The organism is Acanthopleuribacter pedis (genome assembly GCF_017377855.1).
Taxonomy (GTDB): Bacteria; Acidobacteriota; Holophagae; order Acanthopleuribacterales; family Acanthopleuribacteraceae; genus Acanthopleuribacter; species Acanthopleuribacter pedis.
The window spans coordinates 57,672-115,342 of record NZ_JAFREP010000002.1 but is presented as its reverse complement, the minus strand read 5'-3'; the positions used below and the strand labels follow the sequence as shown (position 1 = coordinate 115,342).

Annotated in this window: 39 protein-coding genes (2 of these 39 cut by a window edge); 14 read left to right on the top strand and 25 right to left on the bottom strand. The window is 57.7% G+C overall.

Features of this window, described 5'->3' with window-relative positions:
• The 4 genes from J3U88_RS02325 to J3U88_RS02310 form a co-directional block, all read left to right on the top strand.
• On the top strand, positions 1-2,172 hold the 3' portion of the coding sequence (locus J3U88_RS02325) for a hypothetical protein (protein ID WP_207856516.1). It extends 204 nt beyond the left edge of the window; the window shows 2,172 of its 2,376 coding nt (coding positions 205-2,376); the start codon falls outside the window, past its left edge; the stop codon is at positions 2,170-2,172.
• A gap of 118 nt (positions 2,173-2,290) precedes the next feature.
• Entirely contained in the window at positions 2,291-2,827 is a 537-nt protein-coding gene (locus J3U88_RS02320) for a CesT family type III secretion system chaperone (RefSeq protein WP_207856515.1), read from the top strand.
• A gap of 234 nt (positions 2,828-3,061) precedes the next feature.
• Complete coding sequence (locus J3U88_RS02315) at positions 3,062-5,221, top strand: winged helix-turn-helix domain-containing protein (RefSeq protein ID WP_207856514.1); 2,160 nt, start codon at positions 3,062-3,064, stop codon at positions 5,219-5,221.
• A gap of 127 nt (positions 5,222-5,348) precedes the next feature.
• Entirely contained in the window at positions 5,349-6,875 is a 1,527-nt protein-coding gene (locus J3U88_RS02310) for an NHL repeat-containing protein (RefSeq protein WP_207856513.1), read from the top strand.
• Between the two features lie 136 nt (positions 6,876-7,011).
• Here the strand turns inward: J3U88_RS02310 and J3U88_RS02305 are convergent, their stop codons facing one another.
• From J3U88_RS02305 to J3U88_RS02290, 4 genes are all read right to left on the bottom strand, one after another.
• Complete coding sequence (locus J3U88_RS02305) at positions 7,012-9,600, bottom strand: DUF11 domain-containing protein (RefSeq protein WP_207856512.1); 2,589 nt, start codon at positions 9,598-9,600, stop codon at positions 7,012-7,014.
• A gap of 9 nt (positions 9,601-9,609) precedes the next feature.
• Positions 9,610-10,197, bottom strand: a complete 588-nt coding sequence (locus J3U88_RS02300; RefSeq protein WP_207856511.1) for a hypothetical protein — start codon at positions 10,195-10,197, stop codon at positions 9,610-9,612.
• Entirely contained in the window at positions 10,187-10,957 is a 771-nt protein-coding gene (locus J3U88_RS02295; protein ID WP_207856510.1) for a hypothetical protein, read from the bottom strand. Before J3U88_RS02295 ends, J3U88_RS02300 begins: the two co-directional genes overlap by 11 nt.
• 141 nt (positions 10,958-11,098) lie before the next feature.
• Positions 11,099-12,082: a transglutaminase family protein gene (locus J3U88_RS02290; protein ID WP_207856509.1), complete on the bottom strand. Its 984-nt coding sequence runs from the start codon at positions 12,080-12,082 to the stop codon at positions 11,099-11,101.
• Between the two features lie 168 nt (positions 12,083-12,250).
• Between J3U88_RS02290 and J3U88_RS02285 the strand changes: the two genes are divergently transcribed.
• The 5 genes from J3U88_RS02285 (at position 12,251) to J3U88_RS02265 (ending at position 23,186) form a co-directional block, all read left to right on the top strand.
• Complete coding sequence (locus J3U88_RS02285; protein ID WP_207856508.1) at positions 12,251-13,069, top strand: alpha/beta hydrolase; 819 nt, start codon at positions 12,251-12,253, stop codon at positions 13,067-13,069.
• Between the two features lie 100 nt (positions 13,070-13,169).
• Positions 13,170-16,577, top strand: a complete 3,408-nt coding sequence (locus J3U88_RS02280) for an AAA family ATPase (RefSeq protein ID WP_207856507.1) — start codon at positions 13,170-13,172, stop codon at positions 16,575-16,577.
• The gene (locus J3U88_RS02275; protein WP_207856506.1) at positions 16,574-19,876 is read left to right on the top strand and encodes an AAA family ATPase; all 3,303 of its coding nucleotides are present in this window, start codon (positions 16,574-16,576) and stop codon (positions 19,874-19,876) included. Before J3U88_RS02280 ends, J3U88_RS02275 begins: the two co-directional genes overlap by 4 nt.
• Complete coding sequence (locus tag J3U88_RS02270) at positions 19,873-22,134, top strand: AAA family ATPase (protein ID WP_207856505.1); 2,262 nt, start codon at positions 19,873-19,875, stop codon at positions 22,132-22,134. Before J3U88_RS02275 ends, J3U88_RS02270 begins: the two co-directional genes overlap by 4 nt.
• A gap of 563 nt (positions 22,135-22,697) precedes the next feature.
• Entirely contained in the window at positions 22,698-23,186 is a 489-nt protein-coding gene (locus J3U88_RS02265; protein WP_207856504.1) for a hypothetical protein, read from the top strand.
• Here J3U88_RS02265 and J3U88_RS02260 read toward each other — a convergent pair.
• Positions 23,179-23,523, bottom strand: a complete 345-nt coding sequence (locus J3U88_RS02260; protein ID WP_207856503.1) for a TfoX/Sxy family protein — start codon at positions 23,521-23,523, stop codon at positions 23,179-23,181. The genes J3U88_RS02265 and J3U88_RS02260 overlap by 8 nt on opposite strands.
• A 478-nt stretch (positions 23,524-24,001) precedes the next feature.
• On the opposite strand from J3U88_RS02260, the gene J3U88_RS02255 reads away from it, so the two are divergent.
• Positions 24,002-24,622, top strand: a complete 621-nt coding sequence (locus tag J3U88_RS02255; protein ID WP_207856502.1) for an ECF-type sigma factor — start codon at positions 24,002-24,004, stop codon at positions 24,620-24,622.
• Positions 24,623-24,676: 54 nt separating this feature from the next.
• On the opposite strand, the gene J3U88_RS34915 is transcribed toward J3U88_RS02255, so the two are convergent.
• The 18 genes from J3U88_RS34915 to J3U88_RS02165 all read right to left on the bottom strand — a co-directional run bounded on the left by J3U88_RS34915 (position 24,677) and on the right by J3U88_RS02165 (position 50,923).
• On the bottom strand, positions 24,677-26,404 hold the full coding sequence (locus tag J3U88_RS34915; RefSeq protein ID WP_207856501.1) for an AAA family ATPase: 1,728 nt from the start codon (positions 26,402-26,404) through the stop codon (positions 24,677-24,679).
• Positions 26,394-27,320 (bottom strand): ABC transporter ATP-binding protein, encoded by a 927-nt coding sequence (locus tag J3U88_RS02245; RefSeq protein WP_207856500.1) that lies wholly within the window; start codon positions 27,318-27,320, stop codon positions 26,394-26,396. The genes J3U88_RS34915 and J3U88_RS02245 overlap by 11 nt, the downstream gene beginning before the upstream one ends.
• A gap of 7 nt (positions 27,321-27,327) precedes the next feature.
• The gene (locus J3U88_RS34125) at positions 27,328-28,137 is read right to left on the bottom strand and encodes an ABC transporter permease subunit (protein ID WP_207856499.1); all 810 of its coding nucleotides are present in this window, start codon (positions 28,135-28,137) and stop codon (positions 27,328-27,330) included.
• Between the two features lie 131 nt (positions 28,138-28,268).
• Positions 28,269-29,348 carry a putative urea ABC transporter substrate-binding protein gene (locus J3U88_RS02235; RefSeq protein ID WP_207856498.1) on the bottom strand — a complete coding sequence of 360 codons (1,080 nt, stop codon included), beginning with the start codon at positions 29,346-29,348 and terminating at the stop codon, positions 28,269-28,271.
• A gap of 85 nt (positions 29,349-29,433) precedes the next feature.
• Entirely contained in the window at positions 29,434-30,252 is an 819-nt protein-coding gene (locus J3U88_RS02230; RefSeq protein WP_207856497.1) for a hypothetical protein, read from the bottom strand.
• A gap of 86 nt (positions 30,253-30,338) precedes the next feature.
• Positions 30,339-31,256: a hypothetical protein gene (locus J3U88_RS02225; protein ID WP_207856496.1), complete on the bottom strand. Its 918-nt coding sequence runs from the start codon at positions 31,254-31,256 to the stop codon at positions 30,339-30,341.
• Positions 31,253-32,788: a phosphate ABC transporter substrate-binding/OmpA family protein gene (locus J3U88_RS02220; protein WP_207856495.1), complete on the bottom strand. Its 1,536-nt coding sequence runs from the start codon at positions 32,786-32,788 to the stop codon at positions 31,253-31,255. The genes J3U88_RS02225 and J3U88_RS02220 overlap by 4 nt, the downstream gene beginning before the upstream one ends.
• Before the next feature lie 138 nt (positions 32,789-32,926).
• Positions 32,927-33,709, bottom strand: coding sequence for a vWA domain-containing protein (locus J3U88_RS02215; protein ID WP_207856494.1), 783 nt, complete (start codon positions 33,707-33,709; stop codon positions 32,927-32,929).
• Between the two features lie 88 nt (positions 33,710-33,797).
• Positions 33,798-35,507 (bottom strand): ABC transporter substrate-binding protein, encoded by a 1,710-nt coding sequence (locus J3U88_RS02210; RefSeq protein ID WP_207856493.1) that lies wholly within the window; start codon positions 35,505-35,507, stop codon positions 33,798-33,800.
• Positions 35,508-36,091: 584 nt separating this feature from the next.
• The gene (locus tag J3U88_RS02205; protein WP_207856492.1) at positions 36,092-37,681 is read right to left on the bottom strand and encodes a polyamine aminopropyltransferase; all 1,590 of its coding nucleotides are present in this window, start codon (positions 37,679-37,681) and stop codon (positions 36,092-36,094) included.
• A 306-nt stretch (positions 37,682-37,987) separates the two neighbouring features.
• On the bottom strand, positions 37,988-38,626 hold the full coding sequence (locus J3U88_RS02200; protein ID WP_207856491.1) for a hypothetical protein: 639 nt from the start codon (positions 38,624-38,626) through the stop codon (positions 37,988-37,990).
• A gap of 1,097 nt (positions 38,627-39,723) precedes the next feature.
• Positions 39,724-40,920 (bottom strand): serine/threonine-protein kinase, encoded by a 1,197-nt coding sequence (locus J3U88_RS02195; protein WP_207856490.1) that lies wholly within the window; start codon positions 40,918-40,920, stop codon positions 39,724-39,726.
• A gap of 482 nt (positions 40,921-41,402) precedes the next feature.
• On the bottom strand, positions 41,403-42,002 hold the full coding sequence (locus J3U88_RS02190; protein WP_207856489.1) for an ECF-type sigma factor: 600 nt from the start codon (positions 42,000-42,002) through the stop codon (positions 41,403-41,405).
• A 294-nt stretch (positions 42,003-42,296) separates the two neighbouring features.
• Positions 42,297-46,676 carry a response regulator gene (locus tag J3U88_RS02185; protein ID WP_207856488.1) on the bottom strand — a complete coding sequence of 1,460 codons (4,380 nt, stop codon included), beginning with the start codon at positions 46,674-46,676 and terminating at the stop codon, positions 42,297-42,299.
• A 28-nt stretch (positions 46,677-46,704) separates the two neighbouring features.
• Complete coding sequence (locus tag J3U88_RS02180; RefSeq protein WP_207856487.1) at positions 46,705-47,100, bottom strand: response regulator; 396 nt, start codon at positions 47,098-47,100, stop codon at positions 46,705-46,707.
• 185 nt (positions 47,101-47,285) lie between these two features.
• Entirely contained in the window at positions 47,286-48,935 is a 1,650-nt protein-coding gene (locus J3U88_RS02175; RefSeq protein ID WP_207856486.1) for a fatty acid CoA ligase family protein, read from the bottom strand.
• The gene (locus J3U88_RS02170) at positions 48,932-49,837 is read right to left on the bottom strand and encodes an alpha/beta fold hydrolase (RefSeq protein ID WP_207856485.1); all 906 of its coding nucleotides are present in this window, start codon (positions 49,835-49,837) and stop codon (positions 48,932-48,934) included. The genes J3U88_RS02175 and J3U88_RS02170 overlap by 4 nt, the downstream gene beginning before the upstream one ends.
• 42 nt (positions 49,838-49,879) lie before the next feature.
• Entirely contained in the window at positions 49,880-50,923 is a 1,044-nt protein-coding gene (locus tag J3U88_RS02165; protein ID WP_207856484.1) for a 3-oxoacyl-ACP synthase III, read from the bottom strand.
• Between the two features lie 575 nt (positions 50,924-51,498).
• Between J3U88_RS02165 and J3U88_RS02160 the strand changes: the two genes are divergently transcribed.
• From J3U88_RS02160 to J3U88_RS02150, 3 genes are all read left to right on the top strand, one after another.
• On the top strand, positions 51,499-52,074 hold the full coding sequence (locus J3U88_RS02160; protein WP_207856483.1) for a YceI family protein: 576 nt from the start codon (positions 51,499-51,501) through the stop codon (positions 52,072-52,074).
• Between the two features lie 11 nt (positions 52,075-52,085).
• A complete protein-coding gene (locus J3U88_RS02155; protein WP_207856482.1) occupies positions 52,086-53,051 on the top strand; it encodes an aldo/keto reductase in 966 nt (321 codons plus the stop codon).
• Positions 53,052-53,129: 78 nt separating this feature from the next.
• Positions 53,130-54,341: an alanyl-tRNA editing protein gene (locus tag J3U88_RS02150; protein WP_207856481.1), complete on the top strand. Its 1,212-nt coding sequence runs from the start codon at positions 53,130-53,132 to the stop codon at positions 54,339-54,341.
• Positions 54,342-54,438: 97 nt separating this feature from the next.
• Here J3U88_RS02150 and J3U88_RS02145 read toward each other — a convergent pair whose 3' ends face one another.
• Positions 54,439-54,894, bottom strand: a complete 456-nt coding sequence (locus J3U88_RS02145) for a hypothetical protein (RefSeq protein ID WP_207856480.1) — start codon at positions 54,892-54,894, stop codon at positions 54,439-54,441.
• A 1,250-nt stretch (positions 54,895-56,144) separates the two neighbouring features.
• Here J3U88_RS02145 and J3U88_RS02140 point away from each other — a divergent pair.
• The gene (locus tag J3U88_RS02140) at positions 56,145-56,843 is read left to right on the top strand and encodes a thioesterase II family protein (RefSeq protein ID WP_207856479.1); all 699 of its coding nucleotides are present in this window, start codon (positions 56,145-56,147) and stop codon (positions 56,841-56,843) included.
• 24 nt (positions 56,844-56,867) lie between these two features.
• Here the strand turns inward: J3U88_RS02140 and J3U88_RS02135 are convergent, their stop codons facing one another.
• On the bottom strand, positions 56,868-57,671 hold the final stretch of the coding sequence (locus J3U88_RS02135) for a putative bifunctional diguanylate cyclase/phosphodiesterase (RefSeq protein ID WP_207856478.1). 1,788 nt of this gene lie beyond the right edge of the window; the window shows 804 of its 2,592 coding nt (coding positions 1,789-2,592); its start codon lies beyond the right edge, outside the window; it ends in the stop codon at positions 56,868-56,870.

Below are 57,671 nucleotides of genomic sequence, written 5' to 3'. Positions count from 1 at the left end.
CCCAAGGTCGTGAACCCCAAACGCATCCAGTTGGTCCAGCTCCAAATCAAAACCGATGACACGGACATCAAAAATTCGGTCCAAAACCTCAAGGCAAAAGTCAAAAACGTGTTCGACGCCTTTGCATTGGTTCACAAGGAAAACTTAGTCGATAACCGCAAAGGCACGGTCCCGGTCTATACCTTGCCCGAATTTTTCTGGAGCGACTTTAATTCTACTCTGACCAAAGACGAACAGAACATATTGATCCAGGAAATTAAAACCCGTGCGCAAGGTGATGAATTTGAAGGCGCGGTGTTTGTGCTCGGCACCATGGTGAGTTCCGAAGCCCCGCAAAGTTTGACGTCTCTGTTTCCCCAGGATCTGCAAAAGATTCAACAGCAGTTGGGCGACCTGTCCCAACTGACCACCAAAGACGATATAGACTTCGAAGAAACCTACGTTCAAGCAATGGACCACGGCATTGAAGACTGTTCCACCGACCAACATGAAGCGCGCGCCTTGTTGGCCACCATTGGTGACATGATGGAAGCGCGCCTGAAAAAACAAGACATTGATCCCAACACGCCGTTGGACGGTTTCGACGACCTGGAATTTGATCGCGACCAAGCCATGGACAAAGTTCTCAAGCGCGTGCACACCATGTCGACCCACCGCGAAGCCCTGACCATGGTTTCCACCATCAAAACCTATCCAAGCAGTCAGACCCTGACGAAATTCCTGAATGAAGTAGACAAAAATGATTTCAAAAACGCCAAAAAAACCATCGCCAAGTTCTTCGACCCGGGCGTCCCAAAATACGGGATGAACGAAGTGCGCATGCAGTGCCTCGCCGAATTATTCAAAGCCGTTGGCGCCAAGACAAAAAACTTAAAAGCCGTGGCGAAGGATTTCCGCACCTTCTATTTCCCCAAGTCCGCAAGCAATCAAGAGCGTGGGAAATTCGAAAAACGAGTCAAATTAATGAAATCCACCCCTAAAAAACTTGGCAGCCCAAGCTCGATGTACAAATTGACCGAAAACAAATCCATGGTGATCGAAGGCGGCAAAGGCGGCAAGGTCGGTTTTTCCAAAAAACTGCTGCCCTCGCACGCGGACTCACCGTCCTACTTCGAGAACCGGGAATCAGATAAACTGATACCGCAAAAGCTCCAGAGTTCCAGTATCATCGCGAACCCCAAACAAGATAGCCATGATCTCGGTGGTCAAATTCAAAAACACCACATTGACGATTCAAATTTCATCTTCAAAAGTCCCAAAACCGGTATCGATTTAGGGGTGACCATTTGCCGCGATTACAGCGACGGGGTCTACAAAGATCATTTCGACGGAACCGTCAAAAACCAGATCGACCACTTGCAAATCGTCTCGGCCGGGGTTCCAAAGATTGTAGAGAACAAAGGGAGTGGCAAAACATCGGTCGGCCTAAACGACGGCCTGTCGGGTAACTCCCAATTCGTAACGACCGATGACCTTCCTCACAAAGGTGGCCAGGACATTCGCACGGACATCGTTGAATACAACCCTGACACCAAAGAATTCACCTACTTGCCGCAAGGTATGGGTTTTGAGAAACAGGGCATGAACCTGGAAGACAAACATTTTTCCATGGGGATCAGTAAACCAACCCACTTGAAGGATCACAATCTCTCCTCCCTTGGCTCCTTTAAAGACGACACCAACGTCGGCTCCGTCAAACTGATGGAGAAAATGATCCAGGATCACGAAACCTCGATTTCGTTATGGCAGGACATGGTTGCTGAACTCGAACCGATCCTGACAGCGATCACAAAGGATGTGATCGAGATCGATGAAATCACCATGAAGCTCACGCGGGACAACGACGCCAAATTGGAATTTGAGAAAAAGAACGAGGGACAAAAGTACGTATCACCCCTGAACCATGAAGATTTGCAATCGCAGCTGGAGGTGCTCCATGACAAGGTTGCGCCATGGATTGATCAAGTCAACCAAGACGTGCTGCTTTTGAGCAAAAACGGCGATCAGCCCTTCGATAGAACCGAGGGTAGCAAAGTTCGCAGTTTGCTGCGGGAACGGGTGGAAACCTTCAAGGCCAATATCTCTGGAAGCACGAAAATTGTTAACTACAACAAAGAATCACTCAACCGGATCACCATCGACCGTCTGAAGAGCCAACAACAATTGGTTTAAAACCAGTCCCCGGAGACTAACACGGGCGCCCTAGGCGCCCCAATGGGACCACCTCGCGGTACTGCCAAAGGACCGCGACAACCCCCTTGTTCAAGGGGTTCCTTTCTGGAGAAAAGACATGCAAGCCGTTACCGAAACCGTCAATCAGTGGTTACAACAGATGAGTTTGGGCTGGGAAGCCCCGCTATCCTTGGATGAAGAAGGAACCTGTTCCATCCGATCAGGCAATGGTTATTTGCTCGAACTGTACGTGGTGGAAGCCGCCGCCTGTTGTTATTTCAGTATTCCGTTGATGCCCGTGCCCCATGATGATCGCGAGACCTTCTACGAAACAGTGCTGGCCTTCAACGTCCACCAACAAGAAACCAGCGGCGGAACCCTTGCCGTGGACCCCAATGAGAAACGCCTGATGCTGTGCTATTCACAGCCGGTCCCCGCGTTGACATCTGAGTTGTTCAGCAACCTGATTCAAAACTTAATCAGCAGCGCGGCATCTTTGGAACAAAAACTAACCGAACGCCAAATGGAAGCGGGGTCCGAAACGGATTCGGCAGGGTTCGCACAACCGGCGTTCACTACCGATACAACAGACCGGGGTCAGGTCGACCACCAACCAGCGCAACACCAATTCAGCCACTTCATGAGTCTGGTGTAAAGCGAACGGCGCCGACGGCTCGTAGCTAGCCCCACCAAGGTCGCAAAAAGACTTCGCGGCACACGCCCGGGGAAACATCGGCCGCTCAAAATCAGCCAAGTGCCCCGTTGGTGGGGACCTCAGCTTCTTTCGGGTCGCCCGGTTGCGATGCCGGCCGCGACCCATGGTTATAATGGCGCTGCAGGAGCCGGTGCCCTCGTTGCTGGGGCGAGGACGAGGCGGAGGGGGCGGCGCGTGTCGGAGACAAAATCTGGGCGATTCAGGATCGGAACCGTGGTCGCCGATTTCGACACCAATCGCATCCATGGCGAATCCGGCGAAATCAAAGTGCCGCCAAAACCCATGGCCCTGCTTTTTGTGTTGGTCGCACGCCGCGGGCAGCCTGTTTCCCGCGCGGAACTGATCGAATCCATTTGGGAAGGCAATGGTTACGTGGGCAAACGCGGCGTGACCGATGCCATCCATCGGTTGCGCAAGGTCCTTGACGACCGCTCCGAAACACCGCGGTATATCGAGACCATCCCCAAGACGGGTTACCGCCTTTTGGTCGATGCGGTCCCGGAACCAAAAGAAGCGGCGCCCCAAACGACGGATCCCGGCGCGGCCCCGGTGACGACCCCGGACAGCGCGGCCCCGCGCCGGTTCGCGCCTTGGCCCCGGGCCCGCCAGGCGGTGCCGGTCCTCATCCTGGCGATGGTAGCCGCGATTCTGTTGTTTCGCGCCGATGAACCGAGCCGGCCAACGGTTGACACACCCAAACCCGTGAACATGGTCCCGGTCACCTACCAACCGGGCATCGAACACGATGCCGCGCTTTCGCCCGACGGCTTGCGCCTGGCCTATGCCTGGATCGCCAAACGCGGCAGCTCGCGCATCATGCTTTTGGACCTCTCCCAACCCGGCGGGACAGCCCACGCCCTTAACGCGTTACCCGGCCTGCAACGGTTCCCAACCTTCTCCGCGGATGGAACGCGGCTTGCCTATGTTCGCCTCGGTCTTCCAACCGGACCAATCATCGCCGTCGTCGACCTCGCAACCGGCGAAGAAACCGCGTACGAACGAATCGGCCTGGTCGGGGGCCGGCCGATTGACTGGTCGCCCGTCGACGATCACATCGCCTACGCCCGTTACGACGTCCGCTCCGGTCGCGGCGGCATCGGTTTACTCGACCTGAAGGACGGGCAAACCCGTTGGCTCACCGCCGCGCCGGTTTCCCATCACTTCGTTGATCGGGCACCGGCCTTTTCGCCCACGGGTGAACGGATCGCCTTCTTGCGGTCGAGCGGCATGGGTGTTGACCTGTTTACGGTCGATGCTGAAGGCACCACCCGCCAAATCACCCGCATCGGCGCGGAGATGTGGGGGCTGGACTGGATGCCGGACGGGTTGTCCCTTGTGTTTGCGGCCCCAGGGAAAGACGACCAGGGTGTGAACGCGGCCTTGTGGCAGACAGATTTGAGCGGCACGGTTCATTTCCTGGGCGGTGCACCCGAGAACCAATATTTCCCCGTGGTTCATCCCAGTGGCGCTTCAATCTATGTTTATGTGACTCGGCCGCGCATGGAAATTAACGCCATCACCCTCGGCCAAGCCGATACCGCGCAACCCGATCCGTGGATTACCTCGACCGGAACCGACCAGGACGCACATTATTCACCGCAACGGAACCAACTCGTGTTCTCCTCTACCCGCGACGGCGGCGGTGAAATTTGGACATCGGATCCCAACGGCGCCAACCCCGTTCGGCTCACCACGCTCAGACGGCGGGCCGCATTCCCGCGCTGGTCGCCCGACGGCAGCCAGATCGCATTTATCGCCCATGATCGCGCCCGCACCTTACACGTACTCGATCCCGAATCAGGCACGCTCAGACGGCTCGGCGAGGAAGGCGCCTTTCACGTCTGTCCCTCATGGTCTCGCGACGGCCGCTCGCTCTATGCCGTCAAACAAGTCTCCGGTTCATTCAACCTTTGGCGGCTCCCCGTTGACGGCGGCGTCGGCGAGGCCGTCACCGAAACCGGCGGCTTTTACGGTCAGGAATCACCCGACGGGCAAACCCTCTACTTCACCAAAAGTCTTGAGCACGGGTTGTGGTCGAAGCCGGTGAACGGGGGCGAGGAACGGTTGGTGATTGATTGGAAAGGGCTTAACGGCATCACCTGGCTACCGCTTGCCGAGCACATTCTTTTCCTGTCCAACGACGCCGACGGCGCGACGATTCAGGCCTTTGATTTGGCGTCCGGTCATTCACGGATCCTCGTTAAGTTCGCACCCGAGGTGGCCGTCGCCGCGCGTCCCTGGAGCCTGATTGAAGCAACAAATCAGCTACTTTTCACGCGGTCGGTCGAAAACGAAGGCGATATTCGCCGCCTTGACCTCGATTGGACACCTTGACAACGATCTATGTAAACCTTTGAAAATAAACACACCTTGTATAAATCGATAAAAAATCGAGCGGCCCTTACCTGTCCATCCGGCCGATCTTCTCGTAGGCTCCTTCAAATCATCCCCTGGAGGCCTCATGAAGTATTTTACGCCCGCTCTTTTTGTTTTTTTTGCAACCGCGCTTTCGGCTGAGACCCGCTTAATCGTCCCCTGGGTCACCAACAACGATTCATTCCAAGCAACCCTGATCATCAACAATCTGGGCAACACCCAAGCCGAGATTCGCCTGCATGCGATCCGACCAAGTGGGCAAACACCCGACATGGAGACACGCACCCTCCAAATCGACGCCCTTGCCCAACATACCGCCGCCTCCGCGGATCTATTCCCGGAGCTTGGGACGGGAAGCGGGTACATGGTCCTGCTGGAATCGGCGCGCGACAGCGTCAGCGCGGGCCTGGTGGTGACCGCAACCGGCAGTGCATCGGGCAGTTCACCGGCCCAAGCGGACGTGCTCGATCCCGAACAAACAGCCAAAACCATCCTGTTCAATTTCCTGACCGCCGGGGCGGCCAACAACCCATCGGCCCCGGTCATCGTCAACCCCGGCGCGGTCGAAGCACAGGTCACCTTCTTCGCGTACCAGAATGGCAGCCAAGCGGGTACGGCCACACGAACCATCGCCGCGAACAGACCTTTTGCCGAGACCGCGACCTCGCTTTTCCCGGAACTTTCCGGCGCGCTTTACCTGGTCGCGCAAAGCGATCAGCCGATTTTGGGCATGGCCTTCATTTTTAACGAACTGCTGGAACCCGCCATGGCGGCGGCAACCCCGATTCCCGCCTTGCCCGGCGCCACCGAGCCGGTTCGGCCTTATGTGGATACCTTCGTTGCCATGGGTGTTGGGATGGACGGCTTCATCATCGATGAAGCGGGCAACCTTTACGGCGCCGGCGGCTGGTTAAACGACAATGTGATTCGTATCGCTCCAAGCGGGGAGGTAACCACCCTGGCCACGGGCTTGCGTGGACCCGTGCATATGGCGCGCGATTCCTCGGGCAAACTGTACGTTTCCAATTTCAACGACACCTCGATTCGGACGATTGATGAAACGGGTCAGGTAACCCTGTTTGCGCGTGGGCTCGATGCCCCGGTAGGGATGGCCTTTGACGCTGACGGCAACCTGTTCGTCTGTAACTACGGTGGGTCGGCGCCGGGCCGCACGATCTCAAAAATCACGCCCGCCGGTGTGGTCTCTGTTTTTGCCAACGACCCCTTGCTCCATACACCCATCGACGTGTTCACCAACGCGGACGGATCCCTTTATGTGGCCAATCAGATCGGCGGCGCGATTTTGCATGTGGACGTGAACGGAACGGTCAGCCTCATCGGGCAAATTCCCGGTAACCTGGGCCATATGGCCGTCGTGGGTGACAGCTTCTACGCAACCGGCGATACCTTCATCTACAAGATGACACGCGCCGGCCGGGTAACCCTATTCAGCGGCCAGGGTGTGGAAGGCGATGCAGACGGTGCATTGAGCGAGGCCACCTTTCGCAGACCGAACGGCATCGCCCTCGGTCCCGACGGCCGTACCCTCTTCATCGGATCGGCTACGCGGGGTCAACCAAGCGGATCCGTGCGCAGAATCCACCTGGAATAAGCGGCTGGGGAAAGCCGCATTAAAATCTGTATGGAACACGGTCATTTCAGAGAATGCCCCGCGGTTCCCACGAGAAAAGAGCGATCCGCAAAGCGCGCTTGGGTTAGGAAGCCCGTGTCAAAACGCTTGATGCGGGCTAACGCTTTGCTTCAGGGATGCGCCATAAGTCGAGGGTTCCTGAGTCGAAGTTGTCAATCAAACGAACCTCGGCATCGGCGCTGAAGTAGAGGCGGTCGAGGTAGCGGTCGGTCGCCGCGTTGTTGGGCCATTGGAAGGAAACCGCGGCCGACACGGCGCCCTCGGGAACCGCGCCTTGCCAAAGGAAAGGGATCCATGAGGATTCGGTCGCATTTGAAGCCACGGTGCGTTGCTGGGTGGCCAGGATCGCGCCTTCACAGCTTCCGTCGCCGTACCAATCGACGCGGATTTGCAATTGTTCACCCGCGGTGTCGGGTCCGATTTGCAGCAGGCCGCCGATTTGCCAAAAGGGTTGGTCCGGCCAGATGATGCATTGGCTGAGTTCCAACGGGGTTTCGGTAGCGGGGAACCGCGCCGACCCGGACGTTCCCGAACGCGAGGGGTCCCGTTCGCTGAAGCTAACCGCGCCGTCGCCTTGGGTGGCGATCCAACCGCCGAGGTCCTGGTCAAAATGAGGGTTGCGCAACAGGTTGTCGCCGAGCACCCGGAAATCAAAACGGTAGTCGCCGCCCGGCTTGTTGTCGCCATCGCCGTCCAAGGCGATGTTCTCGAGATCCACCAAACCGCGATCCCCGCAAATCAGCATACGGTACAAGCCCGCGCCGAGGGCTGTCTCCCGTTCAAAACGCACGGCCGCGGTTTGCTGTTTCGGCAGCCAAACCACACGCGCAACACCCACGAACGCATCGTCGCCGGAGGGTTGATCACCACAGGTTTCGGTTTGGAACAGGCCGTCCACACCCGCGCCAACCAGTTGGTAGTGGATGGGATTGGTCACATCCGCGGTTTCACCATCGCCGGGGGGATCCTGGAGTAATTCGCTGAATTGCAACCACATTTGGGTTTCACCCAAAACGAGTTCGCCATGCTCCGAGATCACGCGCAAACCAGGCAAAAAGGTCCCGGTGACACCCGGTCCCCCGCTGTCGGATTGCACGGTCTCAGATTCGCCGACCCGCACGGTTTCTTGAACGGCCAGTTGCAAGGCGAGTTGGGTGACGTCGCTGTCGCCCACCCCGATGGTTTCCTGGACCATCACCTGGACGGCGAGCATGGGTTGCGGGTCATCGGTGACCTGAATCGATTCACTAACGCGAATCCAGGTGGCCGGGGCCACGGTATCGGCGTCGGCAACGGTCACGGTTTCCTGCTCGTTGATTTGCACGGCGAGGGCGGTTTGGTCGCTATCGGCCACGGTAATGGTTTCACTGACCTGAATGGTCACCACCGGCGGACTCGGTAAAAGCACGTTGTTCAACGCCAACATATTGTTGTCACCGTCGGGATCAACACTGGTGGTCACGGCACTTAATTCATTGGTCACGGCGTATTCAGCCAGCATGCCGCGATAGCGGTGGTTACTTTCGTAACGCCAGGTGGACAAAACGGCACCGTCGAGCGGGTTGATTTCCAAGAGGTTTTGTTGCGGGCTCCCGTTGGCAGCAAAACTGTTCACAAAAACGCGGTCGCCGCGGCTAACCAATAAATCAAAAGGCGCCTCAAACGTATTGCCGGCGTCAATGGGTTTGATCTGTTCCTGGGTGAAGTTGGTACCACTGATTTTAATGATGCCGCTTTGTTGGTCGGCCACCCAGAATGCGCCGGCGCTGTCCCGTGCCAAGGCGCTCGGTGCCAGCAACAAGTCGCCACTGGTTAGCAGCGTTTGATTGCCGCCGTCGGAACTAACCCGAAAGAGGGTGTTACTGCCGTCGAGAACCACGACGGCGCCGTCGTCGTCGTTGATGATGTCCTGGGGAAGGCTGATGAGCGAGCCCTCGGCGAAAACCGATTGGGCGCCGCTGACGGGGTCAACCGCAATGATCGAACCCGGGGCGGGCAAGCCCTCGGCAAAACCTTGCGGCTCAACGACAAGGTAACGGCCTGGCTGAACAACGGCGGCACGGGGGTTAAACAAAAGCTCCCCGGAACTAAGCACAACGGTATTGGACTCACCCAGCAGCAAGAGCCGGCCGTCATTGACGGGGGTTTCGCCGTTGGCCAGAACGGGATCGCCCTGGTCGAGCACCAAAAATTCACCGAGCCCGTTAACGATCAAACCGGTGGGGTCGGTCAGATCCCCAAAGGATTGGAGCAGTTCCAAGGTGGTGGCGTCGGGCAGGGCGCGAAACAAGGCGGCGGGTACGCTCGAGGGGTCATGGCCGATGGTAAAGATTTCAATTTGGCTGGCGGCGTCACGCAGCGGCAGGCTCAGTTCCACGGTGTAGGTTTCGGTTTGAGAGACGCTTAGGTCCCCCACCGTCCAAAGGATCCGGTGTTGGCTTTCGCTATAATCCCCGGCCGGCTCCTGATTCACCAAGGTGGTACCGGGCGGCAGAACCATGGTCAAGGTGACCCCGGTGGCCTGGTCCGGTCCGTTGTTGGTGACAGTCGCGGTGTACAGCGCCGAGCCGTCGAGGTACGGCTGATCGGGCGCGATGGTAAGCCCAACCTGCACATCGGCTTGCCAGGCCCACAGCGACGGAAATACCGGTAGTAAAAGGAAAAGAAGGAAACGCTTGTGCCGCACAACGAGCCCCTACGAGGAGAAAGTGATTTCCAGGGTGACTTGAATAATTTGACCGGTGGTTACATTAATCGGGCTCGCCAAAGTTTTGCGGGTTAACACACTACAGGAATCAGGCGAAGCGGCACATTGGGTGGTGTTATTGGTCGTCCCGTTACACAAGCAGAACCAGGAGACAACGGAGCTCACCGTATGGGTCGAGGTGGCGGTGACACTGCCGCTCAAGACGAGGGTTTCGAAGTTTTGCCCGGTGATGGAACGCACCAGGTTGGTGGAATCGTAGGTAAGGCCCGCGTTAAGCGAGGAGGAACCGATTTCACAAGACCCGCTACAGGGCCCGTTGCCGGCATTGTCATCAAGAACCAGGTAACTGCCCCCGATCACGGCTTCCGCATTCAACAGGGCCGTCAACACACTCGCCCCGACCAGCGCATTGTGAAAGGTGCGGGTCGACGCCTCGGAACCGTCGGGATTCATTATTTGTATGGTCCACACCCCTTCCACGTGAATGGTGCCGTTTTGTTCCGCGGCGGGTGGATCCCCGGCAAACAGCAAGCCGCCGACCAGTGCCGCCAACATGATGGTGGTTTTAATCTTCATGAACGCCTTCCTTTTCTGTCGTGTGTTGCCGGGAGCCGGCCTGTCTTTTGCCAAACACCACGGTGGTTGCCTCACTGATCAACCCCGTGAGAAACAAAACGGAATGGCGCGCGGGCCAATCCGAGGTGTGTTCAATCATTTGCGTGTTGCTAAAAGGTTCGCGGCCAACTTCGCCGCGGTCGCGCCAGACGACGCTGTCAAAATCAACGGATCCGCGGAAGTCACCGAGTTCAGCACCGGGTAAACCCAAACGAACAGCGGTCACAACACGCGATCCATTGTGTAAATCCGTAAAGGGGGATAAGGGCGCATCGTCGAGCCAGACTTGGAACACACCGTTCCCCTCCCCGGCCACCCATTCAAACTCGACGGCATGCCAAGCCGCGCTGAGCGCCGGCCCGGCCTCGGGCGCGACCACCCGCGGCGTTTCTCCATTTTCAGCCACTTGCCAGCCAAGCCGCATCGCCCCTTCAACACGGCCGACGGTCACGGCCAGACACAGCGTTTGTTCCTGGTCGGCCTGAAGCAGGGTGCGTTGTGTCCCTTCATCCAGCACCAGATCGCGCAGGCGTACGTAAAAGCGCAAGCGCATGCGCTGCAGCGCTTGCTCGCTGTCGGCGATGATTTCAAACGGGGCGGCCCCGGCGCTGACGCGCAAACCCTGGGTACCGCGATGCTTGGCCGCGTCGCTTAAGCCGACCCCGGCACAAAGCGGGAGGGCGGAAAACGCGACCAAGAAAAAAAGAATCCGTGAGAACACGTGGCGCCTCGCAAAGGAGCACGGGTTATCCCGTGGGTTGGTTGGCATTGGCTAAGGTTGATTTTTGGGATCCCTGGATAAGTCTTATCTTACGCTTTTCGAGCCCGTCCAACAAGATCCTCAAGCAGAGAATGGCGCGGATCAGGGTTTTTTAGCCTCCGGCGAAGCCGTTTTCCGTCGTATTTCGGGATCGAGCGGTACCCAACCTCGTTCCCGCGCCCAGGCAAAAAGCGCCTCGCCCGCTTCGCTTTTCTCCTTGGCCAGGCGGTATTCTTCTTGGGTTAACCTTCGTCCCGCTTGCGCCGCGGCCCCGACCATGGCTTCTACTTCTTTGTGCAGAATGGCGGCGCGGTTGACGCGAACCCACACGGCTTGGCCGTCGACCTGTTCGATCAGGGCATTGATACGCAGGGCCTCTTGCCAATCCCCCGCCACCACGGCGCGCTGTTCAATGTCGCGCAGCAACACGGCAAGCACCTGTTTTTTGGAGAGGTTTTTCATATACAGGCCGGCTTTGATTTGCGCCTTGGTGACCCCGGTCTGTTCTTGAATCCAAACATCGCGCGCGGTTTTCCCGTTGGTCGCTTCCATGTTGACCCATGCGCCGGTCTGGCGGTTGCGCATGCGAAAAAAGAGGTGGTGGGGCGCTTCCACGCCGTAGAGTTCCAGGCCGGGATCGACGCGCTGCAAGACGGCCCAGTACAAGGTGGGCATGCTGACACAATTTCCGAGCCGCGTATCAATGTAGGTGCTGAGCAGCCGGTTGTGGCCGCGATCCCCAAAGGGATCGTCTAAATCGTAGCGGTAGACCTGGCTGTTGTTCCAATGCCCCGGCTGGTACAACACGATTTGGGTGATCATCAGCACCGCCATGTCGTCGTTGTCGCTGGGTAACCCGCGCTGAACGACGGCGGCGATTTCGTCGAGGATCGCGAGATAACGGGGGATGTCCAGATCCGGTTGCACGTGTTTGGCCAAAATAAGCGCCCATAAACCCATGTCGATTTCGGCCTCGACGGCGTTGGGCAAATCCCAAATGGTTTGGCCGCGATAGGTTCGATCAGGCAGGATTAGCGCGGGCTCGGCCTGCCCCTGAAGGCAAAGCAACATCATCAAATACAGCATGAGCAGATCCTTGGTCACCCCAACCAGTGAAAACAGGGCGCGAACACTTCAGATCGCCCGTATTTCTTGTGGGAAATGCGGGCTGGAAAAAGAGGCTGGTTTGGTGTTTGATGGACACACCGAAACCACCCAAACCGTCAACCTTAAGGATACGTGATGACCCCAATCATGACACAACTGATTTCTCTTTTGCTGCAAGGGCTGCGGTTAACGGCGATTGCGGTTGCGATTTTTATGGCGGTTCTGTTTTTTGCGCAGCGCTATTTGATTTTTCCCGCCCCGCGCGAACCGCTTCCCAATCCTCTGCCGGCGGATGTCACCCGGATCGAGCTGGGCCAAACCTACGGCCTGTTCCTCAACGCGGCGAAAACCGAGCACGACCGCCGACCACTGATTATTTTTGCCCACGGCAACGCGGAGTGTGCCCACCATTGGATCGACAGCTTCCGCTGGTACCGGGAACAGGGGATCTCGGTGTTGCTGCTGGAGTTTCCCGGTTACGCGGCGGCGGGCGGCAGCCCCAGCTTTGACAGCCTGCGCGAGGCGGTTTTAAGCGGCTACGACACCATGGTCGCCCGCGCGGATATCGATCCGGCGGCGGTGATCGCCTACGGCCGCTCCATCGGCGGCGGACCCATCGGTCTGTTGGCGGAGGAACGCCCGGTGGCGGCACTGATTCTCGAATCTTCCTTCGCCTCACTTAAGGATTTGGTTTACCACCACCGCAACCCCGGCTTTTTGCTGCGCGACCGCTTCGACAACGGCCCGATTGTGGCGGCCTTGGAAATTCCGGTGCTGCTGGTCCACGGTACCCAGGACCGCATCATCCCGATCAAATTCGCCCACCAACTGCGCGACTTGGCGGCCGACGCCACCTTTCACGAATTGGCCTGCGACCACAACAACTGCCCGCCGCCGCTGTCCTATGTTCGCAAGTTCCTTCACGAAAAAACGGCGATCCGTTTGGCGGAAAACCCGGACGGCTGACCAAAAGAAACGAAAAACGGTCACCGGTTTTCCCGGGGCTTTGCGCTTAAGGTAAAGGGACCGCTTTTAAGCATCCCCCTACCGCGAAAAAAGGAACAGCATGTCGTCCATCCACTACAAGGCCCCCATTGTCATGATTCGTTTCGATGACAACCGTTATCTCGCCGAATCGCTCCTCTGGCCGGAGTACGGTTCCCTCAATGAAACGCCCGAGAAGGCGGTCGAGAAACTAACCTACCTGCTACAAAATAGCTTGCCACGCGAGAACCTGTTCCAAACCGGTCTTAACGTGCAGGCGGCGGACCCAACGATAGAAACCATCACGCTTTCCCTGGAGAGGCACCCAACCAACTTGGGCTTGAAGGGCGCGCTGGAACTGACCATTCCCGTGGTGCGCTACCGCAAAGAACAAGCGTCGGGTGGGGTGTATTGGATCGGCCGCGTTCCTTGGATGGATCTTGAATTCTCGGCAAGGCGCGAGGAAGAGTGGCGGGAAACGGCCGAAACGGAAATCAGACGTTGCCTGTTGCGGCGCCGCGGCGCGCGAAGCCTCACCAAACTGTTTAAATGTGTCGGCGTCGAGGAACTCACCCTGCAAACGATTGATTTGGAAGTAACCTTTCCCACCAGCCTCGAACACGACAAAGGCGACGGCCCCAAGGAAGACGGCGGGGTGCTGAAAGCGGTTACCCATCGTTTTTTGGGCAAAAAACCCGCGGCGGTCTTCGAACGTGACGCGGAAATGAAACGCCTTGCCGCGGCGCTGATGCGGGAAAACCGCCGCGGGGTTTTGCTGGTCGGCCCCTCGGGTGTCGGCAAAACCGCGATCATTCGGGAGACGATCAACCAACGTCGCCACCTCGGCATGGGGGAAACCCCCTTCTACGAAACCAACGGCGCGCGGTTGATCGCGGGTCAAACCGGGTTCGGCGCGTGGCAGGAACGCTGCGACAAACTCGTCAAAGAAGCGCTGGACGAAAAGGCGGTGCTGTACCTGGGCTCGCTCTACGAGCTGAGCCACGTGGGGCAATCGGAGAACATGAGCCAGGGTATGGCCTCGTATTTCCGCCCCCACATCAACCGGGGTCGCCTGGGCGTCATCTGCGAATGTACGCCCGAACAATACGCGCTCATTGAGAAAAAGGATCCGGTCTTGCTCCAGGCCTTTGATCGCATCGACATCGCGGAACCGGACGCGAACAAACTGCGCCGTATTTTGGCCGCGGCGGCGGACCCGCTAACGCGGCGCCGCGGCATTACCATCGAGGCGGCGGCCGCGGACCGCCTGGTCAGCCTGTTCCGACGTTTTGCCGGTTATTCGGCGCAGCCGCGGCCCGCGCTGCAACTGCTCCAGCACCTTTGCCTCGAACACCGGCGGGGCGAAACCCTTACGGACAAAGCGGTTCTGGCTTCCTTCAGTCGGAGCAGCGGCCTGCCTTTATTTATTTTGGACCGCACCCAACCCATGTCGTTGGCGGAAACCACGGCCTTCTTCGAAACGGCGATTATCGGCCAACGCACGGCGATTCGCCACGTGGTCGACATGTTGGCGGCGATCAAAGCCCAACTCACCAAACCCCAACAGCCGATTGCCTCGTTTTTGTTTATCGGCCCCACCGGCGTCGGTAAAACGGAAACGGCCAAAGCGATTGCCACATGGTTGTTTGGCGATGCAAACCGCTTAACCCGGTTTGATATGAGCGAATTCTCGGACGCCCACGGCGTGCAGCGCCTGTTGGCGGGCGACAGCAAGGAACCCGGCCTGCTGATCGCGGCGGTGCGCGAACAACCGTTCTCGCTGCTGGTCTTCGATGAATTCGAAAAGGCCCACCCCAAATTTTTCGACCTGTTGCTGCAAATCCTGGGCGAAGCACGGCTCACCGACGACAGTGGTCGCCAGGCCCGTTTTGACAATACCGTGGTGATTATGACCAGCAACCTAGGTGCCGAACGTTTTGACCGCGGCACGGTCGCGCTTGCCGAAACCACGGGCGACGACCAACACGCGGCACGCCATTTCTCCCGCGAGGTGCGCAACTTCCTGCGCCCCGAGATTTACAACCGCATCGACGCGGTGGTGCCTTTCCACGCTTTGTCACAGGAAGACATCCGCGCGGTTACCAGGCTGGAATTGGAAAAGCTGCGTCGCCGTGCCGGTTTACAGGAGGCGAACCTAACCCTCAGCTTAGACCCCGAGGTGGCAGAGTTTTTGGCAAAACGCGGTTACGATCCCAAACTCGGGGCGCGTCCCTTGAAACGGGCGGTCGACCAACGCTTGGCCCTACCCCTCGCGACCCAATTGGCCAAAGGCAATCAGGACGGGATCAAGGGTTATCACGCCACCTTGCAAAACGAAGCGGTGGTCTTGCAAACCGTTTTTCCCACCAAGCAAACATCGGGAACCGGCGATCACAGGGGCCCGATCAGCGCGGATACCTTGCAGGCCGTGGCTTCTTTTCGATCCGAGGTTTATCGGTTTAACCAATCGGACCACTTGGAAGAGCTGCGCAGCGAACAGGTCCGCCTGGGCCAACAAATCACCCACTTCGCCAAACGGCGCGCCATCGCGAAAGCAAAGGGAAAAGCATCGTACCATTTCAACGAGCAAGCTGTTTTAGAGCGCCACCGCCGCATCAGCAACGATTTTGCGGCCTTGGAAAAAGTCAGCAACGACGTTTACGCCTTCGAAAACCAGGTCCATTTAGCATGGCACGGCTATTCCGAGAACACCGAGATCGACCTCACACAACAAGAAACGCTGGAGAACCGGTTTCATCGGATGATGACGCGTTTTTGGTGGTACCAGGTCGCCAATCCCGATCAGATCATCATCGGGATTTATGGAAAAGACCGCGAGAAAATCGAGCTGCTAACGCGCCGATACCTGAACCTAGCCCATGAACTCGACATGAAAACCGAGGTCGAACTCTTTTTCAACAAAATAGAGGCGGATCAAGCACAACCCAAAAAGAAGGGCGAAGGGCGCCGGCTCAGCGAAGCAGATCAAGCCAAAGCCGCGGCAAAACGCAAAAAGAAAGGCGGCCCGCCGCCACCGCGACGAACCTTACTGGCCGAACGCGGTATTTTCTTAAGCAGCCCGGAAAGCCGTTTCCCCATCGTTAACCTCAACATGCTGGAGGATCATTTTAAACGTAACCCGCGACAGATCCTCGGTCTTGCACTCGGCATTACCGGGCCGATGGCGCGCCTCTGGTTCAGCGCGGAAACGGGCGCCCACTATTGGATGTTCACGCAAGAAACCATTCAGGTTCACACCGAACAGGACGACTGGGCGCATTTCCTCCCGCCAAGCGATGTGGAACGGGATGAAAAAGATCCCGGTGTCTCCCGCCGCCGTGCCTACTACTCAGACAGGATTCAAACAATCGACCACAACCTAAGCGACAAAGTCGTCATGGTGAACGAATATCCATCTTGGGAAACCCTGATGCATGCCTCCCTGTACCGGAGCATGGTTTGGGAAGCGCGGAGGCATTTCACCCCATGAACATATCCCTGCCGATTTACGTGGTTCGTTCCCGCAACGCCAAAAACAAAACCGTATCCCACCGCGTCGTCCCCTTATTTTTGCCCTTCTCTGAATCGGTCCGACGAAACGACCTCACCGCGGCAACCAACAAACTGCGCGCCAAACTGGCAACCCGGTTCCACACCATCGCCTTGGACATCCACCATAAGCGCTTGCATTGGGAAACCTTTAGTCCGCTACTCAAAACGCATACCTTTTCTTTTAAAATTGAATTGCGTCGCGGCCTGCTCAATATCAAACCCTTGGTCGTCCTGTTCCAAATCGCCGACAAAACCCTGGGCCTGTTCCCGGCGTTTCCTACCTTCTGGTTCCTCATCCCCGAGGATGCCGAAACGGCGGTGGTCTGCGAGGAAGCCCTGACCCGGTTCCTGCGCGCGGAGGAAAAAGAAGAGCTGATCGAAGACCCGGAAGAGTTCCAAATCACGGGAAAGGAATGGATCACCTACATCGATTTCAACCTGCCGACCCATAAACAAGAGCGGCTTGCCTTAGAGGAACGCATCTTCTTGGGCAGCCGAGAGAAACCCAACGGCGCGGTAGAACTGGGCAAGGTCGGCACTTGTTTGGACTGGTCCGAACGCGAGGTAAACAAACCCTTCTGCCACGAGCCGGCCTTGGAAAAGTTGCGACGGCTCAGTGACCTCAGACCCTTTCCGCCGATCGTGTTAATCGGCCGACCGGGCGTGGGTAAAACCAAACTGATCCACCAGTGGATCGCCACCCGACCGTTCCGTGAAAACAAAAACCGGGGCAACACCTGGCACATTGCCCCGCAACGCCTGATTAGCGGCATGTCCTATGTGGGCCAGTGGGAGGAACGCCTGCTGGAAATCATCACGTACATGCAGGACAACCAACATTTTTTTTACTGTGACGATTTGCCCGGATTGTTCCGCGCCGGTCTTTCCGCCGGGAGCGACCTCAACGTGGCCCTCGTTCTGAAACGGTTCCTGGACGAAGGGAAGCTCAATTTCATCGGCGAAATCACCCCGGAGCGGTGGCGCAAGTTGCAGGAGTGGGACCGCGGTTTCGCCGATTTGTTCCACTGCATTCGGCTCGAGGAACCCACCCCGGCGCAAACCTTCACCACCCTGCTGGCGGGTTCGCGCGTTTTGGAACACCAACACGAGGTTACCTTTTTTCCGGGTGCCCTTCAGCAGATGATGACGCTGACCCGGCGCTTTGAAGGGGGCGGCGTTTTTCCGGGGCGCGGCATGGCGTTGTTGGAACAGGTCGCCAAGGAACGCCCGGCCCTTATGATCAAAGAAGCCGAGGTTATCAAGGTATACCAACAAAAAAGCGGCCTCAATCTCGCCTTTTTGGATAAAAACGCGCGCCTGACCCGTGAGGACGTCGAAGCGGAACTCGGCCGCGAGGTGAAAGGCCAAGATGCCGCGATCACCGCGGTCACCGACATCATCTTGCGCGCCAAAACCCGGCTGAACGATCCGGGCAAACCCTTCGGCACGCTGCTGTTCCTCGGGCCGACCGGGGTCGGGAAAACCCAGCTTGCCAAAACCTGTGCCAGGTTTCTCTACGGTGACGAAAGCAAACTGCTGCGTTTCGACATGAACGAATTCAACGGCTACGACGCCACGGCCCGTCTGGTAGGTGATTTCCACAATCCCAACGGCTTGTTGACCCAGGCGGTCCGCCAAAGTCCCTTTTCCCTGGTTTTGTTCGATGAAATCGAAAAAGCCGATCCCAGCGTTTACGACCTGCTGTTGCAAGTACTCGGCGAGGCCCGTTTAACCGACGGCAACGGCATGACGGTTGATTTTCGCAATACCATCATCATCCTGACTTCCAACTTGGGTGCACGCGAGGCGGGCAACACCTTGGGGTTTGGCGCCGGGCAAGGCACCGACGCCGTTTATCGCGGCGCCGCCCGCCGCTTTTTTCGACCGGAATTTTTCAACCGGCTCGATGCGGTGGTTCCCTTCAAAGCACTGGAGCGGCACCACATGCGCACGATTGCCGAAATCCACGTCAACCGCTTGGTACAACGGGAAGGGTTTAAACGGCGCCGCTGCACCATCACCTTGGATCGCCGGTTTTTGGACGCTTTGGCCGAGGCCGGATACCATCCGCAATTGGGTGCCCGCGCCCTCAAACGCACCTTGGAACAACGGCTGACCTTCCCCCTGGGACGCGCGCTGAGCAACACCAAACCGGGCGCGCCCATGGTCCTGCGCATCGGCGCCGGGGCGGACGGTGGCCTTTCTTTTAAAACCTATCGCCTGCGCAACCGACCGCGCCGTGTGTTTCACGCGCCCGTGGATGAAGACCAGACAGCCCTCGCCCAAACCCGTCTGGAACGACTGGCTGAAACCATCGAAGGTTTTGCACCCGAGGGCGAAACCGCCATCGATCATCTTTCCGACGCACAGGTTTTCTACTACAGCATGCGGGAACTCTGGGGACAGTGCCGCGATCTGCTCAACGATTTGTTTGCCTTTGAAGAACGCCTCCGCGAACCAACCCACTCGCCGGCACGGATCGGCGTGGAACGGCCCATTGTGCGCGATAAAAACCAAATTATTCAGTTACCCACAACGGTCGATGCCGACCGGCTCCTCGATGAAGCCGACACCGCCGCCCTGTGGCGCCATTGGCGCGACACCTACGGCCCCATCGAGGATCCGCTCGGCTACCGACGCCTAGCGCGCCGCCGTCGCTGGTGGCAAACGCTGGCCCTCGCCGAGGCTTGGGTGGCGGACGGACCGCTACCGGATGAGCGTTGTCTGATGCTGTACCTGCCCTTGGCGCGGGGAACCCACAACCACGCCGCAACCAACCTACCGTTCCTAGCGGTACCCACAACCCTTTTCCCCGGTATGGACATCCAAACCGCGCCCGAACAATCCGGGCAACCCCATCACGGTATCTTTTTGCAGGGGCGCCACGCGCACCGCCTGGCCGGCCTTGACCAGGGCGTCCATGTTCAGCTCACCGAAACCGGCCCGCAACTCTACTTGATGTTTGTGGTACTCATCCCGGCAGAGGTCACCGATCTAGGCAATTGGTATCGCCGCGAATGGCACCACAATCATGAAACCGTCTTGGAAAAAGCGTGGGAAGTGACCGAGCAGCTGCCCGACGGGCAGCTGCCGGACATTGTGCGTTATTTCAACCACACCGGTGTCTTTGATGTGGGTAGCGGCTTGTTCACCCCGGCCCAAAAACCCATTTCCGCGTTTCGCGAACGCGCCTTTTTGTTGAATTTCATCGGCCGCGAGCAAGGAGGTCCGGCATGAGTGTGATCCGCGTACCCATTATGATCGTTCGCCACGACCGCAACCGCTACAGCGGTTACCTGTTGCAGACCCGCAACACCGCACCCGCCTACGCCGAGAACAAAAAGAAGGTCAAACACCAGCTACAGGAAACCGCGCGGTATCGGGTCGCCAACGACGAAACCCTCGACACCCTGGAGGAACCGGCCTTGGTTTTGGAATCCCTGTTGCTCCAGCCGGCTTACCCGCACGAGGGCATGACCTTCCCCAGCGCCGAAACCATTCGCCTGCAAATCTACGTGCTTCGCGCGGTGGTTTACGACACACCCACCGCGCTGGTCCCCGCCCTCAACCTGTGCTTTTACTACAACAACGACAGCGATTACCGCGCCACCTTAACCCGTGAGGTTCAAGCCAAGGTGCGCGACATGGACCCCGGCGCGATGAGCCGCTTGTTTGTGCCCGGCGAGGTGGAACTGGACAAAATTTTGGTGCATCCCGCCAAGGAAAAGGAACAACAGGATTTCACCGAGCCGGCCACCTTGGCCCTCGTCGCTTCGCACCTGGAATCCCGCGACGTGAAACGCGCCTTCGGCAACGCCTGGTGTCGCGACGAAACCATCCAGCAACTGTCGCTCCGTCTCGGCCGAAGCGAACGGGGTTTGTTGCTGCTGGGTCCTTCCGGTTGCGGCAAAACCACGGTTTTGGTGCAGGCCGCGCGCCGCATCAAACGCGAGGAGCCAAAACCGCGCGACACAACCCAGGCACCCAGGTTTTGGATGACGCGGCCGGGAAGAATTCTGGCGGGTATGAATTACCTGGGCGAATGGCAGGAACGCGCCGAACAGTTAATCGAAGACATCCAAGCGCTGGACGGAGTTCTGTGTTTTGACGACTTAACCGATTTGATCCAACTCGGCGCATCGCACCCCAGCGAAAGCATCGCCGCCTTCTTACTGCCGTTCATCAAACAAGGCCTGCTGCGCGTGGTGGTGGAAGCCACGCCGGATCAGTTGCAGACCTGTCGCCGTTTGTTACCCGAGTTTACGGACGCCTTCGACATCCTCGTCTTGCCCGACCTCAGCGCCGCCAATCGCGCGGAAATTTTAACCAAAGCAGTCCAAATCGAGGCGGGCCGCCGCAATCAAGAGGCGGTGCCCGTGGTCGACCAGGTCGTCGGCGATTTGTTCGCCCGGTTTAAACCCTACCACCCCTTCCCCGCGGAACCGGTCCAATTCATCGCCGAGTTATACGAAGCCAAAGCCCGCCAGGGCAAAACCACGGTGACCGGCAACGACGCGGTGGCGCATTTCATCCACAAAACGGGTTTGCCGCCGTTGCTGATCGACGCGGAGCAAACCTTGGCCTGGGAGACGGTGCGTGACCGTTTGCACCAAAAGGTGGTCGCCCAAGACGCGGCTTGTGAACGGGTGGCCGACGTCATCACCACCTTTAAGGCGGGCCTCAACGATCCCGAGCGCCCGCTGGGCGTGTTTCTGTTTAGCGGACCCACCGGTGTCGGTAAAACCGAGTGCGCCAAAGCCACCGCCGACTATCTGTTCGGCCACGGCGAGGACAAAAACAAACGCCTGGTTCGGCTCGATATGAGTGAATACGCCTATCCGGGTTCGTCGCAGCGCCTGCTCGTCAAAGACGACGGCCTGCCCGCGGATTGGCTTGGCCAGGTGCGCAACACCCCGTTTTGTGTCGTGCTTTTGGACGAAATCGAAAAAGCCGCCGCCGATGTGTTTGATCTGCTACTCGGCCTGTTGGACGAGGGCCGCCTGCGCGATCATTACGGCCGCATCTCCCACTTTAACAGCACGGTGATCATCATGACCTCCAACCTGGGCACGGAACGCACCGCACCGGTCGGCTACGGCGAGGGCAACGCGGCGTCCTTCCTCAAAACCGCGATGACCTTTTTCCGGCCGGAGTTCGTCAATCGCCTCGACCACATCGTTGCCTTCCGCGCCCTGGACAGCACGGCGATCCAAAAAATCGCGGCCATGAATTTGGCCAAAATTCCCGAGCGTGAGGGCTTCCGCGAACGAAAGCTCAGCCTGACTTGGAATGACGCGGTCGTGGCCTTTCTGGCCGCACGCGGCTATGAACCGCGCTACGGTGCCCGTCCGCTTAAACGGGTGATCGAACAGCAGGTCATCACGCCCATCGCCCGCCTGCTGGTGGAACAACCGGAACTCGCTGACCGGCGCCTGCGTTTAGACCTGGTCGACAACAACATCCAGGTGTCTGTTGGTGAAGCGACAGCGGGATAACCCATTGGAGAGGAACTGTCGCTATTTTGACAGAACCTGACGCTATTTCGACACCTGACCTTATTTGAACAGCTCGGGCCAAAGGCACGACGGTTGCCCCAGCCATTTGAAGAGACCTGGGGTTTCGATATATGGGCGAAGCCTGATGGGGTGATTCTGTTGGTATTCAGGGGGTTGGGACCCACGACGCAGCATCCGGCCGGCCTCGCTTGATGCACGACCCATGTTCCCCCCCGTAAACTTGGAATGCGGCTTGCAATCGTCTAAGGAAGGTCGTTTAGACCTTATCCTCTATTCTCTCCCGAATCGCGAAACACCCGTGGTCCCCGCTCCCATCCGATCACGGGGTTTCCATTATCAGGTTCATTTGCCAAGGGGGTGTTCTCCCCACCCCCTTGCTTCCAAACAGGTTGGTTCACTGAAAAGGAACCGCCCCACGCTCAGCGGTTTGTCGTTCATCATCCTTTTTCCGCAAAAAGGCTGTCATGATAGACATAATCGGCATACGCGAATTTTCGCGTGCGTGCAGCGCGTTTCCACCAACCCCGACAAAGGAAAAACACGTGTTGACTTACGAACAACGCGACGCCGTCGCCGACGCCGTCTTCCCCACCCTCGCCCTGATCGCCCTCTTCCACATCGGCCAAGCCCTGGCCCACAAACGGTGGCCGCTTTTTGGTTTCGGCCTTGCCGGCGCCGTCTACGGGATGTTCACCGCCTACGGCCTGCGCTACCTCGATATTCTTTGGCCCCATTGGCATCGACTCGGTCTCGACTACAGTACCCACACCGCGGTGGTCCTGGTTACCGTCACCCTCATCACCTTGATGACCCAAAAACAACGCTGGGTTTGGCCTCTGATCGCCGGCGCCTACGCCGGCCTCATGCTTTACCAGGCCTACCATCCCCTGATCGATATCGTCACCACCACCCTGGTGGTCGGTTTCTTTTTTTGGCCGCCCGTTTTCTTCCTCTACCGATGGCAAGCCACGCCGCCCAGCGCCAAGGCGAACGGCCAAAAACCACCCGGCTCGGTCGCCGGCCTCACTTAGCCTTTGGTTTTTTTGGGGGTAGCCCCGCAACGAAGGTTTCGGCCCGCTCAATCCAGGCGCTGAGTTGCGCCGCCTCCCCCATTGCCTCCCGTGCCACCAGCAACCAACCCTTCATCGGCCGACCGGTAATGTCAAACGGCTTGACGCCGGGTTGATCCAATAGCGAGGCCGCGGTCTCCGGCGCCAAACGCACCACCAGCCAGTCCTTATGGATCCCCACACACATGTTGCCGTTGAGCATGTAGGCGACGCCGCCAAACATCTTGCGTTGGCTGAATGCTTCGCGACCGTGGAGGACCGCTTCGATTCGTACCGCGAGATCTGCATCATAAGCCATTCAGACGCACTCCTTAACGTGTGAGATGCCGCGGCTTCAGCCACGACATCTCATTCGGTGTTCGTTGATGGAACAAGCTTACCCTCTGGTGCGGTGGTTTGGGCCGAAAAACCGAGCCCGCAATTCTCACAAGGAATTCTGCTACGAAGCCGAACGCCATGAGATTACAAGGGGGCGGCCTTCCGCCTTACTCGGTCGAGCCGCCTTCGCCTCAGCTGCTACGCCGATAGGTCGGACCCCGAATGGTCGGCCCCGCGAAAGGTCGGACCTCTGTGCCGTCTCTCGGTCGTAACCTTCGTACTCACAAGGCTTTCTGCTTCTCGCGACGAATCCTTGTGAAAATTGCGGGCTAACAATTCCCCACACAGCTTTTTGAGGCACCACCTTTTGTAAAAATTTTGCGCGGGTCCTGAACCTTTTCGCTGGAACCGGTTTTTAGTGATGTAGAAGCGTTGCTCAATCCGGTTGGAGGTTTTCCATGGTCTCGCGTGACACATCGGTGCTTGTCCCCCTCAAAACCATCCGCATCGCGGGTCGGATGGTGTCCTTGGATGAACAATTTACCCAAAACCTAGAAAACCTTCGCCGCATCGCCCGCAAACTCCTCAAGCAAGATCGACCCGGTACCGAGATGGAAGTGGACGAATTGGTCCACGAAACCTACCTGATCTTTGCCGCCAAAAAGGGGTTGGAAGTCCAATCGGAACGCCATTTCCGCGCCCTCTCGGCGCGCATCATGCAGCGCTACCTGATCGACAGCATCCGGCACCACCACACGCAAAAAAACGGCGGCGGCCTGTTCCATTGCCCGCTTGAAGACGCCGAACCCTGTGCAACCACGAGCCAACCCAGCATGCAGCTCACCCTTCACCAAGGCCTGAGCGCCTTAGGCCGTAACGAGGCCTACCGGGTGGTGGTGATGCGCGCCCAAGCCGGCTTCACCATTGAAGAAACCGCAAACCTGCTCAACATCCCCCTCATTCGCGTCAACCGCCTGTGGCGCCGCGGCTGCAAGTCTCTGAGGCGCAGCTATGCGGCCTACCGCCCCAATCAAACCCCGATCACCCGCCAGACCGTCCACGCGGCTGAGAAGCGGTGATCCGCAACCCACATCCCAACGGTGGTCGCGCGAACGTACCGCCGGCGGATTCGCTTAGGTCAATCGGGCCTTTAAGCTGTCAGTGGCCTGTTGGAGCTCGGCGTCGCTCCAGCCGCGCAGCCGCTCCGGCAAAAGTTCGGGATAGCTGCTGTGCTGCGCCGCGATTAACATTTGGAACTCGCGTTGGGCGTTGATGCTGCGGCTGGCCGACCAGCGTTGTAACACCTCGAGCGGGGTAATCCCCGGTCTGCGCCGTCGCGTCGCCAAAATCTCGGCGGTGTAGTTGCGGTAATCCCTGGCCGAGTAGTAGTCGGTTTTGGCCATGATGGGTTCCCAATCGCCCGCGGCCACCTCGATTTTTTTGCGGCGGAACATTTCGGCCAAAAAGGTTTGGCGAATCTCGCCCTCGGGATCGAAGATCGGGACCTGAACCGGGGCGCGGCTTTTGATGTCGGGGTCGAGTAAATCAGGGCGCGAGGTCATCATCGCCCACACCACCTTGCCGAAGAACCGCGGGTCACCCATCATTTTGATGACGTTACCGGCCAGGCGTTTTTCCGTGGAGTGGGTGGCGCCGCCGTGGATGGAACCAAAGGCGGTATGGGCCTCGTCCACCAAAATCAGAATCTTGCCCAGCGTCAAAATGTGCCAGCGCAACAGTTCGAAGAAACGGTCCGTTTCGCCGAAATAACTGCCGCGAATGCCGGCCAACTCAATCACAACCCGACCCGAGGCGGCGGCGAACGCCTCCAGTTGGAAGGTTTTGCCGGCGCCGTTTGGACCGGACACAATGAAGGCGGGCACCGCAGTTTCCACGTCCTCGCAGCGCTCGAACAGCTCGGTAAAAATCTCGCGGGTGGCACTGTTGCCAATGATGTCGTCGGGTGTGTGGTTGGGATAGGTGACCTTCACGATGTCGCCCAACTGGGCCTGAACAATGCGGTTCACCTCGCCGACCACCTGTTCACGGGTAATCTTGTTGCCCTCGGCCAAACCAACCGACATCAGTTCGTTGAGGTTGCCCAGGGTTAAACCCGCGGTATCCGCGGCAAACCGTTTGCGACCGCCGGCAAAACGCAGCCCGGGGTTTTGGTCGACAAAGTGTTCGATAAAAAACGCGCGCTCGCGTTCGTCCGGCAGACTGATTTCCACGTGGGCCACGTTGGGCAGGGCCAGAATTTTTTGGTTCACCTCGGCCTTGGTATGGTTGATCAGGATCAGGAGTTCGGGGCTCTCCTGGAAACCGGGATCGGCCACCCAGTTGAGGAAAAAAACCAGCCGCTGGCGGTCGATTTCGCTGAGTCGGTCGTAGCCGCCGGTGGGAAACAAAGCGCCGCCAAACTTAAACAACACGCACAAGGGCCGAACCCCTTCCTCCAACATGCGCACGCGCTGGAAAGCCTCGGCGATGCCCTGCAACAGCACCAACGCTTGCAATGGGTTGTGGGCGCTGGCGGCGAGCATGTTCTGCATGGATTTGATGCGGTTGCTGGGCACACTCACCCCGTCGGTCGATTCACTAACCCGAATCACCTCGGCCTCGGTGGTTTTGTTGGGAAAACGCAGACCCGAGGCGATGTCCATCATCACCACGTTGAACTTTTGCGACAGCTCGCGCACGAACAGCTGTTCCAGCGAAAGGAAATGGTTGGCCACGCTGCTCCAGAACAAGCCGTAGGTATCGCCGGTTAGCAGAATCAAATTTTTGCGCCGATCACTGTACTCACGGCCCAAACGGTTGAGGAAGGCGGGGCGCCGGTCCCCTTTGCTTTTACTGCTCACGCTGCCACTCCTCAGGGTTCACGGTGCGGAACGCATCGCGGTGGGTCAGGTTGAAATCACGGATATGTTGCAGGTTGTCGGGGCTCAAACCCTCGCTGCGAATGCGGTGAACCAGTTGACTCATCTCCTCGGAATAAAGGAAATCGGTGGGTTTGGGATGGCCGCCCGGGGTGGCGAAATCACCGACGATTTTGGCACCCTGGCCGCGGCCGGCGTCGGTTTGGTAGTACTGGGACAGCACCAACACGCGCGACCCCAAAAAACAGGCTTCTTCCAGATCGTGGGTCACGAAGAAAATGGTCATCTCGGCCTGTTCCCACTGTTCCAAAATGAACAGTTGCATTTCGGTGCGGGTGGCGTGGTCCAAGGCCCCGAAGGGTTCGTCCATCAACAAAATGCGCGGTTTCATAATCAGCGATTGGGCGATGGCGACCCGTTGGCGCATCCCACCCGAAAGTTCATGGGGGTACTTGTCGGCGGCGTCGGCCAGACCGATGCGCTCCAAATAAACCTGGGCCTGGTCGCGGAACGCACGTCGCCGTTGCCGCATTTGCCCCGGCTTCAACCAGCCCAAAAACATGCCGTGCGCCTCGGCGTCCAAACCAAAAACAATGTTGTCCATCACGCTGAGGTGTGGGAACAGCGAGTACTTTTGAAAGACAATGCCGCGGTTGCGATTGGGCGCATCCAACTTTTTGCCGTCCAACAAAACCGCGCCCTCGGTCGGCGATTCGGCGCCCAAAATCAAGCGCAGCAAGGTGGATTTGCCACAACCACTGGGGCCGACCACGGTAATGAATTCGCCTTGACGCACCTTGAGGTCGATGTCGTTGAGAATGGTGATCGGCGTGCCGTCGCGGCTGGGGTAGCGCATGTAAACGTCTTCGAGGTGAAGCATGGGATTGGTGTCGTTCATGGTGTCCTCAGTGCGCCTGATACCAGGCGTAACGCTTTTTGATCCAAAGCCGTACCAGCAAGTCAGCCACAAAGGCCAACAAACTCATCCACAGCACGTAGGGGATAATAATCTCCATGGCGATGTAGCGCCGCACCACAAAAATGCGGTAACCGAGCCCGGCGGTAGCCGCCAGCGATTCGCCGGCAATCAAAAACAAAACCATCGCCTTGAAGTTGAGGCGAATGGTGTTGAGGACGTCCGGCATGATTTGGGGCAGCACCACCCCGTAAGTGATTTTGGCGCTGCCGGCGCCAAGCGTCCGCCCTTTGATAATTTGTTCGCGGGGCACGGCCTTGGCGCGTAAGTAGGTATCCAACGCGATGGTGGGAAACACGCCGAGCAGGATCAGCATCACCTTGGACAGCTCACCCAAGCCGAAAATAATAAACAAGATCGGCAGCAGCGCCAGCGCGGGCACCTTGTCAAAAAACAAAATAAAGCGGTAAAACACGGCTTCAAAAAAGGGATACAACCCCATGTGCAAACCGAGCAACACCGCCAGGACCAGCAGCAAGGTGCTGTAGCCCAGCCGCTTGGCACTGGCCCAGGTGTCAACCCAGAGCCGGTACTCGCCCTTGCGGTCTTCTTTGAAGGCGGTGTTTTCCACGCCTTTCCACATCTTGCCGATGGTCGGCATGATCTTGTCTTTGGGGTTCTCTTGGTGGCGGATGTGGGAGGCGGTGAAATAAGCCGCCACGCACAACACAAACAAACTCGCCGACAACAGCGCGGTGGTCACCGGGCCGAATTTGGCATGCATACTTAGGAACTTCACGGTTCCACCTCATTTTTATCGGCAGGGTTCGGGGGCCCCGCTGCACGGCCCCGTGGTTTCCGTCAATGCCTAGCCCGCCTTCCTCACAAAGTATTCTGCTACGAAGCCGAAATCCTTGTGATAAATGCGGGCTAGCGTTTCAGTTTGCCCTCGGCGGCCATCTTCATGTAGCTCACATCAAATCGGAAATTGACGTTGCGCTTGTCACCCTGAACGCTGCCGTCCGGGTACTGAATACCAACCACATCGGCGCTTTCGGCACCTTCACCCAGCAAGCCGTGGCGGAAGCAGAACTGGCGCACGTAATCCATGTTCTTTTTGATTTCAGGGCCGGAAGCGTACTGTACCGCGGCGTCGGCGGTGTAAAACATGGCGGTGGTTTTCAATTGACTCTTGAACTCAACCAGAGAGCTTTCGGCTTGGGCGGCCATGGTGCCCAGGGCTTTGTCGGCGTCGGCACCGCGGCGCGACATCACACTCATCACCTCGTACCAGGCACCCACCAGGGCTTTACCCAGGGCGGGGTTCTTCTTCAGGGTTTTGGTGTTCACCGCCATCAAGTCGATAATTTCACCGGGAACATCCGCGGAAGAAAACAGTTTGGTGATGCCGGGATGTTGCTCGATTTGCATCACAATCGGGTTCCAGGTCACGACGGCTTTTTGGCTGTCATTGGAAAGAAAAATGGGGCCGATGTCGCTGTCGGAGGTATTGATCACCCGCACATCCTTTTCCTTCATGTTGTTTTTTTCCAGGAAGCGGTTGAGCAAGTAGTGAGACACGGTGAGTTCAACCAGGCTGATTTCTTGGCCTTTGATGGTTTTGGCGGTCAAGCCGTCGCGCACCAACAGGGCGTCGTTGCCGTTGGAGTAATCGCCGATAATCAAGGCGGTGCTGTCGATCCCGGAAGCGGCGGGCATGTTGAGCATTTCCATGTTGGTCATGACACAGGCATCAACCTGGCCGGCGACGTAGGCTTCGATGGAAGCAACGTAATCCATTTGGACCAGTTCGATTTCGATGTTGTGGGCGTCGGCCCATTTTTTGAGAATGCCGCTTTCTTCCGCGTAGGGCCAGGGCATCCAGCCCACATAAATCGACCAGGCAACCTTAAATTTGGTTTTGGCGAGGGCCGGTGTCGCGGTCGCAAACAGGACCAAACACACCATCATCAAACAACGCAGTAAACTTTTCGCACTGAGACGCGACATAAATAACTCCTTATCTTGATTCCTGGGTTTCATGCCCTTGGTAGGCGCGGTGCGGTATGGCAAGGGGCCGCGCACGCCGTCCAATCTAGATGGTGGGCCGTTCGCGTTCGTCGCCGGTTTTTTCCGCCGCCGGTCCCTCTTTCTCCGCGCGTCGCGCGGCCATCATGGATTCCATCTTGGAACGGGCGGTGGAAACCCGACCGGCATTTTCGTAGGCCTTGTCCTGCACACGAATATCGGTGCCCGCCAGCTTTTCGGAAATCTTCGCCTTGGCGGTCAGGTTGCGGTTGGTTTCCATCACGGCCGAAATCGGACCGCGGTCGATGCTGTTCTCCAAACCCTGCAACCGGTCGTTGAGTTCGATAATCCGCTTTGCGGAAACGTGTTCGGCAACGGCTTCGGCTTTTTGTTGGGGCAGCTTTTGGATTTCGGATTGCATGTCTTGCAAACGCAACATGTAGCGATCCATGGTGCCGGAGGTTTCGCCAACTTCCGCCTGCAAACGCGCTTGGGTTTGCTCGATCTCTTCAATGCGCACCTGGAAACGCTCGAAGGCACCGGCGTGGGCTTCATAGCCTTTTTCGTCGCCGGCGGCCTGGGCTTGTTCGGCCAGATTCAGGGCACCGTCGCGTTTTTGCAGCAGGTCCTCTTCCTCTTGGTTCAACTGTTCGAGCCGATGGCGTTTGTCTTCCAAAACAGCCTCAACCTCGGAAATGGCGTCGCGCAGTTCCTGGTATTGGCGCACCAACTTATCCTGGTGCATCTCAAAAGCGGCGCTAATGCCGTCGACGGAGCCGGTGAACTGCTCGTCGGCGGCCGCGATGATGCCGCGTGCTTTTTTCCAGTTCCAGTATTTGAAATACCGGAACACCGCTCGAACGATTCCTACTTGTTCATTGGACATGGTTTCCTCCACCTAAAGCTTCTTTGTTTGCGGGGTGCCGAGATCGGCGTATTCAATCAATAGGGGCACATGGGTTCATCACACAATCACGCGTTCGAATGGTGCGAGGCGCCGGCCTCGCGGTAAAGGTCGTCTTCCCGTTCATCCGGGCCTTGTTCCAGGCCGCGCAATCGATCCTCGACCCTGCGGGCGGCGCGCACGGCTTGCTCCAAATTGGCGGCGGCCGATTGGGAGGGCTGCAAGGCCACATCGGCGCGCACCAGGTCAATCGCTTCCAGGTAAGCCGACTCCAAGGCGGCCTCGAGCACGTCGCATTCGGTCAGCAACTCCTGCAGGGCGGTTTGTCGACGGGCGTAGAGATCCAGGCGCCGTTGATGGCTGTCGATCCGCGTTTGCAAGGTGCGCGCGGCGGCGTCGTCGGGACGCATGCCGCCGGCCTGTTTGCGCCAAAGCGCCTGTTCACGGGTCAAGGCGTTGGCATCAACGGCGCGTAAGGCACGTTTAAGGGCCACGGCTTGATCCAACAAACGGCGGCCTTCCTGATAACAGTCGTCGGCCAAGGTGTGGAAGCGGGCGACGGTGCCGCGGGCAGCTTGGGCCTGGAGAAAATCGAGCAATTGGCGGTAGGCGCGTTCCAATTCGCGCCCGGCTTGCAAGCCTTGGCTAAAGCCAATATCCACAAAAGCTTGTTCGTAGGCCGCACGGGACACGCGTTCGGCTTCCTGCTGTTTGGCAATCTGTTTCTGTGCATACTTTTCGGCCAGTTTCTCACCGCGCACGAAATAGTGGAATACCCAGGAACCAATACAGAGTAAACCGCCCGCCAGCGCGCTTTTCACCGGGTTGGGCGACACGCCGAACGCGCCCATCCAAATCACCGACAACGCCGCCACCGCCGCGGGGGTCAGGGTTGTCGGATGTTGGACCGCGTCTAAAAACACGGCGCGTTCAATTTTGCCGGAGGTACGGGTGTCTTTCTCCCCGGCCGACGGTTTGCTGCTCAAAGTTGGTTCCCCTCCACCGCGACAAATTCTACCCGCGGCAAACGGTACCCGTAAGCGCGCTGGGACTCGCCTTGCTTGCGGGGCAAAGGCTGGGACGAACCCACCCCGTCCGCTTGCAAACGGTTGGCGTTGATGCCGTGAACCGCGATCAAGTACTGTTTGACCACCTCGGCGCGTTGCCGCGACAGTTTGGTGTTTTCCTTTTCATCGCCGCCCGGTCCGGTATGACCGCGAATGATGATGCGGTAGGCCTGATAATTGTTGGTCAAGGTGGTGGCAATGCGGTCAACCCGGGCTTTGCCCTCGTTGGTTAACAGGTTGTTCCAGGTTTGGAAGGTAATGGGTTCCAAACGGAAGGTGCCCACCTCACGCAAATCGCGCCAATCGGCCGAGGAGAGTTTTTCAAAGTTGCGCTTGGTCGCGGCCCGTTGTTCCATGCCGCCGTGATCGCCGGCCTGACGCGCCAAGCTCTCCAACAAGGCGCGGTTGGTAATTTGGTAGGGGTTGCCTTCCAAGGGATCGCTCTCCAGCCGTTTGTTGCGTTTGAGCACGTCGGTCGCGGCGATGATGCTGTTGATCACCCCTTCTTCCACGGCGGCACCGGGTTTCAGCGCGATCCCGAACTGGCTGGTACAGTTTTGTTCCAAGTCAAACCAATCCACTTTTTTGAGCAATCCTTCGACCTGGTTTTTTTTAAGGCCGGTGGCGCGGGCCATTTCGGTCACCATGGTGGTTTTGTCCTCGGCGTAATGGTCGAGCACGTTGAAGTAAACCCCCAAAAAGTCTTCGACCAAAGCGCGGTCTCGTTTGAGGAGATCGCGATGGAACACAAACACGTCGATGATGTAACCGGAAAACTTATCGCTGCCCCACAGGTAACTGACGTTATCGAGCGCCAAGGCCTTGGAAAGGTCCGGTTCCCACATCACAAACACATCGCCCTCGCCTTTGCGCACCCGCTCCAAAACGGCACTGGAACCGTCGGCCTCGGCGCGCCAACCATCGCTGGCGGCGAGCCGGTCCAAATCAAAATCGGCGATGGTGAGATCGAGCAGAAAAGAACTGGGCGAATCAGGGGTGTAAACAATGCTGAGTTTGGGGTCGTTGAGATCGTTGACACGGTTGCCTTGAAAACGATCCGTGCGCACCACCATGCCGTCGGCGCCCTTGGACTCACTGACCGCGGCCACGATCACGCCGGGATAATCGTGGTTTTTGCCTTGTTCCAAATAGGTGTTAATCGGCAGCACAATGCAGTCGTATTCACCGGCGGCAAATTTCTTCAAACGCTCGGCGTAGGCGCCGCCGTCGTCGCTGAATTCGACGGAAAAGTCTTTTTGAACCGCCTGTTTGCGCATCTCGGGCGCGTTGATGAACCAGTAACCCAAGTAGTTGTCGCCACCGATCTTCAGGGACCGGCTCACCTTGGTGGAGGTCTGCTCGGTCAACATGGTGTCAATCGCCTTCCACCCAAAAATGCCGAGCGCGCCCAACACGAGGATGATGATAAAACCCACGGTCGATTTTTTCATGCAGCCAACCTTTCTCAAACTTACAGAAAAGAAACGATTTGATGAGGTAAAACACGGGGGGCGCGTTGCACCTATCATACTACCCTTGCCGTATTCCTCAAGCAGGAGTTACGCCCCGTCCGGGGTCGGGGTCGGAGATCAAAATTGGGTGTCGTCGAAATCCGGTAATTCGGCGAGGGAATCCGCCAAGCCGGCCGACAAGGCCTCGAAATCATTGGCCGCGGTGTAGCTCACCGAGAACTCGCGCAAAACGTGATTGGGATCCACGCACAACCCGATGGTGTAAATCGGCATGCCCATTCCCGCCGCGTACACCGCGGCCTTGGCCAAACCTTGCGCTTCACCGTCGGTGACCACCACCAAACGAAACTCACCGTAACCCAGTTGTTGTTGGTACTGTGCAACCAAGGTGCGGGTGCTCATGCGGATCGCCTCGGCCAACGGGGTACCGCCGCCCGGATTCACCGCGCGAACATGGGCCATAAAACCCTCGCGGTCGGGTGCCAAAGCCATCCTTAGACCGCCGCCGCCTTGATCAAAGACGTACAAGCCCAGGTTAACGCCGTCCGGCACCTGCTCAACGAACTGTTCAACCGCCCAGATCGCACCCTCGTGTTTGTTGGCAAAGCGGCCGTCTGCCCCACAGGAAGCATCGGGTTCTTCCAACATACTGCCGGACCCGTCGAAAATCACCAGCAGGTTGCGCGCGGTGGAAACCTGGCCGCCCTGACTGGGAATTTGAATGTCCATGACCGGCTGTTCTTTGAAGCGTTGTCTGGCCGTCGCTTCATCGTTTTGTTGCTGCATGCGCGGTCCCACTTTGATATCACCCATCAGAAAAAATATCGCCACCAGGGGACCGATCACCAGCAGACCGGCCAGGAGCAGCACGGCCGCGGTCGCACTCTTGCTGTCGCTCATTTTAAGATTCCTTGGGGACGGCAACCGGAACAGGGGAACCGGCGCCGTCCTTTGCCGGGGCGGCCGCTTGTTTGGCGGCCGCGCGTTTTTATTTCAGGGGAACGAATTCATCCAACTCGGCTTCCACCTGCTTGATGCGGAACACCACACGGCGGTTGGCGGCCCATTCTTCCTTGGTTCGCGGTGGGCTGAATTTCGGAGAAACCACACCCAAACCCACGGAAACAAACTGGCTTTCGTCGACCTGCATCTTGTTGTGGGCGGCGAAGCTCAAGAAGGCCTGGCGCACGGATTTGGAACGTTCCAAGGACAGGTTTTTGGCTTTTTGCTCCATTTGGCGCACCTCCACCGGGGTTTTGCCTTTTTCACGAGCCCGCAAAATACCAAGCGGGTCGGAGTGACCTTCTACGACAATTAAGGAACCACCGTAGGTCTGCGCGATCTCCAGGGCCTTGCTGAAATCCGAGGCATATTGTTCCTCGCTAAAGGTGCTCTGGTTGGGCGCAAAATTAATTTCCACCTGAAATAAGGTGTCGTCCTCGGCCCATTCGGTGGCTTCCGCCGAAATCTGGGATTCGATTTTTGCCGCGACCTTTTTGGTATCGAATTTCTTTTTCGGTTGGGGCGCGGCGTTGACGAATTTCAAACCCTTGGAGAGTTTGTCGTACTGCCAGCCCGCGCCTTCAATTTTGACGCTTTGCTTCATCAACCCGACTTCTTTGAACGCGGACTGAATCTCGCTGGTCAACTTGGCTAAGGTACGGCTGGTGCCTTTACCGGTGAAGAAGGCGACGTTGCCTTGAAAACCGACAAATTCGCAATCGGCCAGCAAACCCTCTACATCGGGCACGGCCTGGGGGGCGCCCATCAACAAATCGGCCGAACGGCTCATCAACTGTTGGTAACGCGCTTGCTGGGAGGCTTTGTTTTGCAGCAGGGTTTGCAGGGATTCTTGCGCTTGCAGCAAGGTATTCACAAAACGTTCAACCTCGGCGCGGTTGTTTTTGAAGTAATCGGCACGAACCGCGTAGACATCGGCAATGACGCGTGAGGCGGTTTTGGTGGACACCATAATTTTGGCGCCTTTCACCGAACCGGCCGAACCGGTTCCGCCGCGACCACCAGAGGTCAGGTTCATCGCATCGGGAATAATCGCCATGGCGGCGTCGATGGAATCGTCTTCCAAAAAGGCGTTGACGGGATCGATGATTTTGCCGTCGGTATCAAAGGTCGGCAAGGTTAACTCGCTGAACCACTTGAACGTGACACTGCTGAGCGGGACGCCGGCGGTTTTGAGGATGTTAAAGGCGTAATCCATGTGGGGACCGTAGAGCTGGAGTGCGACGGTTTTGCCCTTGAGCCGTTGCGGCTTGCGCACATTTTTGCGGACGACCATGGCGTCGCCGCCGTTGGACCAGGTCATTTGGTAAACGACCACCAAATCAACGCCGTTCTTTTGGAACACCTCGGCGGCGGCATTGATCATGCCCATGGTGCCGCGCAGGTAAGGGGTCTCCCCTTTCAAACAGGCCTCCACCTGCTTAGCGAAGTTGTTCTCGACAAAGATCTCGGCGTTTAAATTGTTCTTTTTAAATAGCTTCTGTTGATCGGCGTGGATTGTCGCCACGTCGCCGCCCCAGGTAATCATAGGGACTTTAAAGCTGTTGCCGCTTTTGACCGGTTTGGCCTTGACGCGGATTTGATCAACCAGGGGTTTCGCTTGTAGCGTTTCCAGGTTCTGCGCCGGGGCCGCGGAGATCAAACCAAGACACAGCAATAAGGTTACCAATACGCTCATGTGGACTCCTTCACAAAACAAACCATCATCGGGATCACGGGCGCAACGGGGCGCACATGGCAAACATCCTTCATTCCAGCATTTGACGATACGGGGTCATCCGACACCGCAAAGGTTTGACGAAAAAAGCTGGAAGAGGAATCCCGTTATTCTAACCGTTATCCCCGCATTGAACGCAATCAATCCTCGGTTCACAGCGATCAAGCCCGCATTGCTCACAAGCAATTCTGCTACGAAGCCGAAAGCCATGCGATTACAAGGGGGCGGCCTTCCGCCTTACTCGGTCGAGCCGCCTTCGCCGTAGCTCTGCTACGCCTGTGCCGTCTCTCGGTCGTAACCTTCGTCCTCACAAGGCTTTCTGCTTCTCGCGACGAATCCTTGTGAGCAATGCGGGCTGGGCGCGATCCCCGGCACCGGGAACGAACATGGGATTGATTAACGAAGTTCCGGTCCCCGCAAAACCCGTCGGGAACCCTTTCGTATTCTTCGTTTCAATCGAAATGAACGACACTCTCACCGGCGCGTCAACCGCCGGATGAGGGTCATTTTTTTTGGCGAAAGCGCACCAAAGCCGGCGGGAAGCCTTACTTTTTGGCCAATTCTGCCGTAGCTTTCAGCCCATGGGGCTCGCGCAGTTCCTTCATGTAATAGTGGTAAAGCTTGGGTTCCATGATGCTGTTGACCGCGGTCTCGACACGGGCCATATCCCGCGGGAACTTGGTGGCCGCGGCAAAAACATCGGCCTCCATATATCGGGTGGGCACGTCCATCTCGCGGATGGGCGGCACCGGCTGATTGGCGGCGAGGTGGAATCCCCAAATGCTGAAGCTGGGCACCGTGATTTGGAAGCTTTTGGTATGCAGGCCGGCCGCTTCCATGGTGGTGGCAATGCACCAATAGGTTTTTCGGGTAAAAAACGGCGAGGAACTTTGCGACACCAGGTAACCCTCGGGTGTCATGCGCTTGCGCAGCATGGTGTAGAACTCGCGCGCATACAGCTTGTTCAGCGCCTCGTTGTGGGGATCGGGCAAATCGGAAATGATGCGGTCGTAAAGCACGCCGGCCTGGTTCACGAAGGTGAAGGCGTCCTGGTGGAAAATTTTCACGCGGGGATCCTCAAGCGCCCCCTCGTTCAAGGCCGCGATGGTGGGCACGGTGGCACACAAACGCGTCATCTCGGGGTCAATATCCACCAAATGAATCTCTTCGACGTCGTCGTACTTAAGCAGCTCACGGGCGGCCATGCCGTCGCCCCCGCCCATGATCAACACTTTTTTTCGCGGCCCCGGCAAGGCCATCAAAGGATGGACCAAGGCCTCGTGGTAGCGGTATTCATCCCGTTGCGAAAACTGAATATGACCGTCCAGGTAAAGGCGATGATCGTGATCGAGGACGGATTTGGTCAGGATGATGCGCTGGTATTGGGTCTGTTTGGAGAAAATAATTTCATCGGAATACAGGAACTGTTCGGCATAAGTCGACAGGCGGGTCCCGCCGATGAGCGCCACCACCAGCAAAAGCGCGGTGCCGCCGGCAAAGGTAGCCACGGCGCGCGGCATGCGCAGAAACTTCCAAAACACCACCACGTTGATCATGGCCACGCCGATGTTGAGCAGGCCGATGGCGAAACTGGAGCGAATCAACCCCAGGAACGGCAAAAGAATGAGCGGAAAGGCCATGGACCCAATCAAGGCGCCGACATAATCCAAGGACAACACGTGGGCGATGGAATCCTTGAGGCTGTCCTTGTGACTGATAATGCGGGTGAGCAGCGGAATCTCGAGGCCGACCAAGGAACCAATCACAATAATCAAGGTGTACATAATCGCTTGGTAAAGCGGCATCACCAGCGGAAACGCCAGAAACAAAATCAGTGAGGCGGCGCCGCCGATCAATGAAATGGTGATTTCAACCAACACGAAGTTGGTGATCAGGTGTTTCATCAACCATTTTGAAAGGTAAGAACCGATCCCCATGGCGAACATAAACAGGCCGATGGTGAGTGAAAACTGAAAAACACTGTTCCCCAAAAGGTAACTGGAAACGGTGCCGATAATTAATTCGTAAGCGATCCCGGATAAGGCGACGACGGCAATCGAAATCAGCAAAACGCCGATTTGACCACGCGATAAATCTTCAAGCTGATTGTCGCTTTGCTGTTGTGTTTCCGACATGGTACTCCCCAAACTCCTTAATCGTGAAATCAGGCCGCGATGGTGATCGTTCATGCGGCCGTGCGCATCGGAACGGCACAAGGCCGTTCGGACCGGCACAAGGCCGTTCGGACCGGCACAAGGCCGTTCGGACCGGCACAAGGCCGTTCGGACCGGCACAAGGCCGTTCGGACCGGCACAAGGCCGTTCGGACCGGCACAAGGCCGTTCGGACCGGCGTTGTGCCGTTCGAGGTTCGCGAAAAACGAGCCTGAAAACAACATGGTGCGCCGTCACGGGGACGAACGCACCAGGTTGTACGGCCCTATTACTTGCCGCTGCTGAACGAACGCGAACCACCACTGGCGCGGGCGCGCGCGGAGGAAACCGCCGAGGAGTGGTAATTTCGGGGACTCATTTTCATGTTGGAATAACGCGAGGGGCTGATCCCTGAAGCGCGTTGACGGCTCAACATGGAACCGAGCATGTACCCCATGAAAATGCTACCGGGGCTGATGTGGAAACCGGAATCGCGATGGTAGCTGTTTTGGGTATCGGTGGCGATCAAACGAGCGCGCTCCACGTCGATTTCAACGGTGAACAGTTGCTGCTCGCCGCTGTCTTTTTTGCCGTCGGCGTTGCTGTCCTGAAACCCTTCGATGGCGCCGTCGGGACGCATCAGGGTACCGACGGGGGTAGACATCACCTTGGCCTCGTTGAGGTTTTTGGTGTAAGTGGCTAAAAATTCGCTCGATACAACCTGGTTATCGGACGCCGCCGCGGCCAACACCTCTTCTGCATTGGCACCTTCTTCGGCACCTTCAACTTTTTGGTCGGCAAACGAATCAATGGTTGCGGTCATAACGTCGAGAACTTTGTTAAGGTCGATCACTTCGACCTGCGTGGTGCTGCACGCCGAGGCGAACAAGAGGCATGCCGTTAACAAGGGAAAACGCCATTTCTTCATGTGATCCTACTCCTGAAATAAGTGTTGGGCGGCCGTCTCAGAAGGCTTCTGAACACCCGCGGACGGGTTTTTGGGGAGATGTTCGCATTATACCCGGCAAACCCGCGCACCGACAGGGATTTGAGTCGGGACTGTTTGCGTGGCGGCGCAAAACGACAGTGAATAGGGACACCCCACCCTATCTGGACAGACACCTAACCTCTTAAGCGCAAAAGGAACGTGGATCCGGCGAGCCTTTTTTTGTTTTTTTAGGTATGGGGGTGGGGTTGGTTTTGGGGTGTTCGGGCGGGTTTTGGTTTTGGGGTCCGTGGACGAGGTTTTTTAGGTCCGACGCGGGTTTTGGTTTTGGGGTCCGTGGACGCAGTTTTTTCGGGTGCGTCGCGGTTTTTGGTTTTGGGGTCCGTGGACGAGGTTTTTTTGGGTCCGACGCGCGTTTTGGTTTTGGGGTCCGCGGACGAGGTTTTTTTGGGTCCGACGCGCGTTTTGGTTTTGGGGTCCGCGGACGAGTTTTTTTTGGGTCCGACGCGCGTTTTGGTTTTGGGGTCCGCGGACGAGGTTTTTTTGGGTCCGACGCGCGTTTTGGTTTTGGGGTCCGCGGACGAGGTTTTTTTGGGTCCGACGCGCGTTTTGGTTTTGGGGCCTGGGCCGGCACCTTCGGCGGCCTGCACGACGGGAACCCCCGGGGACCCAGAACAAATGGTTGTGCTACAACCATTTGATCAGGGCTGAAATCCATAACACCTTCGGTGTAACCAAATGATGTTCGCCGCCGGCTCACGTTTTAAATCATTTGTGGTCCACGCATTTGGGTGTGCGACCCTTCCAGGGTGCGCCGGATCGGGTTATTTCCCCGTTTGGCTTTGGGTTTCCCCCACCATTTTTTCGTTTTTCCATGGAGTGGGCCGGGTCGGGTTATTTCCCCGGTTGGCTTTGGGTTGCCCCTACCATTTTTCCGTTTTTCCGCGGGGTGCGCCGGGTCCTGTTATCGCCCCGTTTGGCTTTGGGTTTCCGCCACCGTTTTTCCGTGGACGTGCCGGGTCGGGTTATCGACCATTGATCCATTCACGGCTCTGGGTTTTGGTTTTGGGGCCGGCCGGTTAGCTTAATACGCCGAGTTGCTTGCCGATGCGGCCGACGCGTCTTTTTAAACCGCCCACCAGCAGATCGGCGCGCGACGGTTTGTCGCTGCGCGCCACCCAGCGATGCAGGTCATGGGCCATGGCCGCCACCGTTCCGTACCGGTCTTCTTCTCGCTCCGCCAAAGCCTTGCGCAAAATGCGCTCCAAGCGGCCGTCCAGCTCGCGCGCCAACTGATCCGGCCAACGGCGTCGCAATAAGGCAATACGTGCCGGGTCCTCATTGGCCAAAAACTGCGCTTGCAGGGACATGGGACGGCGACGACGGCGGCGGGTCGCTGTTTTCCGATAGCGGGGACGATCCCCTACCAACAATTCAAACAACACCACACCCAAGGAGTAAATATCGGTTGCAGCACTCAGCGGACGGCCCGCCAACTGCTCGGGTGACGCGTATTCCGGGGTCATCAAGCCCAGTCGGGAAACGGTGGGCTGGGCACCCGAATCGGGATCCAAAATGGAAGCGATCCCGAAATCCAGCAGACGCACGCGGCCGTTGCGCTCGACCAAAATGTTGGCGGGTTTGATGTCGCGGTGGATCACGTGGTTGCCGTGGGCGTAAGTCACCGCCTCACAGACTTCCAAAAACAACCGCACCCGATCACGCAAGGTCAACTCACAGCCGTCACTCCAGTGATCGAGCGGACGGCCTTCGATGTAATCCATCGCGAACCAGGGAAAACCGCAATCGCTGAAGCCGCTTTCGATCACGCTGGTGAGGTTGGGATGGGCCAAAGAACTTAAAATGCGGCGCTCGCGCAGAAACCGCTGCCGCAAACGCGGGTCGCGGCTGTGGAGCATCTTCACGGCCACACGCCGTTCAGTTTTGGGACAAACCCCTAAAAAGACGGAGGCGGTACCGCCGACCCCGAGCATCGGCCCGGTTTTGAAGCGACCGAAAAACGCGGGCGCCTGCCAACCCCAATCGAGGTCGACCAGTTCTGACAACACGGGTAAACCGCTTTCAAGGGCGGCATCAAAAGGATCGGCGGCAGCGTTCATCGAGGGTGCCGCCGCGAGGGATTCGGGTTCCAGCATATCGCGGATCTGATCAAGCACGGCGGCGGCGCCGGCCCCGCCGGTTTCGTCCTCGGGCAAACCCTGATCGATCATGTTACGAATGGATAACATCAACTGAACCTGAGAATCTGTCGTCAACCTCTCCCCCAAAAACACATCGAAACAGCCGCCTCCCGCGGCGATTCGGCGGAAAACGGATCTCCCAAAAAAGGGAACAAACACCACAAGCTTGATACCTAAAGTGTGCGATTCGGGTGGATGCAATCGCGTAAGTATCGGCGCAGGACGCGCCGAGGACTGGAGCGAAATGTGTTGGAAAAAGCGCAGGCGTACTTGGAAAGTACGTCGAGCATTTTTACTGCACGTTGTAGCCCAGCAGGTTGCGCGAGTGCGCCGCCAAGACTCGCCCACTTTAGGTAAGACTAACGTAAGGGCAAAAGGCAGGATCATTCAGAAAAGCCCGGAGAAAAGTAAGCCGGAAGGGTGTATGAAAAGCGTGCGACCTGTCGCTTCCTGAGGTTTCCCATCGACCTTATTTTGCGATTCCCAACTTTAATTGAGATTCTCACCTGAAGGACAAGATCGGTGGGACGATGACGGTCTTCGCACAAGCTACCCCATTAAGTGCGGCCAGGTGGCGCATCAGATACATCGTATCCCATTTCTTCGCGCAAAAATTGTTTGGCTTCCAGCCAGGCGCGGTATGCCGCACTGGGAGAAATCTCAAGAACCTCAGCGGTTTGCTCCAAGGAGAGCCCCCCAAAAAAGCGCAGCTCCACGATGTCACTTTTTAGGGAATCTTGGTGTCGCAAATGATGCAAAGCATCGTCTAAACGCGTGACGAAAAGCGGCTGCATGACGCCGACCCGACCTTCTTCAAACGGCACGGCCTCGTAATCGCCACCGTGTTTTTGCCGACTTTGCCGCCGCGCAAAATCCACCAGGATGTGCCGCATCACCCGTGCCAACGTCCGAAAGAAATGGTGCCGATCACGAAGCTGGGTGTCGAAACCGTTCTCCTCGATCTTGAGAAAGGCCTCATGAACCAACATGGTGGGTGAGTAAAAATGGCCGTTTTGCTCGCGAATCATGGCATGCCGCGCCATTTGACGCAGTTCCGCGTAGACGGTGGTGATGAGGGTGCCGAACGCATCGCGGTCACCGCCCTGCCATTGATTGAGGAGTCGGGTAATCGGCTGCATTTCTTCCATGAGTGGCATGTTCCTTTCGTGAAAACGAACGCATTCGAGAGGAAAGCGAGTAAAGCGCGGTTCTCACCCACAACTAATTATTCAGTGGGAACGGTTTCACGCGATAGCACGGGAACCCCACCCATCGGATGAAAACGTGGGGCATGTTAACACGGCGCGGTGCGGTCGAAAACGACAGCGGACACCAATCGACCCACGGTTGCAATAGGAAAATAGGTCCGAAGTCCGCATGCAGCCCGCGCGTTGCCCCAACCCGCATTGCTTACAAGGAATTCTGCTACGTATCCTTGTGAGCAATGCGGGTTAGGGAACAGGAGATTGTTTGGCCAAGACGGCCAGAACCCCGGGAAAATCAAGTCGATCCAGAGATTGGGTGATGCGCGTGCATACCTCGGCACCCCATAAGGTGGTGGCATGGGGTTTTAGGGTTTGCCACAGGGTGACGGCTTCCATGTCCGATTGCTGCAAACAGGTGACAAACTTTTGGCGTAGCGGTTCGAAATCAACCCTGTCCGCGCCGTCTTCCGACGTCACAGGGTTCTCCTGCTGAGCAAGTTGGTCGGCGCGCCATTTTTCGATGGACCCCAAAAAGGCGGCATAACGCGTCTCGGCCCCGCGCAACAACCCGTCATTGAGCTGTCTCGCGCGCAACGCTTGTTCAACCTGGCCCAGGTGCTCGGCGGTGACGGTCCCGCCCAGATTCGCGGCGGCGCCCTTGGCGGCGTGAACCAGCATGACCGCGTCATCCCATTGTTGCGCGGCAACCATTTCCCGCGCGCGCGCGATGAGATCACCGTAACTCATGCGGAACTGGTCGAGTTGCCGTGTGAAAAAAGATACATCGCCGCCCAGGGCCGCCAGAACATCGGCAAACCTGGGTGCGTTGGTTTCCTCGGCGCCGGCTGTTTCAAGAACGGCCGTGGGAGGTCGAACGACCTCACCACGGGACGATTCTCGCGGCACGATCCGGCGCAACACTTCGATAACTTTGTTGATCTGGATCGGCTTGGTGAGGTAATCCACCATTCCGGCGCTCATGGCCTGGCGTCGATCTTCCCGAAAAGCTTTGGCGGTTAAGGCCACAATCGGCGGCGCGCTATCGCCCATGGCGTTTTGGATGGCCTCGGTCGCGGCAAATCCGTCCATCTCCGGCATGTGAACGTCCATGAGAATGACGTCAAAAGCGCCGCGCTTGGAAACCGCCATATCAACCGCGTTGCGCCCATTGACCGCCACGGTGATCTCGGCCCCGGCCCGGGCCAGCAACGCCGAGGCCACCTCACGGTTCACCTGAACATCTTCCACCAAAAGAATGCGAATACCACGCAATGCATCGTTCGGCGGCTTGCGCGTGGGCGGCGGCGGGTGCGCCAAACCCACCACACTGCGCAACACCCGCAGCAACACCATCGGCGTCACCGGCTTCACCAGAACATCGTGGATCACGGCGCTTTGGCTTAAGTTAACCAAACGCTCGCGGTTGTGCGCGGTGATCATCACGGTGGCGGGCGGTTTGCCACGCCAGGTCATGCGTTGGATGTGATGGAACACCTGCAAACCGTCCATATCCTGGAGGCTCCAATCGAGTAGGACCACGTCGAACCGGGCGCCCTCGCGGCAACGCTGACGCAGGGATTGAAGCGCGGTACGGCCGGAGCGTTCCCAGGTCACACCAACCCCCATGGCCCGCAACATTGCGCTGAAGGAACGCCCACTTTCGGTGCCTTGCTCCACCAGCAACACACTCATTTCGGGCAGATTCAGTTGCTCCAAACCGCACAAGGTGCGCGCACCACAAATCGCCATGGGGATGCGTACCCGAAAGGTACTGCCTTCCCCGAGTCGACTCTCCACCTCAATGGATCCATCCATTAATTCAACCAAACTCTTGCAAATGGACAATCCCAAACCGGTACCGCCAAACCGCCGCGTCATCGAGGCGTCAGCCTGGGTAAACGGCAGAAAAAGCCGCGCCACTTGATCCTCACTCATGCCGATCCCGGTATCGCTGACCTCAAAGTAGAAATCAGCCCGCTCATCGTCGCGCGCTTCCTGGCGCATGGCCAACACGACCTGACCGGCCTCGGTGAACTTGACGGCATTGCCCAACAGATTAATAAGCACCTGGCTAAGCCGCAGACCGTCACCCCTGAGGAACCGATTTAAATGGTTGGGAATATCGAACAACACTTCCAGATCTTGGTCACCCATCCGGGTGGCGGTCATCCCCGCCAAATTCTCCAAAAGTTCCACCAGGTCAAACTGCTCGTCTTCAATTTCAATCTGGTTGGCCTCAATTTTGGAGAAATCGAGGATGTCGTTGATGATGCTGAGCAGCGTCCGTGCCGAGGCGTCCAGTTTGCCGAGCATTTCGCGTTGGTATTTGTTAAGCGGCGAATCGGACAAAAGCTCGGCAATCCCAATCACGGCGTTGAGCGGCGTCCGAATTTCGTGGCTCATGTTGGCCAAAAAATTACTTTTGGCGCGGTTGGCACGCTCGGCGCGCATCGCCAAATGCGCCGCCCGTTGCTTCTGTATTTCCAAGTCCTCGGCAATCGACAGCGCGTTGCGGAATCCCCCACCCGCACGGCGCAGATTTTCAAGCCAATCGTTCATGCCCTCGGGTGCGGTTTGCGGCACCTCGTTTTCATCAATCGGCACCTCTTCACCAGTGTCCAAAAGGTAGGGTTTGGTTCTTCCCAAGGAGACGGCGGCCAGGTTAACTTCGCTTTTGAGTTCGAGAATCCGTTGCTCACGCCCCTGCATCAGACCCACCAAACGACTGCTTTCAGCGAGGGCCTCACGCAAACGGGTTTCCGCGGCCTTGCGCACACTGACATCAAAGAAAAACCACACGTACCCCATGGACCGCGCCCCCTGATCGAGCACGGGCTGACCATAGACTTCGATGGAAACGTCGTGTTTCAATTCCAGTTCCAGCGCCCAGGTGGTCGTGTTGGTCTCGAACAAGCTGTTTTTGTCCTCGCTGTTTCGCCGGACCTTGTCGCGCATGACGGCCAAAAGCGCCTCGAGGTCGGCGGCCCGCATTTCCGCTTCGCTCAAGGCCCAAATATCGAGAAAGCGCCGATTCCACCGGCAACAGGTGGCCCGACCCGGTTGCTGGAGAATGAGCATCCCGGCCGGGGATGTATCCTGCTGGGCTTGGAGCAAGGCGTTTTGGTATTTCAGGTTGTTTTCGGTGTCGATACGGTCGGTGATGTCGTAGTTGGTCCCGATCATTCGGGTGGGGTGACCCTGCTCATCGGTCAACACCATCGCGTCCGCTTTGAGGTGGCGAATTTCACCGGTAGGATAGCGCACCCGAAAAACGGTATCGAACACCGCTTCGCCCGCTATGGCGGCATTTAGGGCTGCTTCCGCGGCGGCCAAATCATCGGGATGCACACCACGAACCCAGGCATCGTAGGCACCGGAAAACGCATCGGCGCTCATTCCGTAGAGTTGGAACATGCGCTCGTCCCAAATGAGTTCCTGGGTGGCGAGATCAAAATCCCAGATGCCAATTTGCGCGGGTTGAATGGCAAGAGAAAGGCGGGTCGACATGGCCTGCAATTCGAATTCGGCGGTTTTCTTTTGCGCCAACATGCGCCGGCTTTCGGTGATGTCCTCAATAATCAGCAACAAGTAGCTTTTGACGCCGGCTTCGCCTTCAACTTGAATTTCGGTCGTGGTTTCCCGGCCCCAAAGCAGCGAACCGTCGGGCCGTTTGTAGCGCTTAACCCGGCGACCCAGGGCGTTTTCGCCCTCCAAGCTGTCAGCCGCAATGGGTTCGTCGACACTCCAAGCAGTCGGTGGCTGGGTATAAATTTCCGCCTCGGACCGCCCTAAAAAAGTGACTAAGGCGGGATTAATCTGGAAGGGACGGCCGTTGGTGTCGAGCAAGGCCAGGCCGACGGTGGCGCACTGAAACACCATCTCAAAGAGTTTTTGGTGGCGAACACTCTGAAATTCCAATTCTTTCTGAAGGCTGACATCACGCTGGGTCGCCATGATGTGGCTCACCTTGCCGTGCCGATCCAGCAGCGGGTAAAGGTTAATTTGGTTGTAGAAAACGGATTGATCTTTGCGGTAGTTGCGCAGCACGGTACTGCCCTTAAAACCCGTCTCCAACACCTCAAAGAGGTCCTGCTTGCCCTCTTGATTGGTTTCATCACCATGAAGCATGCGCACATCGCGATCCATTACCTCGGACCGCGCGTAACCGGTTAACTGAAGAAAGCGGTCGTTTACGTAACATAAATGGTAGGGCGTATCGACCTTCGCGAGGGTGATCCCGGTATCCACCCGATCAACCATTTGAGCGAGCAAGTCGCTTGGCATCTCGTTTTCCAGCGCGGCACGAAAGGTCGCCACACCCTGAAGCAAGTGTTCGTTTCCTGTAGGTACAACGGTCACGGTAAGGGTGCCCTGATGGGCGCCGGGTGCGACATAGGACCATTGATAAGACGGACCGTCCCAAGCGCCTGGATCACCCAAGGCATCCGGTACTCCCGGTTCGCCAATCAGCGCCGACCAGGTGGCGAGGTTCTCCGGTCCCTCGGTACAATCGTGCAACCGACACATCCCGGCGTTCCATTCCAGCGTTCCGCTTTGCAGGTCCAAGGTCCAACCGGCAATATCGGCGGACGCAAGCAGGCGTGACATGGGGTTGGCTTGTGGCAAAACGTGCCTCGTGTTCATCCGTGGACGGCTAACCCGCGAGTTGATCGCGCGCCGACTTCAATTCGAGGTAATTGGCGACGCGGGCACGCACCAAATGAGGGCGAATCGGCTTGTAAATAAAATCCATGGCGCCGACGGAAAGCCCCTCCACTTCTACCTCGCGTTCTTGATTAGAGGTCACGAATAAAATGGGAACGGATTGGGTAGCCGGTTTTGCTTTCAGTAATTTACACAGTTCGATACCACTCATGTCCGGCATCATGATGTCGAGCAAAATGAGATCCGGCGGATGGTCCTGCACCATCGCCAAAGCCTGCTCGCCGGAAACGGCAAACCGAATGCGGTAACGATCCTTGAGTACCGCGCTCAGAACCTGAATATTGACAGGCTCGTCGTCGACAATCAGCAGCTCGGGATTGTCCATGGACCATCCTTTTCAAGAGTCTCAGTGCCGAAAAAGCGCTGTGCTTACGAGGCTGCACACCTTCGCCGAAGGGTTCGGATCGATTCTTTTGTGGCAATGGAAGTACCCCCAGTATAGCGCCTCCTCGTGCCTTTTGGTATGACCGATTGTTCATAAAACAAAAAAAACCAATACTATTACACGAACTAAGCGCCGCTCAATTCCGCGCGCAGCTTTTCACGGAAGATCTTCGCGTTGTGACGGATATCCACGGGAAAACCCGGGTGAACGATAAAGCGCTCAATCACCGCGGTATGCTCAAACTGGAGCGCCAGTTCCCGCAATTCCGAAATGATCGCCTGCTCACTTTTTCCCGAGGCGCGGTTGGTTTCCAATTCGAGAAACACCACCGGTTCCTGCGCCGCGGCATCAGCACCCGTGCCGACCAAGGCGCTTCGGTACACATCGGGATGGCTGTTAAACACGCCTTCAACCTGAACGGTGAACAACAGCCGTTGTGCGGTTTGCACCCGGTGCGCCTTGCGCCCGCAAAACCACAGCCGTCCTTGTTCGTCGAAATAACCCAAGTCGCCCATGCGGTGGCGCACCTGATCCCCGTCTTTCATCTTGTGTTCGCGGGTCGCCTGCTCACGGTTGAAATAACGACGGGTCACCACCGGCCCCTTGACCACCACCTCGCCCACTTCACCGGGCGGCAGCGCCAGACGGTCGTCCCAGGTTTCCAACTCGGCGTCGTTGATCGCGATAATGCGGACTTCCATTTCCTCAACCGGAAACCCGACACACACGCCGCGGCCCTGATCGGTGAGGGTTTCGGTTTCCGCCAAAATCACGGCCGACCCGATGTTGCACACGGGCAGTGACTCCGTGGCGCCGTATGGGGTGAACACCTGCACGCCCTCCGGCATCAACCGCGCCATGCGGCGCAGGACGGCGGGACTGACCGGCGCACCGGCGGAGATAACCCGCCTCAACGAGGGACAGGTCACGCCGTTGGCAACGGCATAGCGGCTGACGGTATTCAGCAACGCGGGCGAACCAAACATGTTGGTCACCCCAAAATTCTCAATCGCTTCAAAAATTTTGACGGGATCCACGTCGGCGGGCCGGGTGGCGTCCATGTCGGGGACAATCGCGGTCATGCCCAGGGCGGGCGCAAACAAAGCAAACAACGGAAAGGTCGCCAAATCCACTTCGCCCGGCTGAATCCCGTAGGTTTTGCCGAGCAAGCGCACCTGGCTGTCAAAAATGCCGTGACTGTAGACGGCCCCCTTGGGGGGACCGGTACTGCCGCTGGTGAACAGAATCGCGGCCAAATCCTCGGCGCGGGTATCCGCGGTGGCAAAAGCGCCCTTGTCCCGCACGGCGGCGCACAGGTTCTGCAAGGTTTCCCCACCCCACAGCTTGCGGCCGACCGTCACCAGCTTGCGCACGCGCGGCCAGCGCAACAGCAAACGGGCCACGTGGGCTTTAGGCACCCCGACGAAGGCGTCGGGTTCCGCCTCTTCCAAACATTTTTTTAGGTTTTTCACGCCCATCCCCGGGTCCACAAACACGGGAACGGTGCCCATCTTGAATAAAGCAAAGGTCAGCGCGAAAAAAGCCAAACTGGGTTTGACCATCAACACCACGCGATCACCGCGGCGAATGCCGTACTCGGTCAGCGCCCAAGCGACCCGGTCGCATTCGCGGTCAAGCTGCGCGTAGGTAAAATGGGTGTAGGCGACGCGCCCTTCCCCGTCGCGGGTTTCCGGGAAAACCACCCCGAAGGTGTGGGGTTGTTGGGCCGCTATCTTGGGCAGGTACGCCGCGATGTTGACGAGCGCTTCGCTCATGAGGCGGCCGCGACCTCAAGCGGGTGCTCGGCGAGGAATTGGCGCACCAGTTTGAGAATTTCGTCCGAGGCGTCCTCAAGAATGTAGTGGCCGCCGTCGGGCCAGCGATGCACCTCGGCTTGCGGGAAGGTTTCGGTCCAGCGGTCGAGGAACTCGGTGGAAAACACAAAATCCTTCTCGCCCCAGCAAATCAACATCGGCCGATCCCGGAACTGGGCGGCGTTGCGCTCAACATCCTCACAAATGGCGTAGGCCGGATCACCCGGGGCCAAGGGGATATCTTGCACAAAACGCAGGGTGGCGATGCGGTCGGCCCAATTGCGGTAGGGCGCGGTATAGGCTTTTTTGAGGACGCGCGACAAGGGGCGCCGTTTGCAGCAAATTTGCGCGGCGGTCCAAGAGAAGGCGTTGAAGCCACGCACCAAAAGGGGGCCGAGCGGCGTGTTGCGCACCAGCCACAGTGCGGCGGGAAACGCCTTCTTGGGCGGCAACAAAAAGGCCGAGGTGTTCAGCACAACCAGGCGGCGGATCCGCTCGGGATAGCGGGTGGCGAAGGCCATGCCGATCATCCCACCCCAGTCGTGCAACACCAGGGTGATGTCGCGATGAATGCCAAGGTGGTCCAAAAGGGCTTCCAAGTCGTCCACCCGACTGTTCAAGGTGTATTCGTAACGGTCGTCGCCGGGTTTGTCGGAGAACCCGCAGCCGATGTGATCGGGCACGATGGTGCGGTGATCACTGGATAGTTCCTGAACCAGGTTGCGGTAGTAAAACGACCAGGTGGGATTGCCGTGCAGCATCACCACCGGTAAGCCGCGCCCTTCGTCCACGTAGTGGTAGCGCAGACCGTTGCGGTCTAAATAATGGTGCTCGAAGGGGTACAGGGCGGGATCGATATTCATGCAGCTTCTCTTTGTCTGTTCGTTGGGCGTCGGGCCGGCAGCTTACCACTGGAATCCAAGCATGGTGCAGTTCAAACCCGAACCGATGCCTAGAAAACTCACGCGGTCGCCTTCTTTGAGAAACTCGCGCTCTTCGGCGATGGCTGCCGTGATCGGCACCGAAACCGTGCCGATATTACCCAAAAACGGATAGGTCACGTAATCTTTGTTGTTGGGAATACCCAAAAATTTCAGGATCGCGTTCTGGTGCTCCGAGCCGACCTGGTGGCAAATCACCTTGTCAACGAGGTCCACGGTCCAGTCCAACCGCTTGAGAAAGGCCTTCCAGGTTTTGAGCCCCAAGGCCACCCCGTGTTTTAAAACCGCAACGGAGTCGGTGGACATCATCGGACGGAACCAGTCGGCACCCACTTGCTCGAGCCCCCAGTGACACAAATCGTGGAAACGGGGGTCGGTCAGGGTCACCCCTCCGACCAAACGGCGTCGGGGCTTGTGGGCGAAGGAACCGTCGGTCAACAAAATCGCCACCGCGCCGGAACCACCGGTTAAGGTCGCCAGACCCATTTTGAACAATTCCATGTCGTGGTCTTCAAGCATGCGTTTGATCATGGTTTCGTTGATCTCGCGAGAGGTCTCGCAAGAAACCACCATACCGGCGCGAATCTGGCCCAACTCAATGCGGTTGGCGATGTCGAGAATGCCGTTCAGCGCGCCCAAACAGGCGTTGGAAAGGTCGAAGACGGAGGCTTCCTGGGAAATGCCCAGGTGCGAGGCGATCATACAAGCGGTGGCCGGTTCGAATTGTTCGCGGCACACACCGGTGTACACAAGCGCCCCCAAGTCGGCGGCGTCTATGCCGGCCGCATCGAGCGCGCGTTTGGCGGCCTCGGCGCCGCGATCCGAAAGCGAGTCGTCATCTTTCCACCAGCGGCGTTCCTGCACACCAGTTAGTACTTCCAATTGTCCCATGCTGATATGCAGCGCTTTGTAAACGGGGCGCAAGCGCGCTTCCAGCTCGCGCGAGGAAACGATCACAGGCGGGAGAACATACCGGATGGAATCCACATAAACGCGGGAATATTTCATAACAACTCACATCATCAGGTTGGTGTCACAACGCGACGGGCCTATGCTTCCCGAGGCATTGCTTTGACGGGTTGGGTTAGGTCGCGAATCAGCCGACACGACACGGGCTTCCAAGGTAGCGGCGCAAGCGCATCGCAAAAAGCGCCTGTGTCGCCAAACACCACCCGATTCACGATTCGTGGGGATTGCAATCGGTTGTGTCGGCTCGAGAACCAACCCAAAGCGAGTATTCAAACACAATACGAGGCGACTGGGAAGGTGTCGGGCCGCCTTTTCCCAATCAAAGCCATGTTTTTTTAGAACGCCGTTCCATGTACAACCCCATTCATTTACCGCCCACCCGCGCCCACGCCGCCGCCGCGCGGCCTTCCCATCGCACCACCCCCGCGCCGCCACCTTTTTCAGGACGCCCCAACCCGCCCTTTCCCAACGGGACAGCCGCCCCGACATCGGCCGTTGTCCCCAATCGTGAACCGTGCTTGAATACCACCAACCCGTCGGGTCCCTTCTTGTTTCTCTGTTTCTTCCCCCGACGCTCGATTACCAACCCCTTACGGATCTTGAGGAGCATCATCATGAATCCCCTGAACCAACGGCTTTTTGTTGCCACTGCTTTTGTTTTGTTCAGCTTACCCCTGTGTGCCGGCTGGAAATTGGACGACGGCAAGGTCCATTTTTTTTCTGTTAAGGACAACATCGCCGCCGTGCCCGGGACCTTCGCCGTGACCGGCGGCGCCAAGGATGGTTCCTTCGAGGTGGTCGTTAACCTGGACACTTTGGACACCGCCCTACCGCCGCGGGACACCAATATCAAAACCGCGTTGTTTGAGGTGGCCAGCTTCCCCAAAATGGTCCTGAAAGGCGCCTTTCCCGCCGATCAACTGCCCAAAACCGTCGGCACCACCGCCATGGTCGACTTCAAAGCCAAGCTCCACTACCGCGGCCTCTCTCCTGAAATCACCTTCCCCATGCTGCTGATCCGCACCGACGCCAAAACCGTGCAAGCGGTCACCCCGCGTCCCGTCGCCGTCGGCATGGCCGACCTCGGTCTGACCGGCGCTCCCCTGGAAGCCATGATGAAGTTGTGCGCGCACCAGTCGATCCTGCCGATTGCCTTCGTGTCCTTCAGCGGCACCTGGCAAGCGAACTAGGCGTTTTTTGGATGAAATACGCACCCCTAGGATCAAGCGACATCGCCCTTAGTAAGGTCATCATGGGCACCTGGCAAACGGGCAAACGCATGTGGGTCGGCATTGACGACAACGAATCCATCGCGGCCCTGCGCGCGGCCTTCGACCAGGGCGTCACCAGTTTCGATACCGCGGAAGTGTACGGCAACGGCCACGCCGAACGCATCATCGCCAAGGCACTCGGCAGCCAACGCAAAGAGACGGTCTTGCTCAGCAAGGTTTTTTGCAACCATCTCAAACGCGATCAGGTGTTTGAGGCGTGCCATCGCTCGCTTGAGAACCTGGGCACCGATGTAATCGATCTTTATCAAATCCACTGGCCCGCCGGCACCTTCAACACCCCCTTGGTTCCGATTGAAGAGACGATGTCCGCCCTGGTCGACCTCAAGCAGCAGGGCAAAATCCGCGGCATCGGCGTATCCAATTTCTCGCGTGCCCAACTGGAAGAAGCGCTGCGGTTCGGACCCATCGACAGCGTGCAGCCGCCTTACTCCTTGTTCTGGCGCATGCACGACCGCGAACTGATCCCCTTCTGTCGCGACAAGAACATCGCGGTTTTGGCCTATTCCCCCTTGGCGCAAGGGATTTTGGCGGATAAATTTACCGCCGATCACCAGTTCGAGGAAGGCGATCACCGCGCCCAACACCGGCTGTTCGCACAACCCCACTGGTCTCGTGTCCAAGACGCTCTGGCACAACTTCGCCCCATCGCGGCCGATTTAGGCATCAGCATGGCGCAACTGGCACTGGCCTGGATCACCCATGGCCCCAACCATTTCGCCATCGCCGGTGCACGACGGCCCGATCAAATCACCAACTCGGCGGCGGCCGCCGCGGTCACCCTCGACAACGGCTTATGGCAACAGATTGCCGCAATCGGCGACACCGTTGCGGTCCACCTCGACGACAATCCCAAGCAATGGGCCTTCGCCAACTAACACTGTCCCCGTCGTGGGTCGCTATCACGGCCCGCGCGGTCACCCTCATGGTTGGACGGACCCGGAAAGGTTACTCCTATGGCGCACTTTTGTGAACCCTGTTACCTCGATCCTACCGCCGATTGGCGGCAACCTTTTGAAACACGTGTCGCGGGCCTTGAACCCTTCGCGGACCGGCCGGCGCTTCAGTTCGACCGTACCTTCTTCTACCCGGAGGGCGGCGGCCAACTCGGCGACGCGGGCACGGTCCGGTTCGGCGCGGAAGAACGCACCGTGGTCGACACCCAAATCGACGACAACGGAACCCTCTACCACATCTTGAATGAAGCGGCACCCGCCGACTGGTTGGGACAAACCCTATCCGCCCAGGTCAACGCCGAACACCGACGCGACATGATGCGCGCCCATTCCGGGCAACACCTGCTCTCCGCGGCGTTTCACCACACCGCCGGACTGGAGACCAAATCCGCACGGCTCGGTAAACGCACCATTTCCATCGACCTGGAAGCCCCCGATGTCAACGAAAAATCCATCGCGGCGGCGGTCGAGCAGGCCAACCGTTGGGTGCTCGCCAACCATCCGATTCGCGTCCACAACCCGGATCCCGACCAATTGGCGGCCATGCCGCTGCGCCGTCCCCCCAAGGTCACCGGCAACATTCGCGTGCTGGAAATCGACAGCGTCGACTTCACCCCTTGCGGCGGCACCCATTGCAGCGCAACCGGCGAAATTGGGGCGATTCACGTGGTGGCCAAAGAGAAGATCAAAAAGCTGGTGCGCATCCATTTCCATTGCGGTCTGCGAACCCTGGCCCACTTGGACCAACGCGAGGCGATCCTCACCGCGGCGTCCAACCACTTACAATGCGCCGTGCCTGAGTTGGCCGATCAGGTGCAACGGCTGCAGCAGGAAAGCCGCGCCTTACGCCAAGAACTGGGGAAAGCACGCACCGAGGCGGCCCGTTACGAGGCGGAACAGCTGCATCAAACCCAGCCGGCCCGCGAGGGGGAAACCACCTTCATCCGCGTGGAAAGCGCGGACATCGACAGCGCCCGGAAACTGGCCGACTTGCTCACGGCCAGGCCCGACGTGGTTGCCATGGTGAAAACCAAAGTGGCGGACGACGGTTTCTGTCGCATCGTCGTAGCACGGGGTAGCCAGGCCGAATTCGACGCGGGCGCTTGGTTCCGCGGCGAAGGCAAAAGCTTGGGTGCTCGGGGCGGCGGTCGCCCGCAAAAAGCGGAAGGAAAAATCCCCGAGACGGTCGCGGTCGACAATTTGGCCAAGTAGACCGCGCTGCTTAGGTTAAATTCTTAAACACGATCCATAAAGTAACAAAGGTTGAGTCGGTGACTCAACCTTTGTTTGGTGGCAGGCAGGAGATGTTCTACAAATCAAAGAGATTAGGAACGTCCTGTTTTTTGCTCACTTTTTTACCAGCTTTCGAACTTTTCTGTTTCTTTTGCTGAGAGCGAGCATTTTTCAGGGAATGACGGACTTTCCCCAGATAGATATTAAAAAGGTGGTCCCGATTCAAGAATGGAATGACAGGACGTGCGCGAACCCCAATTTTTCCTTGTAGCGCGAGCAAACCCCGGTGGTCGGGACTCACCTTTAAACCTTCGACAATCGCCTGGTGGGCACCGCGGCGGTTGTCGCGAAGTAGGTAAATTCGCGCTAAGTTAAAGAAATTATCGGCGTCGTAGAAGGCGTTTTCCACGCCCAATTGCGCCATGTTCAGGCCTTCCCATAGTTTGTTTTCACGCAAAGCCATTGCATAACCGAGATAGGAAAACGCACTGGACGGCAAGGCGGAGCGATCACCCAGCATTGCCTGGTTCAAACAAACCAATCCTTCATCCCAATGACCACGCTTACAGAGATCAATGCCCTCACGGGCGGCGTCGGAAAAATCGATTTCCTGTCGTGACATATTGCTCTCCAACGTAAGATGATCGATGAAACGATAACGGTTTTCAACCGATCAGACTCTTAGAGCCTGTCATTCAATATAGGTGATCCAGTAAATTATTCCAATGAAGCATCTAATAAAAGGCGAGTTTTGTCACGAATAAGCCTCAATTTCAGGAAGGGTTCTGACGTCACGCCTTTCGGAAGCGAGCATAAACCCATTTTCTTATCGAACTAGGGCTCTGAACCGGCGTTCCCTAGCGGGGAACGCACACCGCCATTTGGGGACCACCACTCAGTTAAAACTGTGAGCCGGCGGCGAACCACGACCGGCAACACTGAAGGTGTTTTGGATTTCAGCCCAGGGCAAAGGGTTGTGGCACAACCGTTTGCTCTGGGTCCCCAGGGGTTCCCGTCGTGCAGGCCGCTGAAGGCGCCGGCCAAACAAAAACCAACCGAACCCAATGGATCAACACCATCTACACCCAACCGAACCCAATGGAGCAACACCATCCAAAACCAACCGAACCCAATGGATCAACACCATCCAAAACCAACCGAACCCAATGGATCAACACCATCCAAAACCAACCGAACCCAATGGATCAACACCATCCAAAACCAACCGAACCCAACAAACCAAAACCACCGAAAAACCGATCCTGCCTCCATGAACCGCCGCGGGGCATGAACCCCAGGCGCCTCTGGTGTCAACGCCTTCAGCGTTTTCCTGTCCGTAAACCCCCGAGACCCAGGGTGCGACCATTTTCAATGGTCGTACCCGGGGCTGACCTATTGCCCTCCTTCAGAGGGCGTCCAGGGTGGCGAGGCGAAGCCTCGCATTCATTCAAAGCATGGTCCGTGGATGGGGTGGTGCGGCCCGCTCCGGTGCACGCACACGCCTCGGCGTGTGCTGAAGTGGCACGCCGGGTCGACAATGGTCCAAAGAGGGTGTTGCGGTGTGATTACATGTTGGTGGCACAACCCTTGGCGCGGCACCGCCAAACCGAAAATCTACCCAACCCCAAACCACACCCATTGACACCAACCGCGGCACCAACGATCTTTTCAGCGGAAAGGGTCGCACCGGGTCCGGGGATCAGGTTAAAATTTGCGCTTCGACGACGGGCCGCGGCACGGCGGGCTCCACCAAAACCACCAACCTGGGAGTGAATCCTCGCTATGAACCAACCCATGACCCTTTTGGCTTTTCCTTTTGCAGGCGGCAATCGCTTTTCCTACCGCGAAATCATTGACCAGCTCCCCGGCGATATTCACGTTCACGCCTTTGATTACCCCGGTCACGGCAGCCGTTTTAAAGAACGACCCCTCGACGACCTCGCCGCCGTCACCGACGACGCCCTCGCCCAGGTTCAAGCCTACCTCAAACCGCCCTATGCCTTGTTCGGCCACAGCATGGGCGCCCAAGTTGCCTTTCTGCTCATGCACCGCATCCTCGCGCTGGGCTTACCCGCGCCGCGCAAGTTAATTGTTACCGGGCGCAAGGCCCCTGAACACTGGCATCGCGAGGAACACATCCACGGCCTGTCCAAGGACGCTTTTTTTGCCAAGGTCGAGGCGCTGGGCGGCTTACCACCGGCCTTCCTCGCCAATCCCGAACTGCGTGATTTGTTTGAACCCATCCTGCGCGCTGATTTTAAAGCGATTGAATTGTTTCCCACCAACCGCGGCCCCTATCCGGTCAACCTGCCGATCATTTCCATCACCGGCACCGAGGAAGCCATGACCGACGATGAAATTCAGCACTGGCAACACGAAACCACCAAACCCCTGGTGGTGCATCGCATCGAAGGCGGCCACTTCTTCCTGTTCAAACAACGTGCGCCATTTTGTCAATTGCTTGCCGACCTGTTGCGTTAGCCGGCATTGCTTTCAAGAGCAAGTTTAGGAAAGGCTGGGCCCCACCGCTTGCGTGAGTTTGCTAAACAAGGCCACCGTTTCCCGTTTGTACAGTGCCGCGGTTGCTTGATCCCGGGTCAGCGGTTGGTTGAATAAGTAGCCCTGCACCAAATGGCAGTGTTTGTCCCATAAATACAGAAGCTGGGCCTCATTTTCGATGCCCTCCGCGACCACACTCAATCCCAACTGATCCGCCATGGCCAGGATCGCCGCCGTAATGGCCGCGTTTTCCTGATTCTCGGGGATGTCTTTGACAAACGAGCGATCTATTTTCAACGAGTTCAGCGGGAAACGGTGCAGGTAACTCAGCGAAGAGTAGCCGGTCCCAAAATCATCGATCATGATTTGGACGCCGATATCTCGGAGCGACTGGAGCATGGCCACATTGGCCGCCACGTTCTCCATCAAAATGCTTTCGGTAAGTTCCAGTTTCAGCAGTTCGGGCGGTAACCCGGTACGTGCCAGCACCCCGCGGATTACGCCGTTGAGATCCTGATGGTAAAACTGCTGCGCTGAGACATTGACCGAGACGCTCAGTTGGTCAAAACCCATTTGATGCCAAGCCGAAAGCTGGGTGCAGGCCTGTTCCAAGGCCCACTGACCGACCTCGACGATGGTGCCCATGTCCTCGGCCATGCTAATGAAGCGATCCGGGGGAATCATGCCGTGACGACCGTGGTCCCAGCGCAACAGCGATTCAAAGGCCGCGATCTCACCCGTTTCCAAGCTGACAATCGGCTGGTAGAACATGTGGAATTCGCCCCGTTCCAGCGCACGCCGCAGATCCGT

Excerpts from the sequence above, each read along its gene's own strand:
- J3U88_RS02320 (WP_207856515.1), top strand. The coding sequence starts at position 2,291 with ATGCAAGCCGTTACCGAAACCGTCAATCAGTGGTTACAACAGATGAGT.
- J3U88_RS02310 (WP_207856513.1), top strand. The coding sequence starts at position 5,349 with ATGAAGTATTTTACGCCCGCTCTTTTTGTTTTTTTTGCAACCGCGCTT.
- J3U88_RS02300 (WP_207856511.1), bottom strand. The coding sequence starts at position 10,197 with ATGAAGATTAAAACCACCATCATGTTGGCGGCACTGGTCGGCGGCTTG.
- J3U88_RS02290 (WP_207856509.1), bottom strand. The coding sequence starts at position 12,082 with ATGCTGTATTTGATGATGTTGCTTTGCCTTCAGGGGCAGGCCGAGCCC.
- J3U88_RS02285 (WP_207856508.1), top strand. The coding sequence starts at position 12,251 with ATGACACAACTGATTTCTCTTTTGCTGCAAGGGCTGCGGTTAACGGCG.
- J3U88_RS02280 (WP_207856507.1), top strand. The coding sequence starts at position 13,170 with ATGTCGTCCATCCACTACAAGGCCCCCATTGTCATGATTCGTTTCGAT.
- J3U88_RS02275 (WP_207856506.1), top strand. The coding sequence starts at position 16,574 with ATGAACATATCCCTGCCGATTTACGTGGTTCGTTCCCGCAACGCCAAA.
- J3U88_RS02270 (WP_207856505.1), top strand. The coding sequence starts at position 19,873 with ATGAGTGTGATCCGCGTACCCATTATGATCGTTCGCCACGACCGCAAC.
- J3U88_RS02260 (WP_207856503.1), bottom strand. The coding sequence starts at position 23,523 with ATGGCTTATGATGCAGATCTCGCGGTACGAATCGAAGCGGTCCTCCAC.
- J3U88_RS02255 (WP_207856502.1), top strand. The coding sequence starts at position 24,002 with ATGGTCTCGCGTGACACATCGGTGCTTGTCCCCCTCAAAACCATCCGC.
- J3U88_RS02245 (WP_207856500.1), bottom strand. The coding sequence starts at position 27,320 with ATGAACGACACCAATCCCATGCTTCACCTCGAAGACGTTTACATGCGC.
- J3U88_RS02235 (WP_207856498.1), bottom strand. The coding sequence starts at position 29,348 with ATGTCGCGTCTCAGTGCGAAAAGTTTACTGCGTTGTTTGATGATGGTG.
- J3U88_RS02230 (WP_207856497.1), bottom strand. The coding sequence starts at position 30,252 with ATGTCCAATGAACAAGTAGGAATCGTTCGAGCGGTGTTCCGGTATTTC.
- J3U88_RS02220 (WP_207856495.1), bottom strand. The coding sequence starts at position 32,788 with ATGAAAAAATCGACCGTGGGTTTTATCATCATCCTCGTGTTGGGCGCG.
- J3U88_RS02215 (WP_207856494.1), bottom strand. The coding sequence starts at position 33,709 with ATGAGCGACAGCAAGAGTGCGACCGCGGCCGTGCTGCTCCTGGCCGGT.
- J3U88_RS02210 (WP_207856493.1), bottom strand. The coding sequence starts at position 35,507 with ATGAGCGTATTGGTAACCTTATTGCTGTGTCTTGGTTTGATCTCCGCG.
- J3U88_RS02205 (WP_207856492.1), bottom strand. The coding sequence starts at position 37,681 with ATGTCGGAAACACAACAGCAAAGCGACAATCAGCTTGAAGATTTATCG.
- J3U88_RS02200 (WP_207856491.1), bottom strand. The coding sequence starts at position 38,626 with ATGAAGAAATGGCGTTTTCCCTTGTTAACGGCATGCCTCTTGTTCGCC.
- J3U88_RS02190 (WP_207856489.1), bottom strand. The coding sequence starts at position 42,002 with ATGCCACTCATGGAAGAAATGCAGCCGATTACCCGACTCCTCAATCAA.
- J3U88_RS02180 (WP_207856487.1), bottom strand. The coding sequence starts at position 47,100 with ATGGACAATCCCGAGCTGCTGATTGTCGACGACGAGCCTGTCAATATT.
- J3U88_RS02175 (WP_207856486.1), bottom strand. The coding sequence starts at position 48,935 with ATGAGCGAAGCGCTCGTCAACATCGCGGCGTACCTGCCCAAGATAGCG.
- J3U88_RS02170 (WP_207856485.1), bottom strand. The coding sequence starts at position 49,837 with ATGAATATCGATCCCGCCCTGTACCCCTTCGAGCACCATTATTTAGAC.
- J3U88_RS02165 (WP_207856484.1), bottom strand. The coding sequence starts at position 50,923 with ATGAAATATTCCCGCGTTTATGTGGATTCCATCCGGTATGTTCTCCCG.
- J3U88_RS02160 (WP_207856483.1), top strand. The coding sequence starts at position 51,499 with ATGAATCCCCTGAACCAACGGCTTTTTGTTGCCACTGCTTTTGTTTTG.
- J3U88_RS02155 (WP_207856482.1), top strand. The coding sequence starts at position 52,086 with ATGAAATACGCACCCCTAGGATCAAGCGACATCGCCCTTAGTAAGGTC.
- J3U88_RS02150 (WP_207856481.1), top strand. The coding sequence starts at position 53,130 with ATGGCGCACTTTTGTGAACCCTGTTACCTCGATCCTACCGCCGATTGG.
- J3U88_RS02140 (WP_207856479.1), top strand. The coding sequence starts at position 56,145 with ATGAACCAACCCATGACCCTTTTGGCTTTTCCTTTTGCAGGCGGCAAT.